The 55,243-nt window shown below is 63.0% G+C and carries 56 protein-coding genes and 1 pseudogene (1 of these 57 cut by a window edge); 23 read left to right on the top strand and 34 right to left on the bottom strand.

The window, feature by feature from the left end; all coding sequences use genetic code 11:
- Positions 1–244, top strand: partial view of an NEL-type E3 ubiquitin ligase domain-containing protein gene (locus APH33_RS14875; RefSeq protein WP_054885874.1) — the final stretch only. Its footprint begins 4,040 nt before the window's first position; 244 of the gene's 4,284 nt are visible here — the last part of the coding sequence; its start codon lies off the left edge, out of view; it ends in the stop codon at positions 242–244.
- A gap of 18 nt (positions 245–262) precedes the next feature.
- Here the strand turns inward: APH33_RS14875 and glpD are convergent, their stop codons facing one another.
- From glpD to APH33_RS14855, 4 genes are all read right to left on the bottom strand, one after another.
- The gene (glpD, locus tag APH33_RS14870; protein WP_054885873.1) at positions 263–1,801 is read right to left on the bottom strand and encodes a glycerol-3-phosphate dehydrogenase; all 1,539 of its coding nucleotides are present in this window, start codon (positions 1,799–1,801) and stop codon (positions 263–265) included.
- Positions 1,802–2,051: 250 nt separating this feature from the next.
- Positions 2,052–2,807, bottom strand: a complete 756-nt coding sequence (gene glpR / locus APH33_RS14865; RefSeq protein ID WP_054885872.1) for a DNA-binding transcriptional repressor GlpR — start codon at positions 2,805–2,807, stop codon at positions 2,052–2,054.
- Positions 2,808–2,908: 101 nt separating this feature from the next.
- The gene (glpK, locus tag APH33_RS14860; RefSeq protein WP_054885871.1) at positions 2,909–4,408 is read right to left on the bottom strand and encodes a glycerol kinase GlpK; all 1,500 of its coding nucleotides are present in this window, start codon (positions 4,406–4,408) and stop codon (positions 2,909–2,911) included.
- Positions 4,409–4,450: 42 nt separating this feature from the next.
- Entirely contained in the window at positions 4,451–5,302 is an 852-nt protein-coding gene (locus APH33_RS14855) for an MIP/aquaporin family protein (RefSeq protein ID WP_054885870.1), read from the bottom strand.
- A 301-nt stretch (positions 5,303–5,603) separates the two neighbouring features.
- On the opposite strand from APH33_RS14855, the gene ybaK reads away from it, so the two are divergent.
- Positions 5,604–6,074, top strand: a complete 471-nt coding sequence (gene ybaK / locus APH33_RS14850; RefSeq protein ID WP_054885869.1) for a Cys-tRNA(Pro) deacylase — start codon at positions 5,604–5,606, stop codon at positions 6,072–6,074.
- A 37-nt stretch (positions 6,075–6,111) separates the two neighbouring features.
- Here the strand turns inward: ybaK and APH33_RS14845 are convergent, their stop codons facing one another.
- Together APH33_RS14845 and argF are read right to left on the bottom strand one after the other, a co-directional pair.
- Positions 6,112–7,221: an ABC transporter ATP-binding protein gene (locus APH33_RS14845; protein WP_054885868.1), complete on the bottom strand. Its 1,110-nt coding sequence runs from the start codon at positions 7,219–7,221 to the stop codon at positions 6,112–6,114.
- A complete protein-coding gene (argF, locus tag APH33_RS14840) occupies positions 7,218–8,138 on the bottom strand; it encodes an ornithine carbamoyltransferase (protein ID WP_054885867.1) in 921 nt (306 codons plus the stop codon). Before argF ends, APH33_RS14845 begins: the two co-directional genes overlap by 4 nt.
- 383 nt (positions 8,139–8,521) lie before the next feature.
- Between argF and APH33_RS14835 the strand changes: the two genes are divergently transcribed.
- A complete protein-coding gene (locus APH33_RS14835) occupies positions 8,522–10,630 on the top strand; it encodes a molybdopterin oxidoreductase family protein (protein WP_054885866.1) in 2,109 nt (702 codons plus the stop codon).
- Positions 10,631–10,721: 91 nt separating this feature from the next.
- Positions 10,722–11,057: a Grx4 family monothiol glutaredoxin gene (gene grxD, locus APH33_RS14830; RefSeq protein ID WP_054885865.1), complete on the top strand. Its 336-nt coding sequence runs from the start codon at positions 10,722–10,724 to the stop codon at positions 11,055–11,057.
- A gap of 57 nt (positions 11,058–11,114) precedes the next feature.
- Here grxD and bfr read toward each other — a convergent pair whose 3' ends face one another.
- Both bfr and APH33_RS14820 read right to left on the bottom strand, forming a co-directional pair.
- A complete protein-coding gene (gene bfr, locus APH33_RS14825; RefSeq protein WP_054885864.1) occupies positions 11,115–11,588 on the bottom strand; it encodes a bacterioferritin in 474 nt (157 codons plus the stop codon).
- 201 nt (positions 11,589–11,789) lie between these two features.
- Positions 11,790–12,011 carry a bacterioferritin-associated ferredoxin gene (locus APH33_RS14820; protein WP_054885863.1) on the bottom strand — a complete coding sequence of 74 codons (222 nt, stop codon included), beginning with the start codon at positions 12,009–12,011 and terminating at the stop codon, positions 11,790–11,792.
- Between the two features lie 214 nt (positions 12,012–12,225).
- Between APH33_RS14820 and APH33_RS14815 the strand changes: the two genes are divergently transcribed.
- Positions 12,226–12,828, top strand: coding sequence for a peroxiredoxin (locus APH33_RS14815; RefSeq protein WP_027918971.1), 603 nt, complete (start codon positions 12,226–12,228; stop codon positions 12,826–12,828).
- A gap of 156 nt (positions 12,829–12,984) precedes the next feature.
- Here the strand turns inward: APH33_RS14815 and rnt are convergent, their stop codons facing one another.
- Positions 12,985–13,596: a ribonuclease T gene (rnt, locus tag APH33_RS14810; protein ID WP_225923474.1), complete on the bottom strand. Its 612-nt coding sequence runs from the start codon at positions 13,594–13,596 to the stop codon at positions 12,985–12,987.
- Between the two features lie 59 nt (positions 13,597–13,655).
- Positions 13,656–14,702, bottom strand: coding sequence for a dihydroorotase (pyrC, locus tag APH33_RS14805; RefSeq protein WP_054885861.1), 1,047 nt, complete (start codon positions 14,700–14,702; stop codon positions 13,656–13,658).
- 130 nt (positions 14,703–14,832) lie between these two features.
- Here pyrC and APH33_RS14800 point away from each other — a divergent pair, with 130 nt between their 5' ends.
- Positions 14,833–15,798: an OmpA family protein gene (locus APH33_RS14800; protein WP_054885860.1), complete on the top strand. Its 966-nt coding sequence runs from the start codon at positions 14,833–14,835 to the stop codon at positions 15,796–15,798.
- Between the two features lie 520 nt (positions 15,799–16,318).
- Complete coding sequence (locus tag APH33_RS14795; protein WP_054885859.1) at positions 16,319–17,536, top strand: argininosuccinate synthase; 1,218 nt, start codon at positions 16,319–16,321, stop codon at positions 17,534–17,536.
- An 86-nt stretch (positions 17,537–17,622) separates the two neighbouring features.
- Here the strand turns inward: APH33_RS14795 and APH33_RS14790 are convergent, their stop codons facing one another.
- Entirely contained in the window at positions 17,623–18,048 is a 426-nt protein-coding gene (locus APH33_RS14790) for a hypothetical protein (protein ID WP_054885858.1), read from the bottom strand.
- 304 nt (positions 18,049–18,352) lie between these two features.
- Here APH33_RS14790 and APH33_RS14785 point away from each other — a divergent pair, with 304 nt between their 5' ends.
- Positions 18,353–18,979, top strand: coding sequence for a response regulator transcription factor (locus APH33_RS14785; protein WP_054885857.1), 627 nt, complete (start codon positions 18,353–18,355; stop codon positions 18,977–18,979).
- A 42-nt stretch (positions 18,980–19,021) separates the two neighbouring features.
- Here APH33_RS14785 and APH33_RS27420 read toward each other — a convergent pair whose 3' ends face one another.
- The 8 genes and pseudogenes from APH33_RS27420 to metG form a co-directional block, all read right to left on the bottom strand.
- Positions 19,022–19,198, bottom strand: coding sequence for a PA3496 family putative envelope integrity protein (locus tag APH33_RS27420; protein ID WP_027918964.1), 177 nt, complete (start codon positions 19,196–19,198; stop codon positions 19,022–19,024).
- Between the two features lie 104 nt (positions 19,199–19,302).
- The gene (nth, locus tag APH33_RS14775; protein ID WP_054885856.1) at positions 19,303–19,941 is read right to left on the bottom strand and encodes an endonuclease III; all 639 of its coding nucleotides are present in this window, start codon (positions 19,939–19,941) and stop codon (positions 19,303–19,305) included.
- A gap of 4 nt (positions 19,942–19,945) precedes the next feature.
- The gene (locus APH33_RS14770; protein WP_054885855.1) at positions 19,946–20,464 is read right to left on the bottom strand and encodes an Rnf-Nqr domain containing protein; all 519 of its coding nucleotides are present in this window, start codon (positions 20,462–20,464) and stop codon (positions 19,946–19,948) included.
- On the bottom strand, positions 20,457–21,047 hold the full coding sequence (locus tag APH33_RS14765; protein WP_371263252.1) for an RnfABCDGE type electron transport complex subunit G: 591 nt from the start codon (positions 21,045–21,047) through the stop codon (positions 20,457–20,459). The genes APH33_RS14770 and APH33_RS14765 overlap by 8 nt, the downstream gene beginning before the upstream one ends.
- 8 nt (positions 21,048–21,055) lie before the next feature.
- Positions 21,056–22,027 (bottom strand): RnfABCDGE type electron transport complex subunit D, encoded by a 972-nt coding sequence (locus APH33_RS14760; RefSeq protein WP_054885883.1) that lies wholly within the window; start codon positions 22,025–22,027, stop codon positions 21,056–21,058.
- A 25-nt stretch (positions 22,028–22,052) separates the two neighbouring features.
- Positions 22,053–22,691: pseudogene (locus tag APH33_RS27685) on the bottom strand (RnfABCDGE type electron transport complex subunit B); the annotation flags it as partial.
- A complete protein-coding gene (locus tag APH33_RS27680) occupies positions 22,688–23,236 on the bottom strand; it encodes an Rnf-Nqr domain containing protein (RefSeq protein WP_054885853.1) in 549 nt (182 codons plus the stop codon). The gene APH33_RS27680 and the pseudogene APH33_RS27685, both read right to left, overlap by 4 nt.
- A gap of 89 nt (positions 23,237–23,325) precedes the next feature.
- Entirely contained in the window at positions 23,326–25,365 is a 2,040-nt protein-coding gene (gene metG / locus APH33_RS14745) for a methionine--tRNA ligase (RefSeq protein ID WP_054885852.1), read from the bottom strand.
- Between the two features lie 156 nt (positions 25,366–25,521).
- Between metG and apbC the strand changes: the two genes are divergently transcribed.
- Complete coding sequence (gene apbC / locus APH33_RS14740; RefSeq protein WP_054885851.1) at positions 25,522–26,616, top strand: iron-sulfur cluster carrier protein ApbC; 1,095 nt, start codon at positions 25,522–25,524, stop codon at positions 26,614–26,616.
- A gap of 180 nt (positions 26,617–26,796) precedes the next feature.
- Here the strand turns inward: apbC and APH33_RS14735 are convergent, their stop codons facing one another.
- Positions 26,797–27,006 carry a cold-shock protein gene (locus tag APH33_RS14735; protein ID WP_003254922.1) on the bottom strand — a complete coding sequence of 70 codons (210 nt, stop codon included), beginning with the start codon at positions 27,004–27,006 and terminating at the stop codon, positions 26,797–26,799.
- A gap of 328 nt (positions 27,007–27,334) precedes the next feature.
- On the opposite strand from APH33_RS14735, the gene dcd reads away from it, so the two are divergent.
- Positions 27,335–27,901 carry a dCTP deaminase gene (gene dcd, locus APH33_RS14730; protein ID WP_003254920.1) on the top strand — a complete coding sequence of 189 codons (567 nt, stop codon included), beginning with the start codon at positions 27,335–27,337 and terminating at the stop codon, positions 27,899–27,901.
- 99 nt (positions 27,902–28,000) lie between these two features.
- On the top strand, positions 28,001–28,228 hold the full coding sequence (locus APH33_RS14725) for a hypothetical protein (protein ID WP_054885850.1): 228 nt from the start codon (positions 28,001–28,003) through the stop codon (positions 28,226–28,228).
- A 1-nt stretch (position 28,229) separates the two neighbouring features.
- On the opposite strand, the gene pdeM is transcribed toward APH33_RS14725, so the two are convergent.
- From pdeM to APH33_RS14695, 6 genes are all read right to left on the bottom strand, one after another.
- A complete protein-coding gene (gene pdeM / locus APH33_RS14720; protein ID WP_054885849.1) occupies positions 28,230–28,889 on the bottom strand; it encodes a ligase-associated DNA damage response endonuclease PdeM in 660 nt (219 codons plus the stop codon).
- Complete coding sequence (locus APH33_RS14715; protein WP_054885848.1) at positions 28,886–31,336, bottom strand: ligase-associated DNA damage response DEXH box helicase; 2,451 nt, start codon at positions 31,334–31,336, stop codon at positions 28,886–28,888. The genes pdeM and APH33_RS14715 overlap by 4 nt, the downstream gene beginning before the upstream one ends.
- Positions 31,337–31,404: 68 nt before the next feature.
- Positions 31,405–32,520: a succinylglutamate desuccinylase/aspartoacylase family protein gene (locus APH33_RS14710; protein ID WP_054885847.1), complete on the bottom strand. Its 1,116-nt coding sequence runs from the start codon at positions 32,518–32,520 to the stop codon at positions 31,405–31,407.
- Positions 32,521–32,618: 98 nt separating this feature from the next.
- Complete coding sequence (locus tag APH33_RS14705; protein WP_054885846.1) at positions 32,619–34,277, bottom strand: ATP-dependent DNA ligase; 1,659 nt, start codon at positions 34,275–34,277, stop codon at positions 32,619–32,621.
- Positions 34,274–35,290 carry a ligase-associated DNA damage response exonuclease gene (locus APH33_RS14700; protein ID WP_054885845.1) on the bottom strand — a complete coding sequence of 339 codons (1,017 nt, stop codon included), beginning with the start codon at positions 35,288–35,290 and terminating at the stop codon, positions 34,274–34,276. Before APH33_RS14700 ends, APH33_RS14705 begins: the two co-directional genes overlap by 4 nt.
- A gap of 105 nt (positions 35,291–35,395) precedes the next feature.
- A complete protein-coding gene (locus APH33_RS14695) occupies positions 35,396–35,737 on the bottom strand; it encodes a hypothetical protein (RefSeq protein WP_054885844.1) in 342 nt (113 codons plus the stop codon).
- A 301-nt stretch (positions 35,738–36,038) separates the two neighbouring features.
- Between APH33_RS14695 and APH33_RS14690 the strand changes: the two genes are divergently transcribed.
- Together APH33_RS14690 and APH33_RS14685 are read left to right on the top strand one after the other, a co-directional pair.
- Positions 36,039–36,224: a type II toxin-antitoxin system HicA family toxin gene (locus tag APH33_RS14690; protein WP_054885882.1), complete on the top strand. Its 186-nt coding sequence runs from the start codon at positions 36,039–36,041 to the stop codon at positions 36,222–36,224.
- Positions 36,225–36,241: 17 nt separating this feature from the next.
- On the top strand, positions 36,242–36,667 hold the full coding sequence (locus APH33_RS14685; protein WP_054885881.1) for a type II toxin-antitoxin system HicB family antitoxin: 426 nt from the start codon (positions 36,242–36,244) through the stop codon (positions 36,665–36,667).
- Positions 36,668–36,712: 45 nt separating this feature from the next.
- On the opposite strand, the gene APH33_RS14680 is transcribed toward APH33_RS14685, so the two are convergent.
- The 5 genes from APH33_RS14680 to APH33_RS14660 all read right to left on the bottom strand — a co-directional run bounded on the left by APH33_RS14680 (position 36,713) and on the right by APH33_RS14660 (position 40,964).
- Entirely contained in the window at positions 36,713–39,154 is a 2,442-nt protein-coding gene (locus APH33_RS14680) for a penicillin acylase family protein (protein WP_054885843.1), read from the bottom strand.
- Positions 39,155–39,300: 146 nt separating this feature from the next.
- Positions 39,301–39,504 carry an SEC-C metal-binding domain-containing protein gene (locus tag APH33_RS26645; protein ID WP_060486211.1) on the bottom strand — a complete coding sequence of 68 codons (204 nt, stop codon included), beginning with the start codon at positions 39,502–39,504 and terminating at the stop codon, positions 39,301–39,303.
- A 7-nt stretch (positions 39,505–39,511) separates the two neighbouring features.
- On the bottom strand, positions 39,512–39,988 hold the full coding sequence (locus APH33_RS14670) for an LEA type 2 family protein (protein ID WP_054885841.1): 477 nt from the start codon (positions 39,986–39,988) through the stop codon (positions 39,512–39,514).
- A 2-nt stretch (positions 39,989–39,990) separates the two neighbouring features.
- Positions 39,991–40,467: a YchJ family protein gene (locus APH33_RS14665; protein ID WP_054885840.1), complete on the bottom strand. Its 477-nt coding sequence runs from the start codon at positions 40,465–40,467 to the stop codon at positions 39,991–39,993.
- A gap of 2 nt (positions 40,468–40,469) precedes the next feature.
- Entirely contained in the window at positions 40,470–40,964 is a 495-nt protein-coding gene (locus tag APH33_RS14660; RefSeq protein ID WP_054885839.1) for a DUF6231 family protein, read from the bottom strand.
- Positions 40,965–41,123: 159 nt separating this feature from the next.
- Here APH33_RS14660 and APH33_RS14655 point away from each other — a divergent pair, with 159 nt between their 5' ends.
- From APH33_RS14655 to APH33_RS14640, 4 genes are all read left to right on the top strand, one after another.
- Positions 41,124–41,816 carry an OmpA family protein gene (locus tag APH33_RS14655; protein ID WP_054885838.1) on the top strand — a complete coding sequence of 231 codons (693 nt, stop codon included), beginning with the start codon at positions 41,124–41,126 and terminating at the stop codon, positions 41,814–41,816.
- 84 nt (positions 41,817–41,900) lie between these two features.
- Positions 41,901–42,614: an OmpA family protein gene (locus APH33_RS14650; protein ID WP_054885837.1), complete on the top strand. Its 714-nt coding sequence runs from the start codon at positions 41,901–41,903 to the stop codon at positions 42,612–42,614.
- A 101-nt stretch (positions 42,615–42,715) separates the two neighbouring features.
- Positions 42,716–42,991 carry a DUF1145 domain-containing protein gene (locus APH33_RS14645; protein WP_054885836.1) on the top strand — a complete coding sequence of 92 codons (276 nt, stop codon included), beginning with the start codon at positions 42,716–42,718 and terminating at the stop codon, positions 42,989–42,991.
- Positions 42,984–43,742, top strand: coding sequence for a hypothetical protein (locus tag APH33_RS14640; protein WP_054885835.1), 759 nt, complete (start codon positions 42,984–42,986; stop codon positions 43,740–43,742). The genes APH33_RS14645 and APH33_RS14640 overlap by 8 nt, the downstream gene beginning before the upstream one ends.
- Before the next feature lie 99 nt (positions 43,743–43,841).
- Here the strand turns inward: APH33_RS14640 and APH33_RS14635 are convergent, their stop codons facing one another.
- Complete coding sequence (locus tag APH33_RS14635) at positions 43,842–44,306, bottom strand: CopD family protein (RefSeq protein ID WP_054885834.1); 465 nt, start codon at positions 44,304–44,306, stop codon at positions 43,842–43,844.
- A gap of 98 nt (positions 44,307–44,404) precedes the next feature.
- Here APH33_RS14635 and dinG point away from each other — a divergent pair, with 98 nt between their 5' ends.
- The 6 genes from dinG to APH33_RS14605 all read left to right on the top strand — a co-directional run bounded on the left by dinG (position 44,405) and on the right by APH33_RS14605 (position 52,587).
- A complete protein-coding gene (gene dinG / locus APH33_RS14630) occupies positions 44,405–46,549 on the top strand; it encodes an ATP-dependent DNA helicase DinG (RefSeq protein ID WP_054885833.1) in 2,145 nt (714 codons plus the stop codon).
- Positions 46,550–46,630: 81 nt separating this feature from the next.
- Positions 46,631–48,868, top strand: a complete 2,238-nt coding sequence (locus APH33_RS14625; protein WP_054885832.1) for a beta-galactosidase — start codon at positions 46,631–46,633, stop codon at positions 48,866–48,868.
- 143 nt (positions 48,869–49,011) lie between these two features.
- Positions 49,012–50,157 carry a serine hydrolase domain-containing protein gene (locus APH33_RS14620; protein WP_054885831.1) on the top strand — a complete coding sequence of 382 codons (1,146 nt, stop codon included), beginning with the start codon at positions 49,012–49,014 and terminating at the stop codon, positions 50,155–50,157.
- A gap of 99 nt (positions 50,158–50,256) precedes the next feature.
- The gene (locus APH33_RS14615) at positions 50,257–51,234 is read left to right on the top strand and encodes an OmpA family protein (RefSeq protein ID WP_054885830.1); all 978 of its coding nucleotides are present in this window, start codon (positions 50,257–50,259) and stop codon (positions 51,232–51,234) included.
- 19 nt (positions 51,235–51,253) lie between these two features.
- Positions 51,254–51,901 (top strand): pyridoxamine 5'-phosphate oxidase, encoded by a 648-nt coding sequence (gene pdxH / locus APH33_RS14610; RefSeq protein WP_054885829.1) that lies wholly within the window; start codon positions 51,254–51,256, stop codon positions 51,899–51,901.
- A 221-nt stretch (positions 51,902–52,122) separates the two neighbouring features.
- Positions 52,123–52,587, top strand: coding sequence for a glycine zipper 2TM domain-containing protein (locus APH33_RS14605; RefSeq protein ID WP_054885828.1), 465 nt, complete (start codon positions 52,123–52,125; stop codon positions 52,585–52,587).
- 166 nt (positions 52,588–52,753) lie between these two features.
- Here the strand turns inward: APH33_RS14605 and APH33_RS14600 are convergent, their stop codons facing one another.
- Positions 52,754–54,361: an NAD(P)/FAD-dependent oxidoreductase gene (locus tag APH33_RS14600; RefSeq protein WP_054885827.1), complete on the bottom strand. Its 1,608-nt coding sequence runs from the start codon at positions 54,359–54,361 to the stop codon at positions 52,754–52,756.
- A 103-nt stretch (positions 54,362–54,464) separates the two neighbouring features.
- Positions 54,465–55,139: a COG3650 family protein gene (locus APH33_RS14595; protein WP_054885826.1), complete on the bottom strand. Its 675-nt coding sequence runs from the start codon at positions 55,137–55,139 to the stop codon at positions 54,465–54,467.
- Positions 55,140–55,243: the final 104 nt, after the last annotated feature.

Raw genomic sequence — 55,243 nt, 5'->3', positions numbered from 1 at the left:
CAGCGACGCGTTGGCCACCCAGGACTTTTGGGAGGATCATGTCAGGCGACACCATGCCGACCGCTTCGAACAAATGCTCGCGCCGTTTCATGAACGCCTGGCGCACCTGGAGGCACATGCCGAGGAAACCGGTGAGATGGCTTATCTGATGGGGAGCAATACGCTCAGGGATGAGCTGCTGGAGGCTGAACGGCGCCTGTTGCGCACGCTCGCCCGTGCCGCCTACAGCCTGCCGGAGGACTGAGCCTCCGGCAGCGCTCCATCAGGCGGCGCGGCCCTGGTTGCGCAGCTTGCCGCGTTGTTGCAGGTATTCGCGCAGTGCCTGCTGCTCGGCGGTGCTGGTGAACAGGCCAAGCTTGGTCCGGCGCCAGAGAATGTCGTCGGCGTCGGTAGCCCATTCGATTTCGCACAGGTAGTCGACTTCGCGGCCGAACAAGCCGCCCCCGATGGCCTGGCCGAGGTCGTCCGGGCCGTTGACGCCGTCGAGCAATTGCCACACACGGCTGCCGTAGGTGACCGCCCAGCGTTTGGCGGTATCCACTGGCAGCCAGCCGTGCTTGGCCAGCAATTGGTCCACCAACGCTTGCGCAGTGCTCATCTGCTCGCCGCCCGGCAGCGGCGCTGTGGCCGTCCAGCTGCCACCCATCTGTTCGAAGAACGGCTTGAGCTCGACCATGGCCGATTCCGCCAGCTTGCGGTAGGTGGTCAGTTTGCCACCGAACACCGACAGCAGCGGTGCCTGGCCAGTGCTGGCCGACAACGCCAGGGTGTAGTCGCGGGTCACCGCCGAGGGGTTGTCAGACTCGTCGTTGCACAGCGGGCGCACGCCCGAATAGGTGTGCAGGATGTCGGCACGGTTCAATGGCTGGTTGAAGTGTTCGTTGACGACCTTCAGCAGGTAGTCAGTTTCCTGCTCGGTGATCGCTACCTTGGCCGGGTCGCCGCTGTATTCGCGGTCGGTGGTGCCGATCAGGGTGAAGCGGTCCAGGTATGGAATGCAGAAGACGATGCGCTGGTCCTCGTTCTGCAGGATGTAGGCGTGTTCGCCTTCGTAGAGGCGCGGCACGATGATGTGGCTGCCCTGGATCAGGCGGATGCCGTAAGGGGCATCGAGCTTGAGGTCATCCTTGATGAAGCTGGCGACCCAAGGGCCGGCGGCGTTGACCAGGGCGCGTGCGCGAATGCTCTGCAGGCTGCCATCGGCATGCTGCAGTTCAACCTGCCACAGGCCATCCACACGCTCAGCACGCAGGCAACGGGTGTGGGTGTGGATGTGTGCGCCGTTTTCGCGGGCGCTCATGGCATTGAGCACCACCAGACGGGCATCGTCCACGGCGCAGTCGGCATATTCGAATCCGCGGGTGATTGTCGGCTTGAGCGGGTAGCCCGGGCCGAAGCGCAGGCTGCGCGAGGCACCCAGGCGCTTGCGCTTACCCAGGTGGTCGTAAAGGAACAGGCCGGCGCGGATCATCCAGGTCGGGCGCAGGTGCGGGCGGTGCGGCAGCACGAAGCGCATCGGCTTGACGATGTGCGGGGCTTTGGCCAGTAGCACTTCACGTTCGGCAAGCGCCTCGCGCACCAGCCGGAATTCGTAATGCTCCAGATAACGCAGGCCGCCGTGGATCAGCTTGCTACTGGCAGAAGAGGTATGTTGCGCCAGGTCGTCCTTTTCACAAAGGAATACCTTGAGGCCGCGCCCGGCGGCGTCTGCAGCGATGCCCACGCCATTGATGCCACCGCCGATGACGGCGAGGTCGTAGCAGTCGGCGACTGGGAGCTGGGACGAAACTGGCTGGGACACGGGCAAGGCCTCCTGGGCTGTTCACATCGAAAATGAACATTGATGTTCGTTTACGAAAATACTAGCGCAACAGAAAGCCGGTCGCCAGTCAGTCTTTATAGAAAAAACTGATCAGATGACAAGAAAGTGAACATTTCCGAAAATTATGAGGGATCGGTTTGAGGTATCTTGCGCCTGTAAGACCGAGCGCCGCCCGCGCGGCGCTCGATCTCACTGGCGGCAAAAGACCTATGTTATGCGACCGAGGCCCTCACACCACCTCAAGCCGAATCTTGTACTGGTTCAGCAATTGAGTGAGGGCAGGCGCAGGTGCCTGGTCGGTCACCAGGCAGTCGACCAGGCTGATCGACCCCAGGCGCACCATGGCGTTGCGCCCGAACTTGCTGGAGTCGGCGGCAAGCACGACCTGGCGGGCATTGGCGATGATCGCCTGGGAAACCCGTACTTCCTGATAATCGAAATCGAGCAGGCTACCGTCTTCATCGATGCCGCTGATGCCGACCAGGGCGAAATCAACCTTGAACTGGTTGATGAAGTCGACGCTGGCCTGGCCCACCACGCCGCCGTCACGACGGACAGTGCCGCCGGCTACCAGCACCTCGAAGTCATCCTTGGCGGCGAGAATCGCGGCCACATGCAGGTTGTTGGTGATGACTTTGAGGTGGTTGTGGTTGAGCAATGCCCGGGCAATCGATTCGGTGGTGGTGCCGATGTTGATGAACAATGAGGCATGGTCGGGAATCTGCCGCGCCACCGCTTCGGCGATGCGTTGTTTTTCATCGCGCATCTGGTCGGCGCGCATGGCATAGGCGGTGTTCTCGATGCTCGAATCATAGGCTGCGCCACCATGGTAGCGGCGCAGCAGGTTGAGTTCGGCGAGCTGGTTGATGTCGCGGCGGATGGTTTGCGGAGTGACAACGAACAGCTGCGCCATTTCTTCGATACTGACGTAGCCGCGATCACGCACCAGTTCGAGGATTTGTTGTTGGCGTGGGTGCAGATTCATGGGCGGTCCTTTGGGGCTGCCGGACAAATTCTGCAATGATGCCGTAGGAAGGGGATGACGGCCAGTAGACCATCGGGGCCGCCTGGCGGCCCCGGCCTGATTTACGCTTCGTGATCTTCCCAGTCACGGGTGCGCTCGACGGCTTTCTTCCAGCCGGCGTACAGCTTCTCTTTGGCGGCCTCGTCCAGCTGCGGGCTGAACTCGCGCTCGATGATCGCCTTGTCGCGCAGTTCTTCCAGGCCGCTCCAGAAGCCACAGGCCAGGCCTGCCAGGTAGGCGGCGCCGAGGGCGGTGGTTTCGCGCATTTTCGGGCGCTCGACGCAGGTGCCGAGGATGTCGGCCTGGAACTGCATGAGGAAGTTGTTGGCCACTGCGCCACCGTCCACGCGTAGTTCCGACAGGCGCTGGCCGCAGTCCTGCTGCATGGCGTCGAGCACGTCGCGAGTCTGGTAGGCGATCGACTCCAGCGCGGCACGAATGATGTGGTCGACCTTCACCCCACGGGTCAGGCCGAACAGTGCACCGCGGGCATACGGGTCCCAATAGGGCGCGCCGAGACCGGTGAACGCAGGCACCAGGTACACACCGTTGCTGTCCTTGACCTTGCTGGCGAAGTATTCGGTGTCCAGCGCATCGTTGACGATTTTCAGCTCGTCACGCAGCCACTGCACGGTGGAACCACCGTTGAAGACCGCGCCTTCCAGGGCATAGGCCACCTCGCCACGCGGGCCGCATGCGATGGTGGTGAGCAGGCCGTGGGAAGACTTCACGGCCTGGTTGCCGGTGTTCATCAGCAGGAAACAGCCGGTGCCGTAGGTGTTCTTGGCCTGGCCTGGCTCCACGCACATCTGGCCGAACAGCGCCGACTGCTGGTCGCCGGCGATGCCGGCGATGGCGATGCCGCTCTTGGTGTGGCCGTACACTTCCGAAGAGGGGCGTACTTCGGGCAGCATCTGCTGCGGGATGCCGAGGATTTCCAGCAGCTTCTGGTCCCACTGCAGGCTGTGGATGTTGAACATCAGTGTACGCGAAGCGTTGGTGTAGTCGGTGACATGCACCTTGCCGCCGGAGAACTTCCAGATCAGCCAGGTATCGATGGTGCCGAACAGCAGTTCGCCGCGCTCGGCGCGTTCGCGGACACCTTCGACGTTATCGAGGATCCACTTCAGCTTGGTGCCGGAGAAGTACGGGTCAGTGACCAGGCCGGTGGTTTCGCGGATGTAGTCTTCATGGCCATCTCGCTTGAGCTGGGCACAGATCTCGGTGCTGCGGCGGCACTGCCATACGATCGCGTTGTACACCGGGCGGCCGGTTTCCTTGTCCCACACCACGGTGGTTTCACGCTGATTGGTAATCCCCAGCGCGGCCACCTGGGCATGGCTGATGCCGGCCTGGGCCAGGGCCTCGACCATGGTCGCGCTCTGGGTGGCGAAGATCTCCATCGGATCGTGCTCGACCCAGCCGGCTTGCGGGTAATGCTGGGCGAACTCGCGCTGCGAGGTACCGACCACGTTGGCATCGCGGTCGAAGATGATCGCTCGCGAGCTGGTGGTGCCCTGGTCCAGGGCGATGATGTAGTTCTTATCCTGGGTGTCTGTCATGGTCGTAGGCCTTGCATAAAAGAGGAGTTCAGGGCGCCAGTATCAGTTGGCTTGAGTATCGCCCTGGCGATTGTCGGTTGTCTCGGCGCTTGCGCCTTGCGCCGTCGGCAGGTTGCGGGCGATAAGGCCGCGGTAGGCAGCGGCACCCAGGCAAGCGCCGAGAATCGGCGCGAACACCGGAACCAGGAAATAGGGAATCTCCCGACCGCCAGTGAAGGCGATTTCGCCCCAGCCAGCCAGGAAGGTCATCAATTTGGGCCCAAAATCGCGGGCCGGGTTCATCGCAAAGCCGGTCAGCGGACCCATGGCGCTGCCAATCACGGCGATCAGCAGGCCGATCAGCAGAGGCGCCATGGCGCCGCGCGGCAGGCCATTGTTGTCGTCGGTCAGGGCCATGATCACGGCCATCAGGATCGCCGTGATCACCACCTCGACCAGAAATGCCTGGCCAGTGGACAGTGATGGGTGCGGATAGGTCGAGAATACCGAGGCCAGTTCGAGGCTCTCGGTGCTGCCACGCAACAGGGCGTGGGCTTGTTCGAAATCGAAGAACAGGTTGCTGTAGAGCGTGTAAACGAGCGCGGCGCCACAGAATGCGCCGCAGACCTGGGCAAGCGCGTAGAACGGCAGCTTGCGCTTGTCGAAGCCGGCAAACAAGGTAAGCGCGATGCTCACGGCCGGATTCAGATGCGCGCCGGAAATGCCCGCGGTGAGGTAGATCGCCATGCTTACGCCGACGCCCCAGATGATGCTGATTTCCCACAGGCCGAAGCTGGCGCCAGCGACCTTGAGGGCGGCGACGCAACCCGTGCCGAAGAAGATCAGCAAGGCGGTGCCGAGAAACTCGGCCAGGCATTGGCTGGATAGAGTGGGTTCGCGTAGTGCAGTCGTCATGTATGACCTCGTTGTTTTTGTTGTGAGGCGCAAAGCGCTCGACAGCAAAGCCTGATGTCTATCCCCATTGACCTCAGGCGGGTGTTAAGAAGCGCACCTTAAAAGTGCACCATTTATTCAGAAACGAAAAAATATAGACAAGAAACGCTGATGTCAAAGGTCGAAAGTGAACGGGTAGTCACGTTTTGCTCGCCTGTTTCAGAGGCTGAACCCCGTGGTAGACGGCCGCGTCAGCCGTTGGCTGGCTGGGATGCAGGATTTGCCCTAAAGTAGCCGCGACCTGTCCGGACCGGAGCATTGCATGACCCCCGCACTCGACCTGTTGAAAAAAGCCCGCGCCGAGCATCGCGTGCACAGCTATGAGCATGACCCCAAGTCGGCGTCCTATGGGCTGGAGGCGGCGGAAAAGCTTGGCCTCGAACCGCAGCAGGTGTTCAAGACCTTGCTCGCGAGCAGCGAGAAGGGCGAGTTGCTGGTGGCGGTGGTGCCGGTGGTCGGGACGCTGGACCTCAAGGCGCTGGCCCATGCGGCTGGCGTGAAAAAGTGCGAAATGGCTGACCCGGCTGTGGCCCAGCGGGCAACCGGTTACCTGGTGGGTGGGATCAGCCCCTTGGGGCAGAAGAAGCGGCTGCGCACCTTCATCGATGATTCGGCGCAGGATTTTGCCACCATCCATGTCAGCGCCGGGCGGCGGGGGCTGGAGGTCGAGTTGGCGGCGGCGGTGCTGGCCGAGCATACCCAGGGTGCATTTGCAGCCATCGGTAAGGTTTGAAACCATCGGGGCCGCACAGCGGCCCCGGGTTCTGCACTCAGGTCGCCGAGCTGTAGCGGCGAACCCCATTCTCCTGGCGCGCCGACTGCGTCGCGACACTGCCCGGCACGGGGAACAGCACCAGGTGGTCGGCCTTCACCGCGATACCTACGTCCTCACCCACCTGGTGGTCGATGTGGCTCGGGAAAATCGCTTCGAGCTGGCTGCCAGTGGGGAGTTGCAAACGGTACAACGTCGAGGCACCCAGGAAGCTCTTGCCGACGATGTTGGCCTGCAGTGCGCTGCCTGGCGCCGGCACGATGTCATCAGGGCGCAGCAGCACATCCACCGAGCTGCCCGGCGCCATGCTGTAGGCGCGGTTGCCACGCAGCTCGCCCAATTCGGTATTGACCGCTTCATGGCTGCTCATCTGGCCACGGATGAAGTAGCCCTGGCCGACGAAACTGGCCACGAACGGCGTCTGTGGTTCGTGATACAGGTTGTAAGGCGTATCCCATTGTTCGAGCCGGCCTTCCTTGAACACACCGACGTGATCGCTCACGGCAAACGCTTCTTCCTGGTCATGGGTCACCAGAATCGCACTGGTGCCGCGGCTCTTGAGGATGTCGCGCACTTCATGGCTGAGGCGCCGGCGCAGTTCCACGTCGAGGTTGGAGAACGGTTCGTCGAGCAACAACAGCTGTGGCTCCGGTGCCAGGGCACGCGCCAGGGCGACACGCTGTTGCTGGCCACCGGACAGCTCATGCGGGTAGCGCCCGCCAAGGCCGGCGAGCTTGACCAGTTCGAGCATCTCTTCGATCACCTGCGCCTGGTTCGGGTGCTTGGCGATGCCGAAGGCGATGTTCTGCGCCACGGTCAGGTGCGGGAACAGGGCGTAGTCCTGGAACACCATGCCGATCCGGCGTTTTTCCGGAGCCAGGGTGAACCCAGCGCGGGAAATCACTTCTCCGGCCAACTGTATTTCACCCTCGTGCACCGGCTCGAAGCCGGCGATGGCACGCAGGGTGGTGGTCTTGCCGCAACCCGATGAACCCAGCAGGCAACCGATGTCGCCTGCGTTCAGATGCAGGTTGAGGTTCTGGACGATGCGCTGCTCGCCGTAGCCACAGGCGAGGTTGCGCAGGTTGAGCAGTAGGGGTTGACTCATGCGTGGTGGTAAGCCGGTTCGACAAGGAATTCGAGGAGGGCCTTCTGTGCATGCAAGCGGTTCTCAGCCTGATCCCAGGCGACCGAACGAGGGTCGTCGAGCAGGTCATGGCTGATTTCCTCGCCCCGGTGGGCGGGCAGGCAGTGCATGAACAGGGCGTCGGGTGCCGCCAGGTCGAGCAATGCGCGGGTGACCTGGTAAGGCGCGAAATGCGCCAGGCGCCGTGCAGTTTCCTCTTCCTGGCCCATGGAAGTCCAGACATCCGTGGTCACCAGATGCGCACCGCGCACGGCATCCTGCGGATTGCGCACGATCTGCACATGGTCGCCACCCAACTCCATGAAGCGCGCATCGGGCTCGTAGCCTTCCGGGCAGGCGATGCGCAGCTGGAAGTCGAACTGCCTGGCCGCTTCGATGTACGAGTTGCACATGTTGAAGCCATCGCCGATCCAGGCCACGGTCTTGCCCTGGATCGAGCCGCGGTGCTCGAGGAAGGTCTGCATGTCGGCCAGCAACTGGCACGGGTGCGACTCGTCGGACAAGGCGTTGATCACCGGCACGCGGGATTTGGCAGCAAATTCGGTCAGGGTGCTGTGGGCGTGGGTACGGATCATCACCACGTCGAGCATGCTCGACAGCACGATGGCGCTGTCGCCGATCGGTTCGCCACGGCCCAGCTGGGTGTCGCGCGGCGAGAGGAAGATGGCCTGGCCACCCAGCTGGATCATGCCGGCTTCGAACGACACACGGGTACGGGTCGAGGACTTCTCGAAGATCATGCCCAGCACGCGATTCTTCAAAGGCTCGAACAGCACGCCTCGCTTGCGCAGGTCCTTCAGCTCGATGCCTCGGCGGATCACACCGAGCAATTCGTCGGTGGTGAAATCCAGCAGGGAGAGAAAGTGCCTAGCGCTCATGATTGACTACCTTATCTGCAACGGTATGCAGGTCGACCGTATGGTTTTTTTTGACAACGGGAGTGACCTGCGGCGTAAGCCGCACGGGGCGGACGAAATGGGGAAAGGCGCAATACTATAATTAAATGTCGCCTGAAACCAAGAGGGGAAACAGCAGCGGGTGCTTAACAGGTTACAAAGGGTGTCTGCCCCCTTGAACCCGTGCTGTTTTTTATTTGCTACAGAAGGTTGTACACGGCTTGCTGGCAATTTGGCAAATGGCTGTCGCGAATCGTACGCCTGATGTCGCGGGATTCACGCCGCGAAGCACGCTGGTAGGGGCGAGTGCTGCGGCGCATAGTCGTTGCTCGACCAGCCCTTACACCACCAAGGCAGAAGCGGCCATGACCAAGACCCTGCATCACCGTGCCTGTCACCTGTGCGAAGCGATCTGCGGCCTGAACATAGAAGTCAGCCATGAACCAGACGGGCAGGCGCTGATCAGCTCGATCAAGGGGGACCCGCAAGACCCATTCAGCCGGGGCCACATCTGCCCCAAGGCAGTGGCCCTGCAGGATATCCAGAACGACCCGGACCGCCTGCGCCAGCCGCACCGACGGGTCGGGAGCGAGTGGCAGCCGATTGGCTGGGATGAGGCTTTCGCCTTGGCCGCCGACAGGTTGTGGGCGGTCCAGCAGGCCCACGGGCGCAACGCTGTGGCGGTCTATCAAGGCAACCCCAGCGTCCACAACTATGGGCTGATGACCCACAGCAATTACTTCCTCGGCCTGCTCAAGACCCGCAACCGCTTCTCTGCCACCTCGGTCGACCAGTTGCCACAGCATCTGATCAGCCATCTGATGTACGGCCACGGCCTACTGTTGCCCATACCGGATATCGACCATACCGACTTCATGCTGATCCTTGGTGGCAACCCGCTGGCCTCCAATGGCAGCATCATGACCGTGCCCGACGTGGAAAAGCGCCTGAAAGCCCTACGTGGGCGAGGTGGTCGCCTGGTCGTGGTCGATCCCCGCCGTAGCGAAACCGCTGCCATGGCCGACCTGCATCTGTTCATTCGGCCCGGCGGCGATGCTGCCTTGCTCTGTGGCCTGCTCAACACCTTGTTCGATGAAGGGCTCACGCGCGGCTCGCATTTGCCGGTCAGCGGCCTGCAGCAGGTGCGCGAAGCGCTTGCGCCGTTCAGCGCAGAAGCGATGAGCGCACAGTGCGGCATCGCCGCCAGCCAGATACGTCAATTGGCGCGGGACTTTGCCGCTGCGGACAAGGCGGTCTGCTATGGTCGCATGGGGGTCTCGACCCAGGCGTTCGGCACGCTGTGCCACTGGGTGGTGCAGATGATCAACCTGGTGACTGGCAACCTCGACCGTGAGGGTGGGGCACTGTGTACCGAGCCTGCGGTCGATCTGGTGGCGACCACCTCAGGTGGCCATTTCAATGCCTGGCAGAGCCGGGTCTCGGGCTTGCCGGAGTACGCGGGCGAGCTGCCCGTGGCGGCCTTGGCCGAGGAGATGCTGACCCCGGGGGAGGGGCAGGTGCGCGCCCTGGTGACGGTCGCCGGCAATCCGGTGCTGTCGACACCCAATGGCCGGCAGCTGGATGCGGCGCTGGACGGCCTCGAGTTCATGCTCAGCATCGACCTGTACATCAATGAAACTACCCGTCACGCCGACCTGATCCTGCCGTCGACCTCGGCGCTGGAAAACGACCATTACGACAGCACCTTCAACCTGCTGGCCGTGCGCAATGTGACCCGTTTCAATCGCGCCATCCTGGCCAAGCCGGCAGGTGCCCTGCATGACTGGGAGATTTTCGTCGGCCTCGCCCAGGCCTTCGCCAAGCGCGCTGAACTGGATCTGAAACCGACCTGGCCGCCAGCGCAGATGATCGATCTGGCCCTGCGCAAGGGGCGCTATGGCGAGGCCAGCGCCTGGAACCTGTCGCTGCAGGCGCTGGAGCACTACCCTCACGGGCTTGACCTGGGACCGCTGCGCGCCAACCTGGCGACGCGCCTGGCAACCGCCAGCAAAGCCGTCGAGGCGGCGCCGCAGGTGCTGCTGGATGACCTGCAGCGGTTGGCCTCGCAGGCGCCGCCTGCGCCGGGCGAATTGCTGCTGATCGGTCGACGCCATGTGCGCAGCAACAATTCGTGGATGCACAACTATCATCGCTTGGTCAAAGGCAAGCCGCGTCATCAACTGCTGATGCACCCCCACGACATGCACGACCGGCAATTGCAGGATGGCCAGCGGGTGCGTATCCGTTCGCGCACTGGCCTGCTGGAGGTCGAGGTGCAGGCCTGTGAAGACATGATGCCCGGGGTGGTCAGCCTGCCCCACGGTTTCGGTCATGGTCGCCAGGGCGTGCAGTTGCAGGTCGCCCAGGCACAAGCCGGTGTGAGCGCCAATGACCTGACGGACGAGCGCCTGCGTGACGCGGTTTCCGGTAATGCTGCGCTCAATGGCGTGCCCGTGCAGGTCGAGGCTGCCTGAGCAACGGTAAGGCCGAGCACGCTGCTCGGCTTTCCGATACAATGCGTCACCGTGCCGACGATCGCGTCGGAAAGTTCAGCCGAGGTGCTACATGGATATCATCGAAACGATCAAAGAGCAGATTGCCAACAACACCGTTCTGCTTTACATGAAAGGCTCGCCGAATGCCCCGCAGTGTGGCTTCTCCGCGCGTGCTTCGCAGGCCGTGATGGGTTGCGGCGAGAAGTTCGCCTACGTCGACATCCTGCAGAACCCGGAAATCCGCGCCAACCTGCCAAAATACGCCAACTGGCCGACTTTCCCGCAATTGTGGGTAGCCGGTGAGCTGGTTGGCGGTAGCGATATCATGCTGGAAATGTTCGAGAAGGGTGAGCTGCAGACCCTGATCAAGGACGCCACCGCCAAGGCCAAGGCCTCCGAAGCCTGATCATCAGGCAGCCATGAAAAAACCCGCTCAGAGCGGGTTTTTTTAGGGGCGGGAATTTTATTCTTCGCCCATCTGCGACTGCAGGTAGTTCTCGATGCCGATCTTGTCGATCAGGCCCAGCTGGGTTTCCAGCCAGTCGATGTGTTCTTCCTCGGCTTCGAGGATGTCTTCGAGCAGGTCACGCGAGCCGAAGTCGCCAGCGGTTTCGCAGTGGGCGATGGCGGCTTTCAGGTCGACCAGGCCTTTCTGTTCGATCTTCAGGTCGCACTCGAGCATCTCTTTGGTGTGTTCACCGATCAGCAGCTTGCCAAGGTCCTGGACGTTGGGGATGCCTTCGAGGAAAAGAATACGCTTGATCAGTTTGTCAGCGTGCTTCATCTCATCGATGGATTCCTTGTACTCGTGCTTGCCGAGCTTGTTCAGGCCCCAATCTTCATACATGCGCGCGTGCAGGAAGTACTGGTTGATCGCGACCAGCTCGTTTCCGAGGATCTTGTTGAGATGCTGGATGACGCTTACGTCGCCTTTCATGTCGGGTTCCTGCCCTGTAGAAGTGTGCCAATACAGGGAAGTTTGAGCCTGTAACAGGGGGCTGTCAAACCTAAGTGTTTGAATAATAAGTGAAAATTAATAGGAATAAGAATGTTTGTGAACCGCGTTGGAACGCTAACTTATTGATATTCAGGCATAAAAAAACCGGACACGTGGTCCGGTTCTTCGAATTCTGTAATATCAGGCAGCAGTAAATTCCACCGGATAGGGCAGGGCGGCGTGCTGGCTCACCTGCAGTTCGGTGAGGGTCTCACGGACCACCTCTTTGGCCAGGCAGGCGCATTTGCCACACTGGCTGGCGACGTTGGTCGCTGCACGGACTTCCTTGTAACTGCAGCATCCTTCATAGATCGCATCGCGGATCTGTCCGTCGGTGACGCCGACACAAAGACACACATACATAAGGGCTGACCATCGCGGGTTGAGTCGATGGGTTGGAGCTTAATGTTAATGAGAATGCTTGTCAAAGGACTTTCTGAAAGGGCCGTGCTTGAGCGACCGACGGTTGCATTCGGCCTGTCACTGGAAGCCGTGTATGATGGTCAGCCTTTGTTGGATGTCGGGCAAGCCTGCCTTGGCCCGGCAAACGGTTCTTCACCCTCATCAGGAGATTACAATGAGCGTACTCGTTGGCAAACAAGCCCCCGACTTCACCGTCCCAGCTGTCCTGGGCAATGGCGAAATCGTCGACAGCTTCAACCTGGCTTCGGCTATCAAGGGCAAGTACGGCCTGGTGTTCTTCTACCCACTGGACTTCACCTTCGTCTGCCCGTCCGAGCTGATCGCCCTGGACAACCGCATCCCTGACTTCCAGGCGCGCAACGTAGAAGTGATCGGCGTTTCGATCGACTCGCACTTCACCCACAACGCCTGGCGTAACACTCCGGTCAACGCCGGCGGTATCGGCCAGGTCAAGTACACCCTGGCTGCCGACATCACCCACGAAATCTGCAAGGCCTACGACGTCGAGTCCGAAGGCGGCGTAGCCTTCCGCGGCGCCTTCCTGATCGACACCAACGGTGTCGTTCGTTCGCAGATCGTCAACGACCTGCCACTGGGCCGCAACATGGACGAACTGCTGCGTCTGGTCGACGCCCTGCAATTCCACGAAGAGCACGGCGAAGTCTGCCCGGCCAACTGGAAGAAAGGCGACCAAGGCATGACCGCTTCGCCAGAAGGCGTTGCTGCTTACCTGAGCGAGAACGCTGGCAAGCTGTAATGCCACGCGCATGAAAAAACCGGCCCATGTGGCCGGTTTTTTTGTGCCAGCTTGTGCCGGCCTCTTCGCGGGCTCGCCCGCTCCCACAGGTACACCACAGGCCGTTGGCATTGTGCGATACCTGTGGGAGCGGGCGTGCCCGCGAAGCTTTTCAGGTCAGTCGTTGAAGTCGCGCCAGCCGCCCATTTCCTTCCAGCGGTTGACAATGCCGCAGAACAGCTCGGCCGTCTTCTCGGTGTCGTAACGCGCCGAGTGCGCTTCACGCCCATCGAAGTCGATGTCAGCGCTCTGGCAGGCTCGCGCCAGTACGGTCTGGCCATAGGCCAGGCCAGCCAGGGTCGCGGTGTCGAAGCTGGAGAACGGGTGGAACGGGTTACGCTTGATGTCGTTACGCGTGACCGCCGCATTAAGGAAACCAAGGTCGAAGCTGCTGTTGTGGCCGACCAGGATCGCCCGTTTGCAGCCGTTGGCTTTAAGCGCCTTGCGCACACCGCGGAAGATGTCGGTGAGCGCGCTTTCCTCGCTCACCGCCATGCGCAGCGGGTGATCCAGCTTGATGCCGGTGAACTCCAGCGCGGCCGGCTCGATATTGGCCCCTTCGAACGGTTCGACCCGGTAGAAGTAGGTGTGCTCGGGGAACAGAAAGCCCTTTTCGTCCATGCCGATGGTCACTGCGGCAATTTCCAGCAGGGCGTCGGTGGCGCTGTTGAAGCCGCCAGTCTCGACATCCACGACTACCGGCAGATAGCCACGGAAGCGCTCGGCCATCGGGTGGCGCGAACCGCCGCCGACCTGGCCGTCCTGGTCGTCTTCGTACAGGTCTTCGCTCACGCGTTGTCCTCCAGCAGGCGCCAGCGCAGTTTCTCACCGGCGCGCAGCGGGATCACGGTTTGCTCGCCGAATGGCAGGCTGTCCGGGGCGGTCCATTCTTCGCGAACCAGGGTGATGGTGTCGGTGTTCGCTGGCAGGCCATAGAAGGCCGGGCCATGCAGGCTGGCGAAACCTTCCAGCTTGTCCAGCGCATTGCGCTGCTCGAACGCCTCGGCGTACATCTCGATGGCCGCGTATGCGGTGTAGCAACCGGCACAACCGCAGGCAGCTTCCTTGGCGTGACGGGCATGCGGTGCCGAGTCGGTGCCGAGGAAGAACTTCGGGTTGCCGCTGGTGGCCGCGTCCAGCAGCGCCACCTGGTGGGTGTTGCGCTTGAGGATCGGCAAGCAATAGAAGTGCGGGCGGATACCGCCAACCAGCATGTGGTTGCGGTTGTACAGCAGGTGCTGGGCAGTGATGGTTGCACCGACGTTGGCCGGGGCTTCGGTGACGAACTGCGCGGCGTCGCCTGTGGTGATGTGCTCGAAGACCACTTTCAGGGTCGGGAAGCGCTCGACCAGGCGGCGCATGTGCTCGTCGATGAAGCGCTTCTCGCGGTCGAACACGTCGATTTCGCTGCGGGTGACTTCACCGTGCACCAGCAAGGGCATGCCGACGTCCGCCAGTGCCTCGATGGCCGGGAAGATGTTGTCGATGCTGGTCACGCCCGAATCGGAGTTGGTCGTCGCGCCGGCAGGGTACAGCTTGGCGGCGTAGACGATACCGCTGGCCTTGGCCGCGCGGATGTCCTCGGGGCTGGTACGGTCGGTGAGGTACAGCACCATCAGCGGTTCGAAGCGGCTGCCAGCCGGGCGTGCGGCAAGGATGCGCTCGCGGTAGGCGCTGGCTTCGACGGCATTGCGCACCGGCGGAACCAGGTTGGGCATGATGATGGCACGGGCGAAAGTACGCGCCACATCGCCAACGGTATGGGGCAGGACGGCACCATCGCGCAGATGGATGTGCCAGTCGTCGGGACGCAGGAGGGTCAGGCGATCGGACATTGGGAATTCCAGGCGGGTCGAACTCAGGCCCCAATGCTACCGGAAAACCCCGGTCCGAGCACGGCTATCAAGTTTTCCGGCCAGCGTCCGATAGCCTGCCTGTAAGCCGTCAGAATTTGTGGAGCCACCCGTGCGCCAGCGTTACCTAGCCCTGTTGACCCTTGTCGCCAGCCTGCCGGCCGGTGCACTGACCTTCCAGACCCGCATGGAGAATGTCGCCTGGAAAGTCGAGGGTGACCAGTTCGAATGCCGCCTGATCCAGCCGATCGATGGTTTCGGCAGTGGCGAGTTCGTGCGCAAGGCTGGTGAGCAGCCGGTGTTCCAGCTGCGATCGCACAGCAATGTGCTTGGCGCAGGTTCGGCCACCTTGCTGGCTGCCGCTGCGCCTTGGCAGCCGGGCCGCGGGGATGTGAACCTCGGCGCTGTGCGCATGGCCCGCAGCGGCGTGCTGTTCAGCTCGTCGCAGAGCCAGGCCAGCCGCCTGATCAACGGCCTGCTCGATGGACGCAGCACGGTGGTGCGCAATTACACCGGCGAAGGCGGCAGGGCGATGGAAGTACGCGTGCTGCCGGTCAGCTTCGCCAAGGCCTACAGCGACTATCAGGCCTGTGCCAGCAAGATGCTGCCGATGAACTATGACCAGGTGCGCCAGACCCAGGTGGGCTTCCCGGGCGGTGGCTTCGACCTGGACGCCAATGCCCGTGCGCGGCTGGACGTGATCCTCGATTACCTCAAGGCTGACCCGACGGTGAACCACATCGAACTCAACGGCCATTCCGACAACAGCGGTAACCGCCTGACCAATCGCGATACTTCGCGACGTCGGGCCTTGGCCGTTGCCGATTACCTCAAGGCCCATGGCGTGCCGGAAGAGCAGATCGTCGTGCGCTTTCATGGCGAGCGCTATCCGCTGGTGAAAAACAACAGCCCGGCCAATCGGGCACGTAACCGGCGGGTGAATATCGAGCTGGATCGGGTGGCGGTGGCGGAGAAACCGGTGGTGCAGCCGGTTCAGCAACCGGCACCTGCGGCACCTGCCATCCCGCCTGCCACTGCGGCACCGGCTGCGGGTGCGCCCGGAGCGAAGACACCCTGAAACCATGTTGTTTCTCTGGGGCAGGTCTTGGGATTGCATCAGGGCTACCAGGTGCTTGCCACAACATTTTCAGCGCCTATGAGATCGAGCGCCGCCCGCGCGGCGCATCGCGGGTAAACCCGCTCCCACATCTGTTTCGGGCCAGTCACTCCTGTACCGCCAACAGGATCCGCCTTGGTGCATGACTGGAGACCGATGATGAGCAGTTATGCGCATGACTGGAGACAGGTGGAGCGGCATCAGCGCCCACGGAGATGCATCGCCATGCCAACAAGGCGGTCCCTGTTGGCTTCACAGGAGAGATTGGCCCGAAGCAGATGTGGGAGCGGGTTTACCCGCGATGCGCCGCGCGGGCGGCGCTCGATCTCAAAGGCGCTGAAGCTTTGTGGCGAACACAGAAAGACGTCGCCCCACCGACAGTTCCTGTCGCTTTGTCGTCAGAAGCTGTCGCCCCACTGTAAATCTATCCGCAACGCCGGTAGAATTGGTCCCTTTCCGTACAACCCCGTGGAGTGATGGCATGGCGGACGTAAAAAAGGTCGTACTGGCGTATTCCGGCGGCCTTGATACTTCGGTGATTCTCAAGTGGCTGCAGGATACTTACAACTGCGAAGTGGTGACGTTCACCGCTGACCTGGGTCAGGGCGAAGAAGTCGAGCCGGCTCGCGCCAAAGCTCAGGCGATGGGCGTAAAAGAGATCTACATCGACGACCTGCGCGAAGAGTTCGTGCGTGATTTCGTCTTCCCGATGTTCCGCGCCAACACCGTCTACGAAGGCGAGTACCTGCTGGGTACTTCCATCGCTCGCCCGCTGATCGCCAAGCGCCTGATCGAAATCGCCAACGAAACCGGCGCCGACGCCATTTCTCACGGCGCGACCGGCAAGGGTAACGACCAGGTTCGCTTCGAGCTGGGTGCCTACGCCCTCAAGCCTGGGGTCAAGGTCATTGCTCCATGGCGCGAGTGGGACCTGCTGTCCCGCGAGAAGCTGATGGATTACGCCGAAAAGCATGGCATTCCGATCGAGCGTCACGGCAAGAAGAAGTCGCCATACTCGATGGACGCCAACCTGCTGCACATTTCCTATGAAGGCGGTGTGCTGGAAGATACCTGGACCGAGCACGAAGAAGACATGTGGCGCTGGAGCGTCTCGCCAGAGAACGCCCCGGACCAGGCTACCTACATCGAGCTGACCTACCGCAATGGTGACATCGTCGCCATCGACGGTGTCGACATGACCCCAGCCACCGTGCTTGCCGAACTGAACCGTATCGGCGGCGCCAACGGTATCGGCCGTCTGGACATCGTAGAGAACCGTTACGTGGGCATGAAGTCCCGTGGTTGCTACGAAACCCCTGGCGGTACCATCATGCTCAAGGCCCACCGCGCCATTGAGTCGATCACCCTGGACCGCGAAGTTGCTCACCTGAAAGACGAGCTGATGCCGAAGTATGCCAGCCTGATCTACACCGGCTACTGGTGGAGCCCGGAGCGCCTGATGCTGCAGAAGATGATCGACGCTTCGCAGGTCAACGTTAACGGCGTCGTGCGACTTAAACTGTACAAGGGCAATGTCATCGTGGTTGGCCGCAAGTCGGACGACTCGCTGTTCGATGCCAATATCGCTACCTTCGAAGAAGACGGCGGCGCCTACAACCAGGCAGATGCTGCTGGCTTCATCAAACTCAACGCGCTGCGCATGCGCATCGCTGCCAACAAAGGCCGCGGGATGCTCTGAGCATCTGGCTGAATTGGCAAACGAACCCCGGCTCTGGCCGGGGTTTTTTTTGTCTTCTCGACAGCGGGCTTCTCAACATCATGGGGTCAATCCTCAGGCAGGCAGCTGATGGTAAGAAGGATGCATTGATGTAGCTCCATATTACAGAAGCGCCATTGCTTGTATTCGGCATGCGGTTGGGTAATGGCTTGCATGATTTGCTGTTGTATCTGTTTTTGCGCATCAGGGCCGGAAAACATGACGGTTACAATTTCTTGAGGGGTGGCACGCGATGGTGGCCCGGTCGTTTGGGGGGGAGCGGACTGTTCAGGTTTGTAGAAGGATTTGGAGTTGAAGTTCAGGGTGAGGAAGAACAACGCCGTAAGGAAGAATGGAAACCCTACCAGGAACCATGTGTAGTACGTCTGACTTTCATCGCTGAGAAAAGGCAGGGTTGCCAAAGCAGAAGCTTCGATAATACCTGCAAATATGGCGATGATCGTCAGTGGGGCGACCGGTTGGTTCTCAGTCATGATTAATGCCTCCTGCATGTTTTACATACCAATAACCCACTGGCTCCCTTTACCAAATTATGGAATTTTTCCGGGTGCGGTAATTTTTCGGAAGCGAGGCATGACAAATCGATCATGCTTCGTGCGTTTTTTCTTAATCACTCTCAAAGCCAGTCTGTAAATTTTTCCGTTGTAGGAAAATTCCCAAACCGACGTAAGGTTCATCTATTCAGCTTTTTAAAGGGGTAATCGACGCGCCACTGAGCGTTCTGCTCGGTTATGGTGGGGCAGTCGTCAAAGCAGAATAACGAATGATGGATATCGCATGAACAAAGTCCTTATCGTGGATGATCATCCGGTCATACGCTTGGCAGTGCGCATGTTGATGGAGCGACATGGGTACGATGTTGTCGCGGAAACCGACAATGGCATAGCGGCCTTGCAGCTTACTCGAGAACATCTTCCCGACATCGTCGTGCTCGATATCGGAATCCCCAAGCTCGACGGTCTGGAGGTCATTGGCCGCATGGCAGCAGCGAGTCCTGGCAGTCGTGTGCTGGTACTGACCTCACAGGCGCCCGGGCATTTCTCCATGCGTTGCATGCAAGCGGGCGCCGCTGGCTATGTATACAAGCAGCAGGAGCTCACCGAGCTGCTGAGCGCCATCAAGGCTGTGCTCTCTGGTTACAGTTATTTCCCGAACCAGGCCTTGCACAAGTCACGTGGTCGGGTTGGGGGAGTAAGCGAAACGGAAATGGTCGATCGCCTGTCTGCCAGGGAGCTGATGGTCCTGCAGCAGTTGGCGCGGGGACGCTCCAACAAGGAGATAGCCGACAGCATGTACCTCAGCAACAAGACCGTCAGCACCTACAAGACGCGCCTGTTGCTGAAGCTCAATGCCCATTCGCTGGTGGACCTGATCGAGCTGGCCCGTCGCCATGGCCTGAGCTGAACCAGCCATGGACAAAGCCTCCCCGAGGGAGGCTTTGGAGGGCTAAAGGTCGTAGTCGAAATCGGCGAGTTGCCGTTGCAGGCGTCGCTCTTCGAGGAGGTTGTCAATGGTACGACGCTTGCTCAGGTTGGTTTTCGCGGTTTCTACCTGGGGCTCCGCTTCGTCGTCAGCGGTAGCAAAGTCATCTTCGATCGACAGGTCGTCTTTATCGGTACTCATGAGTCGCTCCAAGCCAAAGGGCCATTGGCCGTCCTTATAACGAGAAAGCGATGTCCGGTAAAAAAGATTTTTTCAATCGCAACGCAACTATTTTTGCTATTGGCTCAATCGTCGCAAGTCTTGTGCTTGTATTCGCACAGATCTTCGATGCGGCAGCTACCACAACGAGGCTTGCGTGCCTGGCACACGTAGCGGCCATGCAGGATGAGCCAATGGTGAGCGTCGAGCAGGTAGTCCTTGGGTACGAACTTGACCAGCTTCTTCTCGACTTCCAGCACGGTCTTGCCAGGCGCGATGCCGGTGCGGTTGCTGACCCTGAATATATGCGTGTCCACCGCCATGGTTGGCTGGCGAAAGGCGGTGTTGAGCACCACGTTGGCGGTCTTGCGCCCAACGCCTGGTAACGCTTCCAGTGCTTCTCGGGTTTGCGGCACTTCGCCGCCATGGCGCTCGATCAGCAGGCGGCACGCCTCGATGACGTTCTTGGCCTTGCTGTTATAAAGACCGATGGTCTTGATGTATTCACTCAGCCCCTCGACCCCCAGCGCGTAGATGGCCTGCGGTGTATTGGCGACCGGAAACAGGCGTGCGGTGGCTTTGTTGACGCCGACATCGGTGGATTGCGCGGAAAGCGTCACGGCAACCAGGAGCTCGAATGGGGTGGTGTAGGCCAATTCCGTTTTCGGGTCGGGGTTATCTTCATGCAGCCTGCGAAAAATCTCCAGGCGTTTGGCGGCATTCATGGGTTCAACGCTTTCCTTGACGACGTGTGAGGGTGGGGCGCAGCCAATTGTACAAGGCCAGTAGAGCGCCGAGCAGTAGCAACCCACCGGACGGCAGGTGGGCCAGGTGCATGCCGGCGACATCGTCCAGCCATTGGCGGCCAGCGCCAAGCAGCAAACAGGCGAGCAGCAGGCCACTCAAATGCAGCAACAATTCCCGCCAGCGCCCTTCAGCTGGCAGCAATGGGTCGATGGCGAGGCATTGCAGGCAGATCAACGCAGGAAAATAACCAAGCGTCAGCGCCAATGGCAATGCCCAGGCACGTAGGGCCAATTGCAGACAACTGCCAAGCGCAGCCAGCAGCAGCAGGCTTGCCAGCCAGTACCTGGCGCCGCTGAGTGATGCCCGCAGCGGGCCAAGGAAGGCTTGGTGGAGAAGGATCATCACCCACATGTACGCGGCGATGGTCAGCGCATGGGTGACAGTGCCAGTCGCGCCAAGCAGCGGAGCCAGGCCGGTGATCAGCAGGCAGAATCTATTCATGGAGAGAGGTTCCAAGCAGTTCGCTGCGATGCTGATCAAAAAACCGCAAGGCTTCCTGCTGGGCATCGATGACGGCCCGGGACGTAACGGTCGCCCCGGCCAACTGATCGAAATCGCCCTGGTCGCGTCTGATTGCCCAGCGGTCGCCAAGGCCGTGCTTGGCAAACTGGTTCAGCCAGCCAGACTGCGGATCGGCAATCTGGCCGCCCAACCCAGGGCTTTCCTGCTGTTCGACTACCCGAGTGCCGACCAGGCGGCCATCGGCAGCGATGGCGATGGTCAGCTTGATGGGGCCGGCATAGCCCTGCACCTGGCTCACCAGCACGATGGCTGTTGGCGATGTCCCGTGGCTCGCGCGATAGGCCGCGAGTATCTTGCTGTGCTGCGGCTGTTCGGCGGGCAATGGCAACGCGCTGTCCAAAGGGCGGTTGTCGTAGCTTTGCGCGGGCAGCACCGCCAGCAACTGGCTTGCCTGAAGCTGGCGCTCGGCATCGATGATGGCCTGGCGAGTCCAGTGCTGCCAGGCCAGCGTTGATGCGATTGCCGACCCGCCGACGGCAAGGAGCAGAAGGCTGCTGCGCATGGGCGCGATCATGGCGAAACCTGTTGGCGCTGCAAGGCGAACCGATCCAGGGCGGGAACCGCCAGGTTCATCAACAGGATGGCGAAGGCCGTGCCATCCGGGTAACTGCCCCAGGTGCGGATCAGGTAGATCAGCGCGCCTGCGCCAAAGCCGAACAGCAGCCGGGCCAGATTCGCCTTTGGGCCGGACACCGGCTCGGTGGCGATGAAGAATGCCGCCAGCATCGTTGAACCGCTGAACAGATGCAGTAGTGGCGAGCCGTTCGAATCCGAACCGGAGCCATTCCAGGCCAGCAGGCTGAACAGGAAAAGGCCGCCCAGCAGCCCTGCCGGGGCATGCCAGCTGATCACCTTGCGCTGCAAGAGAAACAGCCCGCCGAACAGCAAGGCCAGATTGATCCATTCGCTGCTGCGACCGCCAACATTGCCAAAGCCGGGGTGACTGGCGAACAGTTCCTCGAGGGTCAGGCTGCGGTTGTGGCGCAGGCCATCGAGAATGGTCGGCCCCGCCCAGGCATCAATCTGGCCGCCCGCGCCAGCCACCTGCTGCAGGCTGTCGACAAAGCCAATGGCGTGGTTGGGCCAGTGGTTCATGTGCAGCGGAAAGTTCAGCAGCACGAAGGCGTAACCGACCATGGCCGGGTTGAACAGATTGCGGCCCACTCCGCCAAAGGCCTGCTTGCCGACACCTATGGCAATGCCTGCTGCTGTCACTGGCACCCACCAAGGCGCCTGTCCGGGTAGGGCGATGGCCAGCAACACGGCAGTCACCAGGGCACTGCCATCGTTCAATGCCGGTGAAACAGGCTGGCGACGCACAGCCAGCAAGGCCGCCTCGCAACACAGCGCACTGCTGGCACACAGCAACAGGCTGAACAGGACTCCCCAGCCCTGTGTCCAGAGGGTGGCGAGCAAGCCGGGTATGCAGGCCAGCAGCACCAGGCCCATGGCTGCGCGTAGCCGTGGGTCAGGGCTTGCCATGTTCATGCCCGGCGCCTGTGGGCAGCGCATCGGCAGCGGCGCTTTTCTGCGCCCTGATGCGCTCCAGGGCGGCCTTGATCGGGTCTGCCGCGCCTTGTGTGGCTTCGGCCGTACGCGCCAGGCGCTGCGCCTCACGGCGCGCGATGTCGCGTTGCAGGCGGGCGTTTCGCTGCTGGTGGCGCTGGCGCGCCTGATCGCGGCGCTGGCGGCGGGCCTGCAGTTGTTCGGGGGAGTGAGCCAGGCCGCTGACGATCGGTACCACCCCTGCTGGCAGTGGCTGCATCTCGATGCAATCGACCGGGCAGGGCGCCAGGCACAGGTCACAGCCGGTGCATTCGCTGGCAATGACCGTGTGCATCAACTTGGCGGCGCCGACGATGGCATCGACCGGGCAGGCCTGGATGCATTTGGTGCAACCGATGCATTCGGCTTCGCGAATGCAGGCGACCTGGGGCGGTGCGCTGCCGCGCAGCGGGTCAGGCGCAAGCAATGGCTTCTTGAGCAGCGCTGCCAGCGCAGCGATGGTTTCGCTGCCACCTGGCGGGCACTTGTTGATGGCCCCGCCCGCTGCCAATTCTTCGGCGTAGGGCCGACAGCCATTGTGGCCGCATTTGCCACATTGGGTTTGTGGCAGCAGGGCATCGATGCGTTGAATCAAATTCATTGAATGAAAATTCCGTTGAGCCCGGAGAACGCCAAGGCCATGACGCCTGCACCGATCAAGGTAATCGGCAAACCACGCAGCGCGGCCGGTACTTCCGCCTGCTGGCTGCGCTGCTGCAGGTCGTCGAACAGCACCAGCGCCAGCCAGAAGCCCACGCCGGCCGATGCCCCCCAGCGCAACGTAGCAAGCGCCGAGGTGTCCTCTCCCGTCACTTGCAGCGTCAGCCCGAGCAGCAAGGCGTTGCCCAGCAATGGCAGTGCAAGCCCTCTGGTGGGCCACTGCGGCCGCAACCTGCGCAGCGCCGTCGGTACGCCCCATGTCAGCAATGCCAGCCAGGGCAACAGCAGGAACAGGCGCAGGTCCTGCAACTGCCAGGGCGCCACGATGAGCCGTTCGAGCACTTGCCCGCCGCTCGCTCCGAGTACTATGGACAGGGCCCCCGCCAGGCCACAGACCTGCAGGCGCAGGCGGCTTGACGGCTGTGCTTGCACAAGCAGGTGGCTGACCAGCGCAGCGCTGGCGAGGATCAGCATGGAGTCGTTCATGTGAATGACGATAGCCGGGAATCGCCTGGAGCGTCCGGCATTGGTGCTGCAGATGGAACTGCCCCGGCGGTAAGGCCGGGGCAGAAGGCTTACTTGATGCGCTGACCTGGCTTGGCGCCACTGTCAGGGCTGAGCAGGTAGATCTCTTCGCCGCCAGGGCCGGCCGCCATGACCATGCCCTCGGAGACGCCAAAGCGCATTTTGCGCGGCTTGAGGTTGGCCACCATCATGGTCAGGCGGCCTTCCAGCTTGGAGGGATCCGGATAGGCCGACTTGATGCCGGAGAACACGTTGCGGCGCTCGTCGCCGATATCCAGGGTCAGCTGCAGGAGCTTGTCGGCGCCAGGCACGGCTTCAGCCTTGACGATCAGTGCGACACGCAGGTCAACTGCGGCAAAGGTGTCGAACTCGATTTCGGCAGACAGCGGGTCCTTGGTCAGCTCGCCGTTGCCGGCGGGTGCCTGGGCTTCGGCGGCCAGCAGGTCTTCCTTGCTGGCAGCGACCATGGCTTCGACCTTGGCAGGTTCGATACGGCTCATCAGCGCCTTGAACGGGTTCAGCTGGTGGTTTTCCAGGCGCGATTGATGGTCGTTCCAAGTCAGTGGCGCGACGTTGAGGAATGCCTCGGCATCAGCGGCGAGCAGCGGCAGCACGGGTTTCAGGAAGATCACCAGCTGGCGGAACAGGTTGATGCCCTGGGCGCAAATGGCCTGGACCTCGTCCTGCTTGCCTTCCTGCTTGGCCAGCGACCAAGGTGCCTTGTCAGCGATCCAGGCGTTGGCGCGGTCAGCCAGGGCCATGATTTCACGCATGGCACGGCCGAAATCGCGGCCCTCATAGGCTTCGGCGATCGACGGGGCGGCGGCGAGGAAGGCCTCGGTCAGTTCTGGCGCAGCATCGCCAGCGACCATCACGCCGGCATTGCCCTTGTGGATGAAGCCGGCGCAACGGCTGGCAATGTTGACCACTTTGCCAACCAGGTCGGAGTTGACCTTCTGCACGAAATCCTCGAGGTTCAGGTCGAGGTCATCGACGCCCCGGCCGAGCTTGGCGGCGTAGTAGTAGCGCAGGTATTCCGGGTGCAGGTGGTCCAGGTAGGTTCGGGCCTTGATGAAGGTGCCGCGCGACTTGGACATCTTGGCGCCGTTGACGGTCAGGTAGCCGTGCACGTTGACTGCAGTCGGCTTGCGGAAGCCGGCACCTTCGAGCATGGCAGGCCAGAACAGGGCGTGGAAGTTGACGATGTCCTTGCCGATGAAGTGATACAGCTCGGCCTTGGAGCCTTCGTTCCAGAAAGCGTCGAAGTCCAGCTCCGGGCGGCGTGCGCACAGGTTCTTGAAGCTGGCCATGTAGCCGATTGGCGCGTCCAGCCAGACGTAGAAATACTTGCCCGGCTCGCCCGGGATCTCGAAGCCGAAGTACGGCGCATCACGCGAGATGTCCCACTCTTGCAGGCCGGAATCCAGCCATTCGGCAAGCTTGTTGGCCACGGCGTCCTGCAGGGTTCCGCTGCGCGTCCACTGCTGCAGCATGGCCTGGAAGTCAGGCAGCTTGAAGAAGAAGTGCTGGGAATCGCGCAGCACCGGAGTGGCCCCGGAGATGGCCGACTTGGGGTTCTTCAGCTCAGTCGGGGCATAGGTGGCGCCGCATTTCTCGCAGTTGTCGCCGTACTGATCCTCAGCCGCGCATTTCGGGCAGGTGCCCTTGATGAAACGGTCGGCCAGGAACATGCCCTTTTCGGGGTCGAAATACTGGGTCACCGAACGGGTGGCGATGTGCCCTGCGTCGCGCAGGCGGCCGTAGATCAGGCCTGACAGCTCGCGGTTTTCGTCACTGTGGGTGGAGTGGAAGTTGTCGAAGTCCACCAGGAAGTCGGCGAAGTCACCACTATGCTCGGCCTGGACATTGGCGATCAGCTGCTCAGGGGTGATGCCTTCCTTCTCGGCACGCAACATGATGGCCGAGCCGTGGGCGTCGTCGGCGCAGACGTAGATGCACTGGTTGCCGCGCAGTTTCTGGAAGCGCACCCACATGTCCGTCTGGATGTACTCCAGCATATGGCCAAGGTGGATGGATCCATTGGCATAGGGCAGGGCGCTGGTAACGAGAATCTGACGTGGCTCGGACATGGTGGCTCGGCTACTTATCTGGCTCGGGTAAAAATGAGGGTGATCGGCCACTATAAAGGGCCGGCGAAGATATTTCACCCCAAGCACGCATCTGCTGACGATTGACGGGTTAGGATAGGCGTCTGTTTCGTACTCAGTTTGCCAATGGGAGTGTCCATGAGTGCCGTCACCCGTGCCGCCGTCGAAGGCGTGCTTCGCCAGTACACCGACCCCTACCTGAATCAGGACCCGGTCAGCGCCGGATGCGTGCGCGCCATCGACATCCAGGGCGGGCAAGTCGCTGTGCAGTTGCAACTGGGCTACGCCGCCGGCCTGTTCAAGAACGGTTGGGCCCAGGTGCTGCAGACCGCGATCGAGAATCTCGACGGCGTCAGCTCGGCCCAGGTGTCGATCGACTGTGTCGTCGCCGCTCACAAGGCCCAGGCCCAGGTGCCGGCCATGGCCAACGTCAAGAACATCATTGCCGTGGCCTCGGGCAAGGGCGGTGTCGGCAAATCGACCACCGCGGCCAACCTGGCCTTGGCCCTGGCCCGTGAAGGCGCCCGCGTGGGCATTCTCGATGCCGATATCTACGGCCCCAGCCAGGGCGTGATGTTCGGTATCGCCGAGGGTACCCGCCCGCAGATCCGCGAACAGAAGTGGTTCGTGCCGATCAAGGCCCATGGTGTGGAAGTGATGTCCATGGCGTTCCTCACCGATGACAACACGCCGATGGTCTGGCGTGGGCCGATGGTATCGGGTGCGCTGCTGCAGCTGGTGACCCAGACCGCCTGGGACGACCTGGATTATCTGGTCATCGACATGCCGCCGGGTACCGGCGATATCCAGCTGACCCTGGCGCAGAAGGTGCCGGTGGCCGGTTCGGTGATCGTTACCACGCCACAGGACCTGGCCCTGCTGGATGCCAAGAAGGGTGTGGAGATGTTCCGCAAGGTCAACATCCCGGTGTTGGGCGTGGTCGAGAACATGGCCGTGCACATCTGCTCGAACTGCGGCCACGCCGAGCACCTGTTCGGCGAAGGCGGTGGCGAGAAGCTGGCGGCGCAATACGGCGTCGACCTGCTGGCCTCGCTGCCGCTGTCGATGCTGATCCGCGAACAGGCCGATAGCGGCAAGCCGACGGCGATCGCTGAGCCGGAAAGCCAGATTGCCATGGTCTACCAGGAATTGGCCCGCCAGGTAGGCGCACGCATCGTGTTGCAGGAAGCGGCGGCGCCGGCGATGCCTAGCATCACCATCAGCGAGGACTGATCCGAACCGAGTCGCCTGCTTCGCGGGTAATCCCGCTCCCAGAACAGCGCAGCCTTCAAGTGTTGCGCGGTTTGTGTCGGAGCGGGCGAGCCCGCGAAGAAGCCAGCACCAATTTTCGGTCAGGCATAAAAAAACCCGCCAGAAGGCGGGTTTTTTTGAAAGCTAGAAAGCTAAATCGACTTAGGCGATTTGAACTTCTTCAGCCTGCATGCCTTTCTGGCCGCGGGTAGCGACGAAAGTAACAGCCTGGCCTTCTTTCAGGGTTTTGAAGCCGTCAGCTTGGATGGCTTTGAAGTGCACGAACAGGTCATCGCCCGACTGAGGGGTGATGAAGCCGTAGCCTTTCTCATCGTTGAACCACTTAACAACACCGGATTGACGGTTGGACATTTTTCTGTCTCCTTGGACAATTTGATAACGGTCAGGAAAAACCCTGGCCGGGACTGAGCGCAAAGAGAGCAGAAAATTCAGCGATGGGCCGATCAGGATCGTGCATCAAACTAGAGATTCTCGGTGTCACGTGCAGCACAGTGGCGCCACCTTACCCCACTTTCCACGAGCTGCCAATGGTCTGTGAACGCTTTACGCAAATTCGGATCGACGGCGGCTGCAACCCCCGTCCGGCGCGGGATGGGGCACTGGAACTTTAACCCGGGCGCCGGGACCGGTAAGATGCGCGTCTGGATTTTCCCCTCGCAACTCTTCAGGACACCCCGCCATGAGCATCAAATCGGACAAGTGGATTCGCCGCATGGCGCAGGAACACGGCATGATCGAACCGTTCGTCGAGCGCCAGGTGCGCGGCGAGCAGGACAACCGTGTCATCTCCTTTGGCGTTTCCAGCTACGGCTACGACGTGCGCTGCGCCGACGAATTCAAGGTGTTCACCAACATCAACTCGGCCACCGTCGACCCGAAGAACTTCGATGCCGGCAGCTTCGTCGACATCAAGAGCGACGTCTGCATCATCCCGCCGAACTCCTTCGCCCTGGCTCGCACCGTCGAGTACTTCCGCATTCCGCGTGATGTGTTGACCATCTGCCTGGGCAAGAGCACCTACGCCCGTTGCGGCATCATCGTCAACGTCACGCCGCTGGAGCCGGAGTGGGAAGGCCACGTGACCCTGGAGTTCTCCAATACCACCACGCTGCCGGCCAAGATCTACGCCAACGAAGGCGTGGCGCAGATGCTGTTCCTGCAGTCCGACGAAGAGTGTGAAGTGTCGTACAAGGACCGGGGCGGCAAGTACCAAGGGCAGCGCGGCGTCACCCTGCCACGCACCTGATCCGACGAGCGCAGGGAATTAGTTTCCCTGATGGCACTCCAACAGGTTGAACAGTGCCGATACGTATGCAGCGTGTTGGCCCTCGTCCAGGAGCTGCCAATGAAACTCAACCCCGCAATCAGTGCGAAGCTGGCTGTACTGCAGCCCAACCAGATCGGGTTGCTGGCCTGGTCACTGCTGGCGCACCCGCTGCCCGTGCAGGCTGGCGGTGTGCCGCACCAGCCTGATCCTGATACGCCGCAGCCGCCAGAGCCCGGTGATCATCCCCCGATGGAGCCCGGTGAGCCAACCCTTCCCGACGAGCCACCACCGTCTCCTGTCGCCTGACTCAGGTGGCCAGCGCCCAGACCTGATCGCCTCCGGCCAGGAAAACCCGCGTATCGGAACCCGGTTCGACCAACCACCCACCGGTGAACTCACCGAACGCCGGGAGCAGGCTGACCTGAGCATCGATCAGGAAGCACGGCAGCCTCAACCGTTGCCGCGCCCGCCCTCGCAGCACGTACACCGGATGCACGTGCCCGGCGAGTACCGGGTGGCTGGGGTGGGGCGTCGGTTCGTGCTGCAGGGCAAAGGGCGCCAGCAGCAGGGGTTCGTCTACCACTTCGATCCCCAGTTGCACCGGCGGATCACCGGCGTGGCGATCATGATTACCCCGTACCAGGACTACCTTCACCGCGCTGTGGCGGGTTCTCCATGCCTGCAGGCTGGCCTGCGTGCCAGGCGCCAGCGCAGCGCGGGCATGCAGGAAGTCGCCAAGGATGATCAGCTGCTCGCAGGCGTAGCTGTGCAGTAATCTATCCAGGCGTGCCAGGGTTGCGCTGGTGGTACCACGCGGAACGGGTTGATGCAGTGCCCGGTAACTGGCTGCCTTGCCGATATGAACGTCGGCCACCAGCAAGGTGCGGCGGGCCGGCCAGTAGATGGCCTTGTCTGGTAGCAGCCAGAGCGTTTCGCCACAGTGTTCGACAGGCAGATAGGTATTCATGGCCGGTTTGCCGCTTTTTCCAGGTCGGTCACCATCCGTGCAATGCGGTCCGCCAGCTTTTCCGTGCTCAAAGTCTCGCGCATGCCTTCGACCAGCAGGGCGAATGCCAGGGGGCCAGGCCGTTGCAGCATGCGCAGGTCCAGTTGCAGGTTTTGCATCTTGAGCAACTGCCGCTGCAGGCGCTCGATCTCCAGTTCTTCGTTCAGTACTTCATCGCGCGCCTGGCCCAGCAGCAAGTTGCTGGCGTCGTGTTTGCGGAATACTTCATAGAACAACCCGCTGGAAGCCTGAATCTGTCGGGTGCTCTTTTGAGCGGCCGGGTAGCCGCCGAACACCAGCCCGGCAATCTGGGCGATTTCGCGGAAGCGTCGCAGCGCCATTTCGCCAGCGTTCAGGCTTGCCAGCACGTCCTCCAGCAGGTTGTCGCCCGACAGCGCGTCCGGCAGGCAACTGGCCCAATCCACGGCGCTGGGGCTGAGCAGTTCGAAACCATAGTCGTTCACGGCGATGGACACCGACAGTGGCTGCACCCGGCTTACCCGCCAGGCGATCAGGTTGGCCAGGCCCAGGTTGGCCATGCGCCCGGCAAACGGGTAGAGGAACAGATGCGAGCCCTGGCGTGATCCCAGCGTTTCGGCCAGCAGTGTGTTGCGGGTGGGTAAGGCTGACCACTTCGACTGCAAGGCCAGCAGCGGCAGCACGGCCTGCATCTCCGGGCCGTGATAGGCCCCATGCGCCGCAGCATCGAGTTGTTCGACCACGGCGTCGGCCAGCTCGCTGGACAGTGGCATGCGCCCGCCATTCCAGCGCGCCACGGCGGCCTTGCGCGCGGTGCTGCGGCGCACGTAGGCGGTCATCCCTTCTACCCGTACCAACTCCAGGACCCGTCCGGCAAACACCAACGTATCGCCGGGGCGCAGGCGGGCGATGAAGGCTTCCTCGACACTGCCCAGGTGCTTTCCGCCCCCACCCTTGCTCCAATACTTGAGCTGCAGGCTGGCGTCGCTGACGATGGTTCCGATGCCCATGCGGTGACGCCTCGCCAGGCGCTCGCTGGCCACTCGCCAGACCCCGTCGGGGTGCGCCTCGACACGCTGATAGTCGGGGTACGCCGTCAATGCGTGGCCGCCGTGATTGACGAAATCCAGTGCCCATTGCCACTGGCTGTCACGCAGCTCACGGAACGCCCAGGTGCTGCGGACTTCCGCGAGCAGTTCGTCAGGCCGAAAGCCACTGCCCAGGGCCATGCTGACCAGATGCTGGACCAGCACGTCCAGGCACAGGCGCGGCGAGCGGCGAGCTTCGATATGGCCGGCGGCCAGGGCCGCCCGGGCGGCGGCAGCCTCCACCAGCTCCAGGCTATGGGTGGGCACCAGGGTGACGCGTGAGCGGCGTCCCGGGGCATGGCCAGAGCGCCCGGCGCGCTGCATGAGGCGGGCAATGCCTTTGGCCGAACCGATCTGCAGCACCCGTTCGACCGGCAGGAAGTCCACCCCCAGGTCCAGGCTGGAGGTGCAGATGACGGCCTTGAGCGTGCCCTGCTTGAGGCTCTGTTCGACCCAGTCGCGGGTCGCCCGGGCCAGTGACGCATGATGCAAGGCAATCTGCCCGGCCCAATCGGGGCGGGCGTCGAGCAGGGCCTGGTACCACAGTTCGGCCTGGGCACGGGTGTTGGTGAATACCAGGCTGCTTGAGCTGGCGTCGAGTTCATGGGCCACCTGGCCGAGCATTTTCAGGCCCATGTGCCCGGCCCAGGGGAAGCGCTCGATGGCATCGGGCAGCAAGGTGTCGACCAGCAGCTGTTTGTCCTGGCGACCTTTGACCAGCAGTCCACCGCCCGGCAACAGTACGTCGAGGGCGTGCGCCAGGTTGCCGAGCGTGGCCGACAAGCCCCAGGTGATCAGGCCCGGATGCCAGCGGCGCAGGCGGGCCAGGGCCAGTTGCAGTTGAACGCCGCGCTTGTTGCCAAGCAGCTCGTGCCATTCATCTACCACCACCAGGCGCAAGCTGGCGAAGTCTTCGGCGGCCTGGGCCCGGGTCAGCAGCAGTGTCAGGCTTTCCGGCGTGGTGATCAGCACGCTTGGCAGGCGCCGGGCCTGGCGAGCGCGCTCGGCACTGCCGGTATCGCCGCTGCGCACGCCGACCGTCCAGTTCAGGCCGAGCTCCTCCACTGGCGCTTGCAGCGCGCGCGCTGTATCAGCCGCCAGTGCGCGCATGGGGGTGATCCACAGCACCTGCAGTGCGGCCGGCTGGCGCCCGCTGGCGGCTGTGGCGAAGGCGCGCAGTGCAGCCAGCCAGACCGCATAGGTCTTGCCCGCCCCTGTGCTGGCATGCAATAGCCCTGATTCGCCACGTCCGACTGCTGCCCATACCTGGCGCTGGAAGGCGAAGGGTTTCCAGCCGCGGGCGGCGAACCAGGTATCGGCTAGGTTGGAAGCGGCGGGCATGGGGGCAAGCAGTCCTGCGCAGGTTGTGTTTCTACAGACCACTCGCCGCACGGTTTGGTTTTAACCGATCAATTGGCCAGCAGGTAGCCGCTGCGCAGCACCTGCTCGCCGGCGACATGGGCGATGACCATGCCGGCCGTGGCCATGCGCCGCACGCTGCGGGCGTAGAGCAAGCCAGGCTGGCTGTTGCGCACGGCCGTCACCCGGTCGCTGAGCGGGTCGATGACTTCAGCGATCAGTTGCCCGGCCTCCAGCTGCTGACCGGGGCGGGCGTGATACACCAGCAGCCCGCCAAGGGGCGCTGCCACGGGTTCGACAGCGGCCAGTGGGGTGGCCGGCCGCGGCAGCTCGGGCAGCGGGGTGGCGGTGCCTTCGATGACGCCAGCATGGGTAAGATAGTCGAGAATCGCCTGGCAGTCCTGGCTGGCCAGGTCATGGCTGACGTCGGCCTGGCCCCGCAGTTCTACGGTGACCGAGATGCTCCCCAGCGGGATCGGGAAGTGCTTGCCAAAGCGTTGCTGCAGCTGCCACCAGACCAGGCTGAAGCATTCGTCGAACGATTGCCCGCCGGAGTCGGTGGCCAACAGGCTGGCCTGGGCGCCCAGGTAGCGGGCCAGTGGCTCGACCTGCGGCCAGGCTTCCGGGGTGGTATACAGGTGCTCGACCGCTTCGAAATCACAGTGCAGGTCCAGCACCAGGTCGGCATCGCAGGCCAGCCGTTGCAAGGTCAGGCGCTGCGACTGCAACGGCGTGCGCGCCGGGTGGGCATCCAGGCCACGCCGCAGGTACTCGCGGATCAGCGCCACGTTGTGCGCCGGGTCCTGGCTCAGATGACCTTCGATCTGGTCGCCGATGCTGTCGGAAAGGTCGACGAAGTTGCGGTTGAAGTTCTCGCCGCTCTGCAGTTCGAAACGGCCCAGGGGCGCATCCAGCATCACCTGTTCCAGGCCGACCGGGTTGGCCACGGGTACCAGGATGATTTCGCGCAGCAGGCGACCCTGCTGTTCCAGCTCGGCGAGGCGACGCTTGAGATGCCAGGCGACCAGCATGCCGGGCAGTTCGTCGGCATGCAGCGAGGCCTGGATATACACCTTGGCGCCACCCCGTGGGCCGAAGTGGAAGCTGTGCAATTGGCGTGAAATGCCCGGTACGGGCGAGAGCAAGTCGTGGGTTGAATGGTGCATGGGGGTCCTGGCTGCGTGGCGAAAACGTTCTGCGACACGGGTCGGCACAAAGATAGAAGCATAATTTCCGTTACCGCGCCTCACCGTGAGGCCTTCTTTCAGACCAACAATGCCTGCAGGCTTGCCAGGTCATCGGCTTCATCGACCGGTTTGTCCAGGCGCCAGCGCAACATCCGCGGAAATCGCACGGCGATACCGCTCTTGTGGCGCTTGGACAGCGCGATGCCCTCGAAGCCCAGCTCAAAGACCAGTGTCGGGGTGACGCTACGCACCGGCCCGAAGGTTTCCACCGTGGTCTTGCGAATGATCGCATCCACCTTGCGCATCTCTGCGTCGCTGAGCCCGGAATAAGCCTTGGCGAAGGGCACCAGCGCACGGTCGGGCGTGCCCGCTGGCGCATTCCACACGGCGAAGGTGTAGTCGCTGTAGAGGCTGGCACGGCGGCCATGGCCGCGTTGGGCGTAGATCAGCACCGCATCGACGCTGAACGGGTCGATCTTCCACTTCCACCACAACCCCATGTCCTTGGTCCGGCCCACGCCGTACAGCGCGTCACGCTGCTTGAGCATCAAGCCCTCCACACCCAGGCTGCGCGATTGCTCGCGTTGCCGCGCCAGTTCGGCCCAGTCGTTGCCCTCGAGCAGTGGTGAAAGCAGCAGGGGGGCCAAGGGATGTTCTGCCAACAGGCGCTGCAGTTGCTGGCGCCGTTCATGTTGAGGCCGGCTGCGCCAGTCCTCGCCTTGCCACTCCAGCAAGTCATAGGCTTGCAGCACTACCGGCGCGTCCGCCAGCAACTTCTTGCCCAGTGTCTTGCGGCCGATGCGCTGTTGCAGCACGGCGAACGGCTGCACTGCCGGTGCGCCGGCATCGACGCCGGGCTTCCAGACCAGGATCTCACCGTCGAGCACCGTACCGTCGGGCAAGCTTTCGGCCAGGCTGTGCAGCTCGGGAAAGCGCTCGGTGACCAGTTCTTCGCCTCGGGACCAAATCCACAGCTGGCCATCACGCTTGACCACTTGAGCGCGTATGCCATCCCACTTCCATTCGATCAGCCAGCCAGCGGGAGGACCGAGCAGCGCTTCGAACTGCTCGGGCGGTGCCTGCAGGGCGTGAGCGAGGAAGAAGGGATAAGGTTGGCCACCCCGCTGGCTATGTTCATCGCTGGATTCTTCGGCGATCAGACGATGGTAGCTGGCGGCCGTCGGGCGGTGGCCGATATCGGTATAGCCGACCAAGCGCTGGGCCACGCGCTTGGCATCGAGGCCCGCCAGTTGCGCCAGGGCGCGAGTGACCAGCAGCTTGGACACACCGACGCGAAAGCTGCCGGTGATCAGCTTCAGGCACAGCATCAGGCTGGGGCGGTCCAGCTGTGCCCACAGCGGGGGCAGGCGTCGCTGGATTTCCTCTGGCGGCAGGCCGCGCAAGGGTAGCAGATGCGCTTCGACCCAGTGTGCCAGGCCGTCTTCGCTGGCATGGAAGGCTTGCGGCAACAGCAGCGAGATGGTTTCGGCCAGGTCGCCGACTGCCTGGTAACTTTCTTCGAACAACCAGTCGGGCAACCCCGCCAAGGCCGTGGCCAATTCGCGTAAAACGCGGGTCGGCACCAACTGGCGCGGACGCCCGCCAGCCAGGAAGTAGACGGCCCAGGCAGCATCTTCGGCGGGCGCTTTAGCAAAGTAGTCACGCAAGGCTTCGAGCTTGGCGTTGCTGGAGGTGGTCGCATCCAGGCGCAGGTACAGTTCGGCGAAGGCTTTCATTCCTCGGGCTCCGTGGCGGTGATGTCATCCTCTTCGCCGTATTCGGTCACGAAGGCACGGGCATCCAGGCCTTGTTCGTTCAGGTAGCGCACCAGCACATTCACCGACCCGTGGGTGACCATGACCCGCTCGGCAGCCGTCTGCTCGATGGCCCACAGCAACCCCGGCCAGTCGGCGTGGTCGGACAACACGAAGCCACGGTCGACACCACGCCGACGGCGGGTACCGCGCAACAGCATCCAGCCGCTGGCAAAGGCATCGCTGTATTCGCCGAATCGGCGCATCCAGCTACTCCCTGCGGCGGAGGGCGGCGCCATGATCAATGCCTGGCGCAGCAGCGGGTCGTTGCGCGGGACCTCCCCGGCATAGCGGGTGGTCGGCAGGCGCACACCGGCTTCGCGGTATACCCGGTTCAGCGGCTCGACAGCGCCATGCACAAGGATCGGCCCGATGTCCGGGTCCAGGCCATGGAGAATTCGCTGAGCCTTGCCGAAGGCATAGCAGAACAGCACGCTGGCCTTGCCTTGTTCACAGTTGCTCCGCCACCAGGCATTGATCCCGGCAAAGATATCTGCCTGGCTGGGCCAACGGTAGATCGGCAGGCCGAACGTGGACTCGGTGATGAAGGTATGGCAGCGCACCGGCTCGAAGGCTGCGCAGGTGCCGTCCGGCTCGACTTTGTAATCACCCGAAGCGACCCATACTTCGCCTTGGTACTCAAGACGCACCTGTGCCGAACCCAGCACATGGCCGGCCGGGTGCAGGCTGAGGGTGACGCCGTGATGCTGGATGCATTCACCGTAGGGCAGCGTCTGCAGGTCGATGCCTTGGCCCAGTCGGCTGCGCAGGATGCCGGCTCCGGAGGCGGCGGTCAGATAGTGCTGATTGCCGGTGCGGGCATGGTCGCCATGGCCGTGGGTGATCACGGCGCGCTCGACCGGACGCCAGGGGTCGATATAAAAGTCCCCCGGCGGGCAGTACAGGCCTTCGGGGCGGGCGATGACAAGATCCATGGCAATGCCTGGGTAGAGGGCTTACCAGTTGAGAACGTCACAGGGTGGGGGAAGTTCGGACGATGACGAGCGCCAGCCCGGGTTCCGGGATGGCGCCTCGAATGCTCAGCGCAGGTTTATTTTCCAGCCGTTGGCCTTGGCTTCGGCAATGCTGATTTTTTGCGCATAGCCGATATTCAGGCGTTTGTTGTCGTGCGCCAGGTAGGGCGAGGTATGGAAGTAGTCCCAGGTCGTCTTGCCATCATGGGACTGCAGGTCTTCCTGGCTGTAAGGAATTTCCAGTATGGCCGGCGAGCTATCTGCGGCTGCCGAGGAATCCAGGTCGCCGATCAGGCTGTAGCCGGCGCTTGCATTGCCAGCCCACAGCTGCGCATTGATGGTCGCGCCTGCCGGAACGGTCATCGATGCTGGCCAGGAGATTTCGATCTTGAGGGTTTCGCTGCTCATGTTAGTCATCCTTTTAAGTTGGGTTGTACTGCGCTCGCCGAAAGGCAAATGCAGTACGACAGGATGCTAAGTACATGGCTCGAGGGTGGTCAGGAGGAACTCTGGCCGCTAGCGGCCCGGCACCAGTGTCAATCGCTGGCTGCCATTTCTCTCAACGCTATGAAGCAGCGAAAAAGACTACACATTGTTCAGAAACGCAGACGCGCCATTCGCGCTTTACTACGGGCTCACATTTATCATGCGCAACAAAAATGTTGCGCTTGGTGTGCGTGTAATGCACATTGAGCAATCGAAGGCCCGTATGAAATACAGTGAGTTTCGCCGATGGCTACGCGCCCGAGGTGTTACGTTCGTTCCGGCCAAAGGCAGCCATTTCAAGGTTTACCTCGGTAATCGCCAGACGATTTCCCCCGACCACGGCGCCAAAGAGATTGGTGAGGGGCTGAGAAGAAAGATACTCAAAGATCTGGGCCTGAGCGAATGTTGAAATTAGGGGAGAACACCATGACCTTTGACTATCCAGTAATCATTCATCGAGAGGCGGGCAGTGTCTGGGTCAGTTGCCCAGATGTGCCCGAGATGTCTAGTGCGGGCGATACCGAGGAAGAGGCGCTGTTCGATGCTGTAGACGCCATGGAGTCCGCACTTTCATTTTATGTCGACCAGAAGATTGCGATACCGCTACCTGCCGAGAGATCGGCTGATCAGCCTGTTGTCCGCTTGCCGGCCCTGACGGCGGCGAAGGCAGCCCTGTGGAATACCATGGTTGAGCAGAAAGTGAGCAAGACCGAGATGGCGCGGCGTCTTGGCGTCAATCGCCCTCAGGTCGATCGCTTGGTGGATCTCTTGCATCGTTCGAAGATCGAGCAGGTCGAGCATGCATTGCATGTGCTCGGTCAGCGAATCGAACTCGCTGTGGTCACGGCTTGACGCCCTCCAGAAAGGAAAAGCCGCCAGTCCAGGCGGCTTTTTTCACTAGCGGCCCGGCACCAGTGTCAATCGCTGGCTGCCATAGGCCCGGCCAAAGTTCTGCGGCTGCAGCGGCAGGCTCATGAACCGCCCCTTGAACCAGGCGTCCAACCCGTCGCTGTAATGCGCACTGGCCGGGTTGCCCGACTGGCCGTTGCTGGTCAGGACCTGGAGCGGCTCGGCCTGGCCGAAGTCGACGATCATGCGTGCCGAGGCCGGCAGGCGGGTGTCGAAATCGCTGCCCCAGGCGTAAGGGGTCAGGGCCAGGGTAGTGAAATCGCCACCGGCAGCCATCGGTGAGCGGCTCAGTGGGTCGCCCAGGCCGTGGTAAGCAGGGGCCGGCCAGCGGTACTGGTGCAGTTTGCCCCACTGCCAGGCGCGTCGGTCGCTGCCCAGCTGCGCGGTGCCAGTATCCACGGCGGCCGCCAGGCTGCGGGCGAGGATGGCCGGTTTGTCCTCTTTCTGCGGCGTAGTCCGATCATCCCAGAACGGGCTGTCGTCGCGGCCCAGCAGGTGGTCGGCCTGGGCCGAATACGACAGGCGGGCGTTGCTGACAAAGGCTTGCCAGGCTGGGCTCGATTCCGGACCGAGGTCGTCGAGGAAGGTCTGCCGGGCTACTTCCTGGAGGAACAGCTGATACAGCGCGGCATCGGCCGAGACCGGGCTCAGACGGCCGTCGAAGGCCTTCAGCCGGGCCAGGGTGTCGCGCGCCTTGTCACGCTGGGATGCAGGCAGGGCGTCTATCGCCTGCTTGAGCGGCTGGGCCATGCCGGGGGCGTCGAACATTTGCTTGAGCTTGTCGCTCAGCAACGTCACCTGATCGTTCTGCAGGGCCATCAGGCTGCGGTTGTCGTGCCGACCGTTGCCGGCCAGCTGGCCGAGGCGCTCGGCGCGTTCAGGGTAGTACCAGGTACTCGACAGCTGCATGCCGTAGCCACGCGGCAGGCTGCGTTGGTTGGCATGGGCGATCCAGCCGGCCGCGGGGTCCTGGTCATAGGGGTGCAGCATCGGGTCGGCATAACCATCCCAGTCATAGCGCCCCTCCCAGCCGGGCGATGGCAGCAGGCCCTGGCCTTCACGGCGGTTCGGGTAGCGGCCGCTGACCTGCCAGCCGATGTGCTCGGGCTCGGCGAAGACGAAGTTGAGCGCGGCAGTGGCGACTTCGCGGGTGCTGTCGAAGGCGCGCTCGACATTCTGCGCGCGGGTCAGGTCGAACAGCGCGTCGAGGCTACGGTCGCCCTTGAGTTGGGGCAGGCTCAGGGCCAGGCCCAGGCTGGCGCTGCCTGCCTGGGGGAGCAGGGTGCCGTGCCGGGTGTCGTACATCACCTCGCGCACTGGGCGCTGGCCACGGACGAAGAAGGTTTCGCTGCGGGCGCGGGCCGGCAGCCACTTGCCGTCGGCCAGATAGGTCACCTGGCTGCCGGCGTGGCGCAGCTGCTCCAGATACAGGTCCTGGTTGTCGGCCATCACCGCGCTGCTGCTCCAGGCTAGCTTGCCGTTGTAGCCGGCCAGTACGATGGGCAGGCCTGGCAATGACAGGCCTGCGACCTGATATCTGCCGGTGTGGATCTGCACCGGGCTCAGCGCCCACGCTGCTCGGCTGTCGCTGGCCAGCAGGCTCTTGCCGCTGCGGCTGCGTTGCGGGCCGAGCGCCAGGTTGGCCGAACCGGGGCTGCCGAGCAGGTCGAGATCGGCAAGTTTCTGGCTGGCCGCTGCCAGCGCGGGCAAACCTGGCAGTTGGCTGCTCAGGTTCAGGCCCTTGAGTTTTTCCACCTCGGCTTCTGCCAGGGGCTCGTCCGGTGCGCCGGGCAACAACCAGGGCAGTTTGTCGTTGCCGACTTTCTGCGCCAGGGTCAGGGCGCTGAGTTCTTCCTGCAGGTTTACCGACTGGCTGAAGGCGTACAGGTTGAAGATCAATGCCGAGTCTTCAGGCTTCCAGTACTCAGGGCGATAGCCACTGCTGGCCAGGTTGGCCGGCAGCTTGTCGCGGTAGCGGAACAGGTAGGCGTTGACCCCACGGGCGTACACTTCAAAGAAGCGCTTCAGGCGCGGCGAGGCATCGGCGTACTGCTGGGCGGCGTTCTGCTTCAGGTTAGCGGCGCGCATCAGCCGGTCGATATCCAGCGCTTCGCTGCCGGCCAGCTCCGCCAGGCGGCCTTGGGCGAGCAGGCGCATGGCAAGCATCTGCTCGATGCGATCGCCGGCATGCACATAGCCGAGGGTGAACAGCGCGTCATGGAAACTGCTGCTTTCGATCAGCGGTGCGCCCATGGCGTTGCGCCGGACCGAAGCATTCTGCGCCAGGCCTTTGAGTGGCTGCACGCCGGTCGACGGTGGCACGCTGTCCTGGTAACCACCCATCTGGCAGCCGGCGAGCCCGAGCATGCCGAGCAGCGTGGCGGCGCTACTGAACCGCAGGCGGAAGGGAGGAAGGACTGGGGCGGCCATGACAAGGGCTCCTGCAAGGCGTGGCGGGGTTCGAAAGGCGCTAAGGTAGTGAGCGCGCAGGCGCCGTGCAAGGTGCGACAGCGGTTTATTTACCAGCGGTACCCGCACCGCCGCCATCGTCGCTGCAGGTACCCGAGTTCAATGAATCAAGCGCCGTGGCACTTCTTGAACTTTTTCTGGCTGCCGCACGGGCACGGGTCGTTGCGGCCGACGTCCTTCAGGGCGTTGCGCACAGGCTCCTGGTGGCCATGGTTGCAGTGAGGGCCGTGTACATGGCCATGGTCGTGATCATGCTGATGATCGTGACCGTGGTTGCAGTCAGGGCCATGAACATGGGGTTGCTGGGTCATTGCAGGGTTACTCCGGTATGAGATCGCCGGGGATTATCTCACCACTGCGCGACAAGTGCAGGTCCTGATGGATGATCAGCCCGGTCTCCAGCTCGCCCCGCAGGCGGTAATGCAGTGGCTGCCCGCTCTTGAGCAGCTTGGCCAGCGGTTTCAGGTGCTGCCACAGGTTGGTTCGCGCGGTGATCTTGAACGTGCGCCGGGCATGCCCGCCGACGCTGCGCCATAGGCTCACTTCGTCCTGCGCCAGCAGCAGGTCGTCGAGCCACACCGAATAGCTCAGGTTGCGAATGAACAGGCGGCTGTCGTTGGGGTTGTCGACGCGCAGGTGCAGGACGAATTCCTGCTGCAGCAGCCGCGCCTTTACCGTTTCCACCTTGTCCAGGTGCAGCTCAGGCTCGCGCGTATCATCGTCGCCCCAGCTCGCACAGCCCGCCAGCAGCCCCAGCAAGGCGCCGAGCAAGAGCAGGCGGGTGGCGGCAATCATGCTCAATTGCCAACGTAGCTGGCACAGCATTTCTTGAATTTCTGCCCGCTGCCGCAGGGGCAGGGGTCGTTGCGGCCGGCCTTGAGCGCAACGGTGGGGTCGATGAAATACCAGCGCCGCTCGTGCTGCACGAAAGCAGAGCGCTCACGGTGCTGATGGTCGCCCGCCTGGTCATGCCAGCGTGCGGTGAAGGTCACGAAGGCGTGTTCGGGCTGGCCGCCGAGTACTTCGGCGCTTTCCACCTCCAGGCCCAGCCAGGTGCTCTGGGCGCTCCATGCTGCCATGGCAGCACGATCCAGCCCCTCCTGCTGGGCCGGCAGGGTGGTGGCCACCAGGTAGTCGACCAGCCCCAATACATAGGCGCTGTAGCGCGAACGCATCAACGTCTGGGCGTCGGGAGCCGCAGTGCCGGCATGGTAATGCCCACAGCAGGCGTCGAGCAGGTTGCCGCTGCCACAAGGGCAAACCGAGACACTCATCATCACCACCAATACTTGCCGAAGTTTTCAGGGTTGGCCCAGAACTTGGCGTTGAGCCAGTCCGGGACCTGCTTGTAGTCATGTAGATCATAGGTGAACAAGCTCAACACCTGCTCGTCACGGCGGAATTTCTCGCTGGCCGACAGCGCCAGCGAGAAGAAATCGGTGTCTTGCCAACCGCAGGCGGGCAGGTCGGCCAGCACTGCAACCCGGCTTGCGTTGAGGTTGCGGATGCCGCCCAACAATTGCAGGCCGGTGCGTTTGGGCAGGTGTTCCAGGCAGTCCACCAGCACCGCCAGGTCGAAGCGCTGCGCAGCCAGCGCTGCCGGCAATGGCCCCGGCGCGCAGGTTTCGATGGCCACCTGGGGGTGCGCCTGGGCAAAGGCATCCAGTGCCGGGAAGCGGGTGCCCACCAGCAGCAGGCGCTGCGGGGTGAAACGCTCTAGCAGGGCGGCCAGGGCTTGTTGCGGCGTGCGCTGGGAAAAACCGTCGGTCATTGCCAATCCTCGTTCAAGTCATCCAAGACTAGCGGGCTGCTGCCCGCCGGCATAGAGGCAAGAGGCCGCGTCGTGGCTTATTGGTGGCAGGGATGGACTGCGCGGTCTTTACTCCCAGAGATCGGCCTTATGCCGATTCCCCTAGGAGAAGCTACGAAAATGAGCATAGTACGCACAGCGTTACCCCTGGTACTGCTCACCAGTGTGTTGACTGGTTGTGCAGGTTTGCAAAAAACCGACTGGCCGAAGTGTGCTGCCGTCGGGGGCGTCGCCGGTGCCGGCCTGGGCGCCATCGAGAGCTCCAGCTGGGCTGGCTGGGGCGCGCTGCTCGGTGGTGGCCTGGCGGCGGGCTATTGCTGGGCTCACGGCGATGGCGACGAGGACGGTGATGGCGTGCCGGACAGCCGCGACAAGTGCCCGCACACGCCGCGCGGCGTGAAGGTCGATGCCAATGGCTGCCCGCCTGAGCCGGCGCCTGTGGTCGAGGAAGTAGTGGTGCAGAAGGAAGAAGTGATCGTCATTCGTGATGTGCACTTCGAGTTCAATTCCTCGCGCCTGACAGCGGCTGACAAGGAGCGCCTGAACACGGTTGCCACGCGCCTGAAGCAAGAGGCCCCGAGCGCCCGTCTGAGCGTGACTGGCCACACCGACAGCGTGGGCTCCGACAAGTACAACCAGAAGTTGTCCGAGCACCGTGCCCATGCGGTAACCGATTACTTGATCCAGAGCGGTGTGCCTCGCGCCAGCTTCGTCTCGGTGGTAGGCGCAGGCGAAACCCAGCCAGTGGCGGACAATGCCACGGCCGAGGGGCGTGCCATGAACCGTCGTACCGAAATCAAGATCCAGCGTTGACGTCACGGCGCCCGCGCCTTGTGAAGTGGCGCGGGCGCATCTTCAATCGCGCTGGCGGTGGCCGATGACACAGGAGCATTCATCATGAGTGTTATGTCGAAGGCGGCGATGCCGTTGCTGTTGGTTACCAGCCTGCTTGCAGGCTGCGCCACCCACAGTGACGGCAGTGCGCCTCTCAATCAAAGGACGTGGCCCGTCTGCAGCCTGCTCGGTGGCGCGGTGGGGGGTGGCCTTGGCGCCATCGAAAATTCGAGCTGGGCGGCTGGCCTCGGCGCCCTCGGCGCGATCACCGGTGGGCTGATCTGTTATGCCCAGGACGGTGACGAGGATGGTGACGGTGTGTTCGACCGTCGAGACCGCTGCCCCGACACCCCGGCCAATACAGCGGTGAACCACATGGGCTGCCCGCTGCCGCAGTATCCGCCGACGCAACCCGCACCACAGCCCAAGCCTGAGGTGATCAGCCTCGATGACCAGGGCCAGGTGATGTTCGCGTTCAATTCCGCCGATCTCACCCCGGGTAGCGAAGAACGCCTGAAAAGCCTGCTACCGCGCCTCAACGAGTTGGGGGTCACGCGTGTCAAGGTGGTCGGGCATACCGACAACGTCGGCTCAGACAGCTACAACCAGGCGCTTTCCGAACGCCGCGCCGCCAGTGTCGCCGAATACCTGATCAGTCAGGGCCTGGCGCCGCAGAAGGTGACCAGCGAGGGCCGTGGCGCCCATGAGCCAATCGCCGACAACGCCACCGATGAAGGGCGTGCGCACAACCGACGGGTGGACCTGCACCTCAACTGACTGTGCTGGCGCGTGCCTGGGCATGCAGGTAGTGTTGGCTGCGCGGCGCGCATGCTCGGGCCGCGTGGACATAACAATAAATAGACACGTAGGGGCGGGGTATGAAGTTCATCCTGGGTCTGGGCAAGTTCCTGACCGTGGCATTCTGGGGCGTGGTGCTGTTCAACCTGATGATGCCGCAACCGTTGCCGTTGAATCTGTTGATCAATGCCTTGGGCATTTTTGTGCTGAGCCTGCATTTTCTTGAAGTACTGTTTTTCAATGGCAGCCTGCGAGGCCGTAGCCATCGCTGGTTCGACCGGCTGCAGATCCTGCTGACCGGTATCTTTCATGTCATGTCCATTCCCCGTCCGCAGGAGGCACCTCGCCATGCGTAATTTGATGTTGCTGGCGATGCTGGCCGCGCCCTTGGCCCAGGCGCAGAGCCTGGAGGTTGCCCCCCATTCCATGCTGCGGCTGCCGAACAAGTCGGCCAGCGTGCACCTGGAGCAGTTGAATGTCGCGGATTCGGCGACCTTGCTGTTGCCGTCCACATTGACCGAGCTGAAGGTCGATCATCTGCAACTGGGCCGCGATGCGCGGATTGCCATTGCGCCTGCCGAAGCACCTCTGCTTGTCGAGGTACGCAATGCTGTGCTGGGCGAGGGCAGTGAGATCAGCGCGCCAGGGGCGCCCGGTACCTACGAACGGGCTGCCCGCTCCGGGCGCAGCCTGGAATTGACCCTCGCCAAGGTCGACGCCGAACGCCTGGCCATCGATGCCCGTGGTGGCGCCGGAGCGCCGGGTTACATGGGCCTTGATGGCGCCAATGGCCAGGCGGGAGGTTGTGCCTGGGGCCAGGCAAGCAAAGGGGCTAATGGTGATGATGGTGGCAACGGGCATGACGGTGCACCCGGCGGGCGGATTCGCCTGAACCTGCCGCAAGGTTTCCCGCAGGAACGCATCGTGGTGCGCCTGGAGGGTGGTGCGCCGGGCAAGGCCGGGGCTGCGGGCAAGGCCGGTAAAGGCGGGGCGAGCAAGGGGTGCCTGGTGTATCGCACCGACGCCGGAGCCAATGGCCGACCGGGGCAGGAAGGGCAACCTGGGTTGGCTGGGGCCGAGGGTGAACTGATTTTGCAGCGACTCTGAGGCCGAGGGCCTGACTTTAGAGTTCCAGGGCCTGCGAGATCGAGCGCCGTCCGCGCGGCGCTCGCTCTCACAGGCCCTGAAAATCCCGCCTGGAACCCCTCACATCAACAGCCGTGAACTGGCCACTGCAACGACCGCCAGGCCCAGCAGCAGGTTGACCCCCACCATCCGTCGAATCCGCCCGAGCACCGCAGCGCCCGCCGGCCAGTCTTCAGCCTGCACCGCCGCCTTGAGCTCCGGCAGCAGCAATGCCTGGATGCGCATGAACAGCGCGAACATGGCAATCCCGCCGCCAATCATCACGTGTACATATTTGGGTGCAGTCTCGAAGCCGCTGAAACGCATGTGCAACATGCCGATACCACTTATCGCCAGAATCGCCACGGCCAGCCAGACCCAGACGAAGAAGCGTCTGAAAACTTCCACCCACAGGCGCAGGCGGGCAGGCCCTTCAAGGGCTGCAACCGTTGCCGGGCGCAGCACCAGCCAGGCGAAGAACATGCCGCCGACCCATATCAGGGCGGCCAGGACATGCAATGTGTAGGGCAGGGCAAAGGCAAGCATCCGGATCTCCATGCGGCACAAAGGGCAATAGCGGGGTATGATAGCCGCCCCATGCGAAACACTGAAAATTTATCCAGCCCTCCGGGCGCCTGCAGACCATGATCAGCAACGAACTCAAAGTCACCATCCAGGGCGCCTACACGCGTTTTCTCGAAGCCAAGGGCCTCAAGCCGCGGTATGGCCAGCGCCTGATGATCGCCGAAGTGGCCAAGGTGCTCGGCGACATCGCCTGTGACGACGAAGGCCGTCGCGCCGGCGAGCCCGCCGTGGTTGCGGTGGAAGCGGGCACCGGTACCGGCAAGACGGTCGCCTACGCGCTGGCCGCGATCCCGGCCGCCAAGGCCGCCGGCAAGCGCCTGGTGATCGCCACCGCGACCGTGGCATTGCAGGAGCAGATCGTCATCAAGGACCTGCCGGACCTGATGCGCAACAGCGGCCTGAACTTCAGCTTCGCCCTGGCCAAGGGCCGCGGCCGTTACCTGTGCCTGTCCAAGCTCGACATCCTGCTGCAGGAGGGCCACGCGCAGTCGGCCACTGCCCAGCTGTTCGAGGAAGAAGGCTTCCACATCGAGGTCGACGAGCGCAGCCAGAAGCTGTTCAACAGCATGATCGAGAAGCTCGCCGGCAACCGTTGGGACGGCGACCGCGACAGCTGGTCGGAGGCCATCGAGGACCAGGACTGGGCGCGGCTGACCACCGATCACAGCCAGTGCACCGGCCGCCACTGCCCGAACTTCCAGCAGTGCGTGTTCTACAAGGCCCGTGAAGGCATGGGCAAGGTCGATGTGATCGTCACCAACCACGACATGGTCCTGGCCGACCTGGCCCTGGGCGGCGGCGCAGTGCTGCCTGACCCGCGCGACACGGTGTACGTGTTCGATGAAGGCCACCACCTGCCCGACAAGGCCATCGGCCATTTCGCCCATTATTCGCGCCTGCGCTCCACTGCCGACTGGCTGGAGCAGACTGCCAAGAACCTCACCAAGTTGCTGGCCCAGCACCCCTTGCCGGGCGACCTGGGCAAGTACATCGAACAGGTGCCAGAGCTGGCGCGGGAAGTGCGCACCCAGCAGCAGTTCATGTTCACCCTGTGCGAGCAGGTCGCCGATTTCCGCCCGAGCGAGGATACCGAAGGCCGGGAGCGCCCGCGTTATCGCTTCGAGGGCGGCGTGGTGCCGGAGCAGATCCGCGAAGTCGGCATCGAGCTGAAAAAGGGCTTCGCCCGCCTCAATGACCTGTTCACCCGCCTGGCCGACCTGCTCAAGGAAGGCATGGATGGCGAAGTCAACATCGGCATCGCCAGCCATCAGGCCGAGGAGTGGTACCCACTGTTCGGCAGCCTGGTCACTCGCGCCCAGGGCAACTGGGAGCTGTGGACTGCGTTCACCACCGAGGACCCGGAGGACAGCCCGCCCATGGCGCGTTGGCTGACCCTGGCCGAAAGCGGCGCGCTGTTCGACATCGAGGTCAATGCCAGCCCGATTCTTGCCGCCGACATGCTGCGCCGCAGCCTCTGGAGCGTTGCCCATGGCGCGCTGGTGACCTCGGCCACGCTGACCGCACTGGGCAAGTTCGACCGTTTCCGCATGCGCTCGGGGCTGCCCCGCGATGCCGTCACCTGCGTGGTGCCCAGCCCGTTCGTGCATGGCGATGCCGGCCTGCTGCGGGTCCCCGACCTCAAGGCCGATCCGCGCGACGCGGCGGCACACACGGCGGCGATCATTCGCGAACTGCCAGGCATCGTCGAAGATGCCCGCGGCGCGCTGGTGCTGTTCTCTTCGCGCAAACAGATGCAGGAAGTGTTCGACGGCCTGGACCGCGACTGGCGCAAGCTGGTGCTGATCCAGGGCAACCTGTCCAAGCAGGAAACCTTGAACAAGCACAAGGCAAGGGTCGACGATGGCCAGCACAGCGTGTTGTTCGGCCTGGCCAGCTTCGCCGAGGGTGTCGACCTGCCAGGTGCCTACTGTGAGCATGTGGTCATCGCCAAGATCCCCTTCGCCGTGCCCGACGACCCGGTCGAAGCAGCACTGGCCGAATGGATCGAGGCCCGTGGCGGCAACCCGTTCATGGAGATTGCCGTGCCCGACGCCTCGCTGCGTCTGATCCAGGCCTGCGGTCGCCTGTTGCGAACCGAGCAGGATCGCGGCGTCATCACCTTGCTTGATCGGCGCCTGGTCACGCAGCGCTATGGCAAAGCTATTCTCAATGCGCTGCCGCCTTTCCGGCGGGAGATTTCCTGAGGGCAGGAGCACGATGCGCCGGCCCGTTGTCCATTACTCAGTCGCGGGCCCATGAGGGCCTGGAAGGAGAGCCCCAGCCTTATGATTCGCCACACCTTGCCCGTGGTATTCACGCTGTTGTTCAGCGCGCCTTTGCTGGCCGGGCAACAGACGCTGTTCAGCTTCGTCCGCCCGGCCTCGGTGGTCAATGTGGCGACCGAAGGTACCGGCATGCCGCAGTACAATGCGGAGCAGACGGCTGAGGGCGAGGTGCTCAGGCGGGTGGTGTTCAATCCGGTCGAACGGCCAACCTTGCGCCTGAGCCCGCAAAGCGGCGTGTGGGACTGGTCGGCGGGGCGGTACCTCACCTTGCGCATGCAAAGCGCCCAGGATTGGGCGTTGACCGTCGACGTGACGCTGCTCGGCAGTGACGGGCGCACGCTGACCAGTCGTATCGACCTGCCTGCCGGGCCTGCGCAAACCGTCATGGTTCCGCTCACGGCCAGTTCGCCGTTGAGCCAGGGCATGCGGGCCGGCCCGCCGATGCCATGGGTCTATGACGGGCAGCGGTTGCTGCTGACCAGCAGTGCCGGTGAACTGGATCTCAAGCAGGTGGTGTCCGTCAGCCTGACCATACCCAACCCGAAAGTGGCGCAGAACCTGCTGATCGAGAAGGTCGGCATTCAGGACGACGATCTGGCCTACCAGGCGGCTTACCACGAGCTGATTGATGTCTACGGCCAGTCCACCCGCGGGCATTGGCCCGAGAAGATTGCCAGTGACGAGCAGCTCAAGGCGGCTGACGCGCGCGAACAGCAGCAACTCAAGAGCTGGCTGGCTGACCGTGATAAACAGCAACTGGACAGCTACGGTGGCGTGCTGGCCGGGCCGGCGTTTGCGGCCAAGGGCTTTTTCCGCACCGAGAAGCGCGACGGGCGCTGGTACCTGGTTACCCCGCAAGGCCACCCGTTCTATTCGCTGGGGGTCAATGCCGTGGCCGCCGATGGCGGGCGTACCTACGTTGCCGGCCGCGAGAGGATGTTCAAAGCCTTGCCAGGTGAAGGCGACGCGCTGACGGCTTTTTATGGTGAAGGCAACAACGACGATGGCAACGCCTCGTCGCAAGGGCGCAATTTCAAGCAAGGGCGCTGGTTCGATTTCTATGCCGCGAACATCCAGCGCACCTATGGCAAACCTTGTCCGCCTGCCGTGCAAGGCCAGGCCACCCCCGAGTGCCCGGCGCTGGCGCTGGATACCGAGCGGTGGCAGGCGCACACGCTGGACCGCCTGCAGGCCTGGGGCTTCAATACCTTGGGCAACTGGAGCGACCCTGCCATCGGCCAGGCCAAACGCATGCCCTACACTTTGCCGCTATCGATCGTCGGTGACTATGCCAGCATCAGCACCGGTATGGACTGGTGGGGCCGCATGCCTGACCCGTTCGACCCACGCTTTGCCATGGCCACGGAGCGCGCCGTGGCCATTGCCACGCGGGATCACCGTGACGACCCCTGGCTGATCGGCTATTTCGCCGACAACGAGCTGGCCTGGGCGGCGCCGGGCAACGACCCCAAGGCGCGCTATGGCCTGGCCTACGGGACACTGCGTCTGACCACCGACGTGCCGGCCAAGCGCGCTTTCCTCAAGCAGCTGCGCGACAAGTACCGCAACCAGGAGGGGCTGTCCAAGGCCTGGGGGATCGACCTGCAAGCCTGGGAGTTGATGGAAGACCCAGGCTTCGAGGCCCCGCTGCCGAATCCCGAGCACCCGGAAATCGAGCGCGATTACCAGTATTTCCAGCAGGTATTCGCCGAGACCTACTTCAAGACCATCGCCGATGCACTGAAGTGGCATGCACCCAACCACCTGCTGTTGGGTGGCCGCTATGCCGTGAGCACCCCGGAAGCAGTCAAGGCCTGCGCCGAGTTCTGCGATGTCCTGAGTTTCAACTTCTATACCCTCAAGCCCGAGGATGGCTATGACTTTGCCCGCTTGGCCGAACTTGACAAGCCGGTGCTGGTGTCCGAGTTCCAGTTCGGTTCCCGCGACCGCGGGCCGTTCTGGCCAGGGCCGGTGGAAGTAGCCAGGGAAGAGGACCGCGGGCCGGCCTATGGCAATTTCCTCAAGGCCGCGCTGGCGCAGCCGATGATCGTGGGCGCGCACTGGTTCCAATACCTTGACCAACCTGCCAGCGGGCGCTTGCTCGATGGCGAGAACGGCCACCTGGGCCTGGTGGCGATCACCGATGTGGCGTACCCGGGTTTCGTCGAGGCGGTGCGCAAGAGCAACCTGCAGGCCGTTGGTCAGTTGCGCAGTGAACTGGAGAAAAAAGCCCCCTGAATGTCTACCGGGGCGCTCAGCGCCCCTGGCCCATTGGATCCTGCCGCTTCGGCAGCGTCCATCCGGCTTCGCCCAGTAGGCAAAACCGCTAACTACTGAAACAATGCACGCCTTTGTCAGCATGGTCGTACGGAGAACAGCGGGTGCAGATCCAGGGTCACTATGAGCTGAAGTTCGAAGCGGTGCGTGAAGCGTTCGCGGCACTGTTCGAGGATCCCCAGGAGCGTGGCGCTGCGCTGTGCATCCAGGTCGGTGGCGAGACCGTGGTCGACCTGTGGGCAGGCACCGCCGACAAGGACGGCCAGCAGGCCTGGCACAGCGATACCATTGCCAACCTGTTTTCCTGCACCAAGACCTTCACCGCCGTGACCGCGTTGCAGCTGGTGGGTGAGGGCAAGCTGGCCCTGGATGCCCCGGTGGCCCGTTACTGGCCGGAGTTCGCCCAGGCCGGCAAGCAGAACATCACCCTGCGTCAATTGCTCAGCCACCGTGCAGGCCTGCCAGCCATCCGCGAGCTGCTACCGGCTGAAGCCCTGTACGACTGGCAGGCCATGGTCGATGCCCTGGCCGCCGAAACGCCCTGGTGGACGCCTGGCACCGAGCACGGTTATGCCGCCATCACCTATGGCTGGCTGATCGGTGAACTGATCCGCCGCGTCGATGGCCGCAGCCCGGGTGACTCCATCGTCGCTCGTACTGCCCGGCCGCTGGGCCTGGACTTCCACGTCGGCCTGGCCGACGAAGAGTTCCACCGCGTGGCGCACATCGCCCGTGGCAAGGGCAACGCGGGTGATGCCGCAGCCCAGCGCCTGCTGCAGGTGACCATGCGTGAGCCCGCGGCGCTGTCGACTCGCGCCTTCACCAACCCGCCGGCAATCCTGACCAGCACCAATAAGCCTGAATGGCGGCGCATGCAGCAGCCGGCGGCCAACGGCCATGGCAATGCACGCAGCCTGGCAGGTTTCTATGCCGGCCTGCTCGATGGCAGCCTGCTCGAATCCGAACTGCTCGACGAACTGACCCGCGAACACAGCCTGGGCGAGGACCGTACCTTGTTGACCCGGACCCGTTTCGGCCTGGGTTGCATGCTCGACCAGCCCAATGTGGCCAACGCCACCTTTGGCCTCGGCGCCCGTGCCTTTGGCCATCCAGGTGCTGGCGGTTCGGTCGGTTTTGCCGACCCGGAGCACGACGTGGCGTTCGGCTTCGTGGTCAATACCCTTGGCCCTTACGTGCTCATGGACCCAAGAGCCCAGCAACTGGTACGGGTGCTTGGCACTTGCCTTTGATCGGGTAAAGCGGGTATTACGCAGCCCCTTTGACTATCCTCAATGCCAACGCCTGAAGTGCGTTGGCAAAATATCTTTCAATTTCATGGTGTATCGCTGATGTCTTCACATAAAACCTTAGCTCTCGCCCTGTGCCTGGCCGCTATGACCGGTTGCGCCAGCAATTCCCAGGACGCCGCCAAGGATGGCGGCAGCAACTGGTGGCCGTTCGGTTCGGACAAGGTCGCTGACAAGGAAGTGAAAGCGGCGGTCACCGACAAAGTCGCCAAGGCGGACGCCAAGTCCGAGAGCGCCAGCCACTGGTGGTGGCCATTTGGCGGTGACGACAAGCAGGCCAAAGGGCCGGTCGTGCCGAAAATCGACGAAAAGGCCACCCAGGCCTGGTTGGACCAGTACGAGCCCAAGCTGCGTGAAGCGATCAAGGACAGCAAGCTTGAGCTTGAGCGCCGCGACAATGTGCTGGTGGTGACCATCCCGGTCGACAGCTCGTACAACCCGGACCGCCCGAACATGCTGTTGCCGATGACCCTGGCTCCGATCACCCGCGTGGCCAAGGCTGTCGAAGGCGACTCGAAGACGGCTGTGCTGGTGCTTGGCCATGCCGACAGCAGTGGTGTTGCCGCTGCCAATCAGAAGCTGAGCCTGGAGCGTGCTGCCTCGGTATCGGCGATCTTCCGTCTGAGTGGCCTGCAGCGTGACCGCCTGTCGCTCAAGGGCATGGGCGCGGAAATGCCGCGTGCCGCCAACGACAGCGCCGAAGGCCGGGCCCTGAACCGTCGCGTGGAAATGCTGCTGACGCCGCAGAACACCATGGTTGCCTTGCTGGCCAAGTATCAGCGGGCTGCCCCGGCTGCAACTCCGGCTTCGATGGTTGCCGTGCAGGATGCCAAGGCACCTGCCGCCAAGCCTGTCGAAACCAAGAAAGCGGCCGCCAAGCCAGCAGCGAAGAGAGCCGCTGCCAAACCTGCTGCGAAGACCACCGCCAAGAAAAAAGCCGCGCCAGCCAAGCCGGCCGCCAAGAAAGCCGCTACCACTGACAAGAAGGTAGCTGCCAATAGCCCTGCGAAGACCAACTGATCGTCAAGGAAACGCAGCCATGACCCAATCCCTGGCCGATATGCGCCGCGACTACACCCGTGATGGTCTGGCGGAAGCCCAGGCCCCGGGTGAGCCGTTCGCCCTGTTCCAGCAGTGGTTTGCCGATGCGGTGAAGACCGAGCAGCCTCCTGTGGAGGCTAATGCCCTGACACTCGCCACCGTCGATGGCGAAGGCCGCCCGCACTGTCGTGTGCTGCTGCTCAAGGGCCTTGATGACCGTGGATTCACCTTCTTCACCAACTATGACAGCGCCAAGGGCCAGCAACTGCTGGCCAACCCGTTCGCTGCCATGACCTTCTTCTGGCCGGCGCTGGAGCGTCAGGTACGGATCGAAGGGCGGGTGGAAAAGGTCACGGCCAAGGAGTCGGATGAATACTACCAGGTACGCCCGCTGGGCAGCCGCCTGGGGGCCTGGGCCTCGCCGCAGAGCCGCGTGATTGCCAATCGCGAGGAACTCGAAGGGTTGGTCAAGGCCACCGAAGCGCGCTTCTCCGATACCCAGCCGCATTGCCCGGAACATTGGGGGGGCTACCGTCTGCTGCCTGAGCGGATCGAGTTCTGGCAGGGCCGTGCCAGCCGGTTGCATGACCGCCTGAACTACCGGCTGGTAGATGGGCAGTGGACGCGAGAGCGCCTGGCGCCCTGACATCCACGGGGCTGTCAGGCAGCCCCGTTGCCCTCATGCCGACACTTCTTCACAGATGATGAAGTAATCCGTGGCTATCCTTTGTCTGATCTGTAACGCCCCCATTACTGTCCGTACAAGGCTGTACAGGGGCTGAATGAAGTTTTATTTTTTGTGCGGGCGCCGTGACAGCTGTCAACGCGTAGCGTCTAATGGACACCTGTTTTCTGGAGACTGTACCCATGCGTAAATCCGCTTTGCTGGTGGCGACTTTCACCACCATGTCGCTGCTGCTCGGTGGCTGTGCCTCGAGCCTGACCGGTGACAGCTACTCCCGTGATGAGGCCCGTCGCGTGCAGACCGTGCGCATGGGGACCATCGAATCCCTGCGCCCGGTCAAGATCGAAGGCACCAAGACGCCGATCGGCGGTGGTGCTGGCGCTATCGTCGGTGGTGTCGCCGGCAGCGCCATTGGCGGTGGCCGTGGCAGCATCGTCACCGCAGTGATCGGTGCGGTGGCCGGTGGCCTGGCAGGTTCCGCTGCCGAAGAAGGCCTGACCCGCACCCAGGGTGTGGAAATCACCGTGCGTGAAGACGACGGTAGCATGCGCGCCTATGTGCAAGCCGTGCAGCAGAACGAGATCTTCCGCGTTGGCGACCGCGTACGCATCATGACCGTCGATGGTACCAGCCGCGTTTCGCACTGACCGTAGCGGCAAATAAAAACCCCGAACGGGCCAGGCCTGTTCGGGGTTTTTTGTTTACCTGCACCGGCCTCTTCGCGGGTAAACCCGCTCCCACAGGGATCGCATCAAGCTTGAGAGCTTTGCAGTACCTGTGGGAGCGGGTTTACCCGCGAAGAGGCCGGAAGCTTTAAAGGCCGAGGATGTCGCGAGCCACGGCTTCGGCAATGCGGATACCGTCCACGCCTGCCGAGAGAATCCCCCCGGCATACCCCGCACCTTCACCTGCCGGGAACAGCCCCTTGAGGTTCAGGCTCTGGAAGTCCGCGCCACGGGTAATGCGCAGTGGCGATGAGGTGCGTGTCTCGATCCCGGTCAACACCGCATCGTGCAGGTTGTAGCCTTTGATCTGGCGGTCGAAGGCCGGCAACGCCTCGCGGATCGCCTCGATGGCGAAGTCCGGCAGGCTCGGCGCCAGGTCACCCAGGGTCACCCCCGGCTTGTACGAAGGCTCGACGCTGCCCAGCGCGGTGGACGGCCTGCCGGCGACGAAGTCGCCGACCAGCTGCGCCGGGGCCTGGTAGTTGCTGCCACCCATCACGTAGGCATGGGCTTCCAGGCGCTCCTGCAACTCGATGCCGGCCAGCGGGCCGCCCGGGTAGTCGCGCTCGGGGTCGATGCCGACGACGATGCCGGAGTTGGCGTTGCGCTCGTTACGCGAATACTGGCTCATACCGTTGGTCACCACGCGGCCCGGCTCGCTGGTGGCGGCCACCACGGTGCCGCCTGGGCACATGCAGAAGCTGTACACCGAACGGCCATTCTTGGCGTGGTACACCAGCTTGTAGTCGGCGGCGCCGAGTTTCGGGTGACCGGCGTATTTGCCCAGGCGCGCCTTGTCGATCAGCGTTTGAGGGTGTTCGATACGGAAGCCCACCGAGAACGGCTTGGCTTCCATGTACACGCCCTTGGCGTGCAGCATGCGGAAGGTGTCGCGGGCGCTGTGGCCCAGGGCCAGGACCACATGCCGCGAGTGCAGCTGCTCGCCGCTTTCCAGCACCACGCCGGTCAGCTGACCGTCCTCGATCAGCAGGTCGGTGACCTTTTCCTGGAAGCGTACTTCGGCGCCAAGGGCAATCATGTCCTGGCGCATCTGCTCGACCATGCCGGTCAGGCGGAAGGTGCCGATGTGCGGTTTGTTGATGTACAGGATCTCGTCCGGTGCACCGGCCTTGACGAACTCTTCCAGGACCTTGCGGCCGTGGTGGTTCGGGTCCTTGATCTGGCTGTAGAGCTTGCCGTCGGAGAAGGTCCCGGCGCCGCCTTCGCCGAACTGCACGTTGGACTCGGGGTTGAGCACGCTTTTGCGCCACAGGCCCCAGGTGTCCTTGGTGCGCTGGCGCACTTCCTTGCCGCGTTCGAGGATGATCGGCTTGAAGCCCATCTGGGCCAGCAACAGGCCGGCAAAGATACCGCAGGGGCCGAAGCCAACCACGATCGGACGTTGTTTCAGGTCGGCAGGGGCATGGCCGACGAACTTGTAGGTGACGTCGGGTGCCACGCTGATGTTGTGATCGTCGGCGAACTTGCTGAGCAGCTCGGCTTCGTTGCTGGCTTCCAGGTCGATGGTGTAGATGAACAGCAGCTCGCTGTTCTTCTTGCGCGCATCGTAGCTGCGCTTGAACAGATTGAAGCTGAGCAGTTGCTCGTCGCGGATGCCCAGGCGCTGGACAATGGCATCACGCAGGGCTTCGTCGGGATGGTCCAGGGGCAGCTTGAGTTCGGTGATTCGTAGCATGGCAGGGTCCAGTATCCCGGCCATGGGCGGCCGGCGGCTTTACACAAACCGCCAAGTATAAGCTGTATGCCGCCCTGACTGGCAGGATAAAAGCGCCCGGCGATCAGTTGTCGCGGGCACCGCCGTAGTAACCGCAGCCGCGCAGGGTCTGGCCGTCGATGCGCAGCTCGGCGCGCAGATGACGCACGGCGCCGGTGGCGCCATCGACGCAGCGTTGCGGGGCGACCCACAGCTCAACGTGCTGGCCGTTGGCGTCGCTGGTCAGGGTCAGGCCGCCGCCGGGCACTTCTTCTTCAAGGAACGGCAGGGGCAGCGGGTCCTTGCCGACGCGGTTGAGCACCATGCCCTTGCCGCTGGCCTTGATGTCCCAGTCCGGCTCGTGGCCGTTGGCACGCAGGGTCAGCTGCTTGAAGTTGGGGTCGTCGCAGGCGCGGGTGGAAGGTTCCAGGCGGTACAGGCGGCTGACTTCCAGCTGGCCATCGTTGTCGGCCTGCTTGTTGCCGGTGAGGCGGCCGCGCACGTCGGCGAACAGCTTGGCCTTGGCATCTTTGGCCAGGCTCACGGACTCCTGGAGGATGCCCGTGCCGGCGACATCGTTGATCACGAAGTGGCGGCTTTCACCGCAGGGTTTGAACAACAGCCGGCCGCCGCCTGCGCTCAGCTCGCCCTGCATGCGCGTGGTGCCGATGTTCGGGTCACGGGGCTGCTCGGCCAGCAACTGGCAGCCTGCGAACATGGGCAACAAGGCAGTGAGCAGCAGGGTAGGGGTGAGGCGCATGGGGCGGGCTCCGGAGAATCTTTGCCAAAGAGCTCGCCACGTTACTCAGGCTGGCGGCGGATCTCAAGTTAATGGTTGCCTCTGTCGGCCTCTTCGCGGGCACG

It is taken from the genome of Pseudomonas sp. NBRC 111130 (genome assembly GCF_001320485.1).
Lineage (GTDB): Bacteria > Pseudomonadota > Gammaproteobacteria > Pseudomonadales > Pseudomonadaceae > Aquipseudomonas > Aquipseudomonas vlassakiae.
The sequence above is the reverse complement of the archived record's forward strand: the minus strand, read 5'-3'. Positions and strand labels throughout refer to the sequence as shown.

Excerpts from the sequence above, each read along its gene's own strand:
- APH33_RS14660 (WP_054885839.1), bottom strand. The coding sequence starts at position 40,964 with ATGACCGACGGTTTTTCCCAGCGCACGCCGCAACAAGCCCTGGCCGCC.
- ybaK (WP_054885869.1), top strand. The coding sequence starts at position 5,604 with ATGACCCCCGCACTCGACCTGTTGAAAAAAGCCCGCGCCGAGCATCGC.
- APH33_RS14705 (WP_054885846.1), bottom strand. The coding sequence starts at position 34,277 with ATGAAAGCCTTCGCCGAACTGTACCTGCGCCTGGATGCGACCACCTCC.
- APH33_RS14820 (WP_054885863.1), bottom strand. The coding sequence starts at position 12,011 with ATGTATGTGTGTCTTTGTGTCGGCGTCACCGACGGACAGATCCGCGAT.
- APH33_RS14605 (WP_054885828.1), top strand. The coding sequence starts at position 52,123 with ATGCGTAAATCCGCTTTGCTGGTGGCGACTTTCACCACCATGTCGCTG.
- APH33_RS14600 (WP_054885827.1), bottom strand. The coding sequence starts at position 54,361 with ATGCTACGAATCACCGAACTCAAGCTGCCCCTGGACCATCCCGACGAA.
- APH33_RS14645 (WP_054885836.1), top strand. The coding sequence starts at position 42,716 with ATGAAGTTCATCCTGGGTCTGGGCAAGTTCCTGACCGTGGCATTCTGG.
- APH33_RS14710 (WP_054885847.1), bottom strand. The coding sequence starts at position 32,520 with ATGCACCATTCAACCCACGACTTGCTCTCGCCCGTACCGGGCATTTCA.
- APH33_RS14635 (WP_054885834.1), bottom strand. The coding sequence starts at position 44,306 with ATGCTTGCCTTTGCCCTGCCCTACACATTGCATGTCCTGGCCGCCCTG.
- apbC (WP_054885851.1), top strand. The coding sequence starts at position 25,522 with ATGAGTGCCGTCACCCGTGCCGCCGTCGAAGGCGTGCTTCGCCAGTAC.
- APH33_RS14680 (WP_054885843.1), bottom strand. The coding sequence starts at position 39,154 with ATGGCCGCCCCAGTCCTTCCTCCCTTCCGCCTGCGGTTCAGTAGCGCC.
- glpR (WP_054885872.1), bottom strand. The coding sequence starts at position 2,807 with ATGAATCTGCACCCACGCCAACAACAAATCCTCGAACTGGTGCGTGAT.
- APH33_RS14760 (WP_054885883.1), bottom strand. The coding sequence starts at position 22,027 with ATGGCAAGCCCTGACCCACGGCTACGCGCAGCCATGGGCCTGGTGCTG.
- APH33_RS14595 (WP_054885826.1), bottom strand. The coding sequence starts at position 55,139 with ATGCGCCTCACCCCTACCCTGCTGCTCACTGCCTTGTTGCCCATGTTC.
- APH33_RS14625 (WP_054885832.1), top strand. The coding sequence starts at position 46,631 with ATGATTCGCCACACCTTGCCCGTGGTATTCACGCTGTTGTTCAGCGCG.
- APH33_RS14695 (WP_054885844.1), bottom strand. The coding sequence starts at position 35,737 with ATGAGCAGCGAAACCCTCAAGATCGAAATCTCCTGGCCAGCATCGATG.
- APH33_RS14815 (WP_027918971.1), top strand. The coding sequence starts at position 12,226 with ATGAGCGTACTCGTTGGCAAACAAGCCCCCGACTTCACCGTCCCAGCT.
- APH33_RS14665 (WP_054885840.1), bottom strand. The coding sequence starts at position 40,467 with ATGAGTGTCTCGGTTTGCCCTTGTGGCAGCGGCAACCTGCTCGACGCC.
- APH33_RS14655 (WP_054885838.1), top strand. The coding sequence starts at position 41,124 with ATGAGCATAGTACGCACAGCGTTACCCCTGGTACTGCTCACCAGTGTG.
- APH33_RS14700 (WP_054885845.1), bottom strand. The coding sequence starts at position 35,290 with ATGGATCTTGTCATCGCCCGCCCCGAAGGCCTGTACTGCCCGCCGGGG.
- argF (WP_054885867.1), bottom strand. The coding sequence starts at position 8,138 with ATGAGCGCTAGGCACTTTCTCTCCCTGCTGGATTTCACCACCGACGAA.
- pyrC (WP_054885861.1), bottom strand. The coding sequence starts at position 14,702 with ATGTCCGATCGCCTGACCCTCCTGCGTCCCGACGACTGGCACATCCAT.
- APH33_RS14835 (WP_054885866.1), top strand. The coding sequence starts at position 8,522 with ATGACCAAGACCCTGCATCACCGTGCCTGTCACCTGTGCGAAGCGATC.
- APH33_RS14640 (WP_054885835.1), top strand. The coding sequence starts at position 42,984 with ATGCGTAATTTGATGTTGCTGGCGATGCTGGCCGCGCCCTTGGCCCAG.
- APH33_RS14735 (WP_003254922.1), bottom strand. The coding sequence starts at position 27,006 with ATGTCCAACCGTCAATCCGGTGTTGTTAAGTGGTTCAACGATGAGAAA.
- APH33_RS14790 (WP_054885858.1), bottom strand. The coding sequence starts at position 18,048 with ATGACTGAGAACCAACCGGTCGCCCCACTGACGATCATCGCCATATTT.
- APH33_RS14795 (WP_054885859.1), top strand. The coding sequence starts at position 16,319 with ATGGCGGACGTAAAAAAGGTCGTACTGGCGTATTCCGGCGGCCTTGAT.
- APH33_RS14670 (WP_054885841.1), bottom strand. The coding sequence starts at position 39,988 with ATGATTGCCGCCACCCGCCTGCTCTTGCTCGGCGCCTTGCTGGGGCTG.
- bfr (WP_054885864.1), bottom strand. The coding sequence starts at position 11,588 with ATGAAAGGCGACGTAAGCGTCATCCAGCATCTCAACAAGATCCTCGGA.
- APH33_RS14685 (WP_054885881.1), top strand. The coding sequence starts at position 36,242 with ATGACCTTTGACTATCCAGTAATCATTCATCGAGAGGCGGGCAGTGTC.
- APH33_RS14650 (WP_054885837.1), top strand. The coding sequence starts at position 41,901 with ATGAGTGTTATGTCGAAGGCGGCGATGCCGTTGCTGTTGGTTACCAGC.
- APH33_RS14725 (WP_054885850.1), top strand. The coding sequence starts at position 28,001 with ATGAAACTCAACCCCGCAATCAGTGCGAAGCTGGCTGTACTGCAGCCC.
- metG (WP_054885852.1), bottom strand. The coding sequence starts at position 25,365 with ATGTCCGAGCCACGTCAGATTCTCGTTACCAGCGCCCTGCCCTATGCC.
- APH33_RS26645 (WP_060486211.1), bottom strand. The coding sequence starts at position 39,504 with ATGACCCAGCAACCCCATGTTCATGGCCCTGACTGCAACCACGGTCAC.
- APH33_RS14765 (WP_371263252.1), bottom strand. The coding sequence starts at position 21,047 with ATGCGCAGCAGCCTTCTGCTCCTTGCCGTCGGCGGGTCGGCAATCGCA.
- pdeM (WP_054885849.1), bottom strand. The coding sequence starts at position 28,889 with ATGAATACCTATCTGCCTGTCGAACACTGTGGCGAAACGCTCTGGCTG.
- rnt (WP_225923474.1), bottom strand. The coding sequence starts at position 13,596 with ATGGCCGAGCGCTTCCGTGGCTATCTGCCGGTAGTCGTGGATGTCGAG.
- APH33_RS14855 (WP_054885870.1), bottom strand. The coding sequence starts at position 5,302 with ATGACGACTGCACTACGCGAACCCACTCTATCCAGCCAATGCCTGGCC.
- APH33_RS14770 (WP_054885855.1), bottom strand. The coding sequence starts at position 20,464 with ATGAATAGATTCTGCCTGCTGATCACCGGCCTGGCTCCGCTGCTTGGC.
- nth (WP_054885856.1), bottom strand. The coding sequence starts at position 19,941 with ATGAATGCCGCCAAACGCCTGGAGATTTTTCGCAGGCTGCATGAAGAT.
- APH33_RS27680 (WP_054885853.1), bottom strand. The coding sequence starts at position 23,236 with ATGAACGACTCCATGCTGATCCTCGCCAGCGCTGCGCTGGTCAGCCAC.
- glpK (WP_054885871.1), bottom strand. The coding sequence starts at position 4,408 with ATGACAGACACCCAGGATAAGAACTACATCATCGCCCTGGACCAGGGC.
- APH33_RS14615 (WP_054885830.1), top strand. The coding sequence starts at position 50,257 with ATGTCTTCACATAAAACCTTAGCTCTCGCCCTGTGCCTGGCCGCTATG.
- APH33_RS14715 (WP_054885848.1), bottom strand. The coding sequence starts at position 31,336 with ATGCCCGCCGCTTCCAACCTAGCCGATACCTGGTTCGCCGCCCGCGGC.
- dinG (WP_054885833.1), top strand. The coding sequence starts at position 44,405 with ATGATCAGCAACGAACTCAAAGTCACCATCCAGGGCGCCTACACGCGT.
- APH33_RS27420 (WP_027918964.1), bottom strand. The coding sequence starts at position 19,198 with ATGAGTACCGATAAAGACGACCTGTCGATCGAAGATGACTTTGCTACC.
- APH33_RS14845 (WP_054885868.1), bottom strand. The coding sequence starts at position 7,221 with ATGAGTCAACCCCTACTGCTCAACCTGCGCAACCTCGCCTGTGGCTAC.
- dcd (WP_003254920.1), top strand. The coding sequence starts at position 27,335 with ATGAGCATCAAATCGGACAAGTGGATTCGCCGCATGGCGCAGGAACAC.
- grxD (WP_054885865.1), top strand. The coding sequence starts at position 10,722 with ATGGATATCATCGAAACGATCAAAGAGCAGATTGCCAACAACACCGTT.
- APH33_RS14690 (WP_054885882.1), top strand. The coding sequence starts at position 36,039 with ATGAAATACAGTGAGTTTCGCCGATGGCTACGCGCCCGAGGTGTTACG.
- APH33_RS14785 (WP_054885857.1), top strand. The coding sequence starts at position 18,353 with ATGAACAAAGTCCTTATCGTGGATGATCATCCGGTCATACGCTTGGCA.
- pdxH (WP_054885829.1), top strand. The coding sequence starts at position 51,254 with ATGACCCAATCCCTGGCCGATATGCGCCGCGACTACACCCGTGATGGT.